Annotated in this window: 58 protein-coding genes (2 of these 58 running past the window's edge); 27 read left to right on the top strand and 31 right to left on the bottom strand. The window is 64.0% G+C overall.

Annotated features, from left to right (window positions below):
* The 10 genes from HU770_RS06685 to HU770_RS06640 form a co-directional block, all read left to right on the top strand.
* A protein-coding gene (locus HU770_RS06685; RefSeq protein WP_186663357.1) for an alginate export family protein crosses the window boundary here: on the top strand, positions 1-1,339 show its 3' portion. It extends 140 nt beyond the left edge of the window; the window shows 1,339 of its 1,479 coding nt (coding positions 141-1,479); its start codon lies beyond the left edge, outside the window; the stop codon is at positions 1,337-1,339.
* 22 nt (positions 1,340-1,361) lie between these two features.
* Complete coding sequence (algG, locus tag HU770_RS06680) at positions 1,362-2,921, top strand: mannuronan 5-epimerase AlgG (RefSeq protein ID WP_033702877.1); 1,560 nt, start codon at positions 1,362-1,364, stop codon at positions 2,919-2,921.
* A 13-nt stretch (positions 2,922-2,934) separates the two neighbouring features.
* Positions 2,935-4,374, top strand: a complete 1,440-nt coding sequence (locus tag HU770_RS06675; protein WP_186658783.1) for an alginate O-acetyltransferase — start codon at positions 2,935-2,937, stop codon at positions 4,372-4,374.
* A 7-nt stretch (positions 4,375-4,381) separates the two neighbouring features.
* Positions 4,382-5,485: a mannuronate-specific alginate lyase gene (locus HU770_RS06670; RefSeq protein ID WP_186663355.1), complete on the top strand. Its 1,104-nt coding sequence runs from the start codon at positions 4,382-4,384 to the stop codon at positions 5,483-5,485.
* 196 nt (positions 5,486-5,681) lie between these two features.
* The gene (locus HU770_RS06665; protein WP_033702881.1) at positions 5,682-7,139 is read left to right on the top strand and encodes an MBOAT family protein; all 1,458 of its coding nucleotides are present in this window, start codon (positions 5,682-5,684) and stop codon (positions 7,137-7,139) included.
* 11 nt (positions 7,140-7,150) lie between these two features.
* The gene (locus HU770_RS06660; RefSeq protein ID WP_186658789.1) at positions 7,151-8,308 is read left to right on the top strand and encodes an alginate O-acetyltransferase; all 1,158 of its coding nucleotides are present in this window, start codon (positions 7,151-7,153) and stop codon (positions 8,306-8,308) included.
* Positions 8,309-8,329: 21 nt separating this feature from the next.
* On the top strand, positions 8,330-8,977 hold the full coding sequence (locus HU770_RS06655; protein WP_033702883.1) for an alginate O-acetyltransferase AlgF: 648 nt from the start codon (positions 8,330-8,332) through the stop codon (positions 8,975-8,977).
* Positions 8,978-9,014: 37 nt separating this feature from the next.
* On the top strand, positions 9,015-10,469 hold the full coding sequence (locus tag HU770_RS06650) for a mannose-1-phosphate guanylyltransferase/mannose-6-phosphate isomerase (protein WP_033702884.1): 1,455 nt from the start codon (positions 9,015-9,017) through the stop codon (positions 10,467-10,469).
* Positions 10,470-10,621: 152 nt separating this feature from the next.
* Positions 10,622-11,086 (top strand): hypothetical protein, encoded by a 465-nt coding sequence (locus HU770_RS06645; protein ID WP_033702885.1) that lies wholly within the window; start codon positions 10,622-10,624, stop codon positions 11,084-11,086.
* A 67-nt stretch (positions 11,087-11,153) separates the two neighbouring features.
* Complete coding sequence (locus HU770_RS06640; RefSeq protein ID WP_186663354.1) at positions 11,154-11,978, top strand: SDR family oxidoreductase; 825 nt, start codon at positions 11,154-11,156, stop codon at positions 11,976-11,978.
* A gap of 28 nt (positions 11,979-12,006) precedes the next feature.
* Here HU770_RS06640 and HU770_RS06635 read toward each other — a convergent pair whose 3' ends face one another.
* The 4 genes from HU770_RS06635 to HU770_RS06620 all read right to left on the bottom strand — a co-directional run bounded on the left by HU770_RS06635 (position 12,007) and on the right by HU770_RS06620 (position 17,106).
* A complete protein-coding gene (locus tag HU770_RS06635; RefSeq protein WP_186663352.1) occupies positions 12,007-13,458 on the bottom strand; it encodes an efflux transporter outer membrane subunit in 1,452 nt (483 codons plus the stop codon).
* On the bottom strand, positions 13,455-14,516 hold the full coding sequence (locus tag HU770_RS06630; RefSeq protein WP_186658795.1) for an HlyD family secretion protein: 1,062 nt from the start codon (positions 14,514-14,516) through the stop codon (positions 13,455-13,457). The genes HU770_RS06635 and HU770_RS06630 overlap by 4 nt, the downstream gene beginning before the upstream one ends.
* Positions 14,517-14,543: 27 nt before the next feature.
* Positions 14,544-16,085, bottom strand: a complete 1,542-nt coding sequence (locus tag HU770_RS06625) for an MFS transporter (protein ID WP_186663350.1) — start codon at positions 16,083-16,085, stop codon at positions 14,544-14,546.
* A 115-nt stretch (positions 16,086-16,200) separates the two neighbouring features.
* Positions 16,201-17,106, bottom strand: coding sequence for a LysR family transcriptional regulator (locus HU770_RS06620; protein ID WP_033702890.1), 906 nt, complete (start codon positions 17,104-17,106; stop codon positions 16,201-16,203).
* Positions 17,107-17,275: 169 nt separating this feature from the next.
* Here HU770_RS06620 and HU770_RS06615 point away from each other — a divergent pair, with 169 nt between their 5' ends.
* Positions 17,276-17,725 carry a universal stress protein gene (locus tag HU770_RS06615; RefSeq protein ID WP_186663348.1) on the top strand — a complete coding sequence of 150 codons (450 nt, stop codon included), beginning with the start codon at positions 17,276-17,278 and terminating at the stop codon, positions 17,723-17,725.
* A 126-nt stretch (positions 17,726-17,851) separates the two neighbouring features.
* Here HU770_RS06615 and HU770_RS06610 read toward each other — a convergent pair whose 3' ends face one another.
* From HU770_RS06610 to HU770_RS06595, 4 genes are read right to left on the bottom strand one after another with little or no spacing between them, the layout of a single operon-like run.
* Complete coding sequence (locus HU770_RS06610) at positions 17,852-18,712, bottom strand: HlyD family secretion protein (RefSeq protein ID WP_033702892.1); 861 nt, start codon at positions 18,710-18,712, stop codon at positions 17,852-17,854.
* Positions 18,713-18,722: 10 nt separating this feature from the next.
* The gene (locus HU770_RS06605) at positions 18,723-18,923 is read right to left on the bottom strand and encodes a DUF1656 domain-containing protein (RefSeq protein ID WP_027595286.1); all 201 of its coding nucleotides are present in this window, start codon (positions 18,921-18,923) and stop codon (positions 18,723-18,725) included.
* 4 nt (positions 18,924-18,927) lie between these two features.
* On the bottom strand, positions 18,928-21,105 hold the full coding sequence (locus tag HU770_RS06600; RefSeq protein ID WP_186663346.1) for an FUSC family protein: 2,178 nt from the start codon (positions 21,103-21,105) through the stop codon (positions 18,928-18,930).
* Positions 21,102-22,631, bottom strand: coding sequence for an efflux transporter outer membrane subunit (locus tag HU770_RS06595; RefSeq protein WP_186658801.1), 1,530 nt, complete (start codon positions 22,629-22,631; stop codon positions 21,102-21,104). Before HU770_RS06595 ends, HU770_RS06600 begins: the two co-directional genes overlap by 4 nt.
* Before the next feature lie 191 nt (positions 22,632-22,822).
* On the opposite strand from HU770_RS06595, the gene HU770_RS06590 reads away from it, so the two are divergent.
* Both HU770_RS06590 and HU770_RS06585 read left to right on the top strand, forming a co-directional pair.
* Positions 22,823-23,770: a LysR family transcriptional regulator gene (locus HU770_RS06590; RefSeq protein ID WP_033702895.1), complete on the top strand. Its 948-nt coding sequence runs from the start codon at positions 22,823-22,825 to the stop codon at positions 23,768-23,770.
* A 115-nt stretch (positions 23,771-23,885) separates the two neighbouring features.
* Positions 23,886-24,860 (top strand): D-glycerate dehydrogenase, encoded by a 975-nt coding sequence (locus tag HU770_RS06585; RefSeq protein WP_033702896.1) that lies wholly within the window; start codon positions 23,886-23,888, stop codon positions 24,858-24,860.
* Positions 24,861-24,869: 9 nt separating this feature from the next.
* Here HU770_RS06585 and HU770_RS06580 read toward each other — a convergent pair whose 3' ends face one another.
* Positions 24,870-25,766 (bottom strand): DMT family transporter, encoded by an 897-nt coding sequence (locus HU770_RS06580; RefSeq protein WP_186663344.1) that lies wholly within the window; start codon positions 25,764-25,766, stop codon positions 24,870-24,872.
* A 181-nt stretch (positions 25,767-25,947) separates the two neighbouring features.
* Here HU770_RS06580 and HU770_RS06575 point away from each other — a divergent pair, with 181 nt between their 5' ends.
* On the top strand, positions 25,948-26,823 hold the full coding sequence (locus HU770_RS06575; RefSeq protein WP_186658807.1) for an AraC family transcriptional regulator: 876 nt from the start codon (positions 25,948-25,950) through the stop codon (positions 26,821-26,823).
* A gap of 36 nt (positions 26,824-26,859) precedes the next feature.
* On the opposite strand, the gene HU770_RS06570 is transcribed toward HU770_RS06575, so the two are convergent.
* From HU770_RS06570 to HU770_RS06545, 6 genes are all read right to left on the bottom strand, one after another.
* Complete coding sequence (locus HU770_RS06570; RefSeq protein WP_186663342.1) at positions 26,860-29,250, bottom strand: TonB-dependent receptor; 2,391 nt, start codon at positions 29,248-29,250, stop codon at positions 26,860-26,862.
* A gap of 116 nt (positions 29,251-29,366) precedes the next feature.
* The gene (locus HU770_RS06565; RefSeq protein WP_186663340.1) at positions 29,367-30,350 is read right to left on the bottom strand and encodes a FecR domain-containing protein; all 984 of its coding nucleotides are present in this window, start codon (positions 30,348-30,350) and stop codon (positions 29,367-29,369) included.
* Positions 30,347-30,922 (bottom strand): RNA polymerase sigma factor, encoded by a 576-nt coding sequence (locus HU770_RS06560; RefSeq protein ID WP_033702901.1) that lies wholly within the window; start codon positions 30,920-30,922, stop codon positions 30,347-30,349. The genes HU770_RS06565 and HU770_RS06560 overlap by 4 nt, the downstream gene beginning before the upstream one ends.
* A gap of 4 nt (positions 30,923-30,926) precedes the next feature.
* Positions 30,927-31,253, bottom strand: coding sequence for a DUF3325 domain-containing protein (locus HU770_RS06555; protein WP_186658816.1), 327 nt, complete (start codon positions 31,251-31,253; stop codon positions 30,927-30,929).
* On the bottom strand, positions 31,253-32,830 hold the full coding sequence (locus tag HU770_RS06550) for a PepSY-associated TM helix domain-containing protein (protein WP_186663338.1): 1,578 nt from the start codon (positions 32,828-32,830) through the stop codon (positions 31,253-31,255). The genes HU770_RS06555 and HU770_RS06550 overlap by 1 nt, the downstream gene beginning before the upstream one ends.
* Positions 32,827-33,132, bottom strand: coding sequence for a DUF3649 domain-containing protein (locus HU770_RS06545; RefSeq protein ID WP_186658822.1), 306 nt, complete (start codon positions 33,130-33,132; stop codon positions 32,827-32,829). Before HU770_RS06545 ends, HU770_RS06550 begins: the two co-directional genes overlap by 4 nt.
* Before the next feature lie 246 nt (positions 33,133-33,378).
* Between HU770_RS06545 and HU770_RS06540 the strand changes: the two genes are divergently transcribed.
* Together HU770_RS06540 and HU770_RS06535 are read left to right on the top strand one after the other, a co-directional pair.
* Positions 33,379-33,726, top strand: a complete 348-nt coding sequence (locus tag HU770_RS06540; protein ID WP_027595269.1) for an HPF/RaiA family ribosome-associated protein — start codon at positions 33,379-33,381, stop codon at positions 33,724-33,726.
* 122 nt (positions 33,727-33,848) lie between these two features.
* On the top strand, positions 33,849-34,139 hold the full coding sequence (locus HU770_RS06535) for a DUF3509 domain-containing protein (protein WP_033702905.1): 291 nt from the start codon (positions 33,849-33,851) through the stop codon (positions 34,137-34,139).
* A 16-nt stretch (positions 34,140-34,155) separates the two neighbouring features.
* Here the strand turns inward: HU770_RS06535 and HU770_RS06530 are convergent, their stop codons facing one another.
* Positions 34,156-34,626 carry a phosphate-starvation-inducible PsiE family protein gene (locus HU770_RS06530; RefSeq protein ID WP_012274137.1) on the bottom strand — a complete coding sequence of 157 codons (471 nt, stop codon included), beginning with the start codon at positions 34,624-34,626 and terminating at the stop codon, positions 34,156-34,158.
* Between the two features lie 232 nt (positions 34,627-34,858).
* Here HU770_RS06530 and HU770_RS06525 point away from each other — a divergent pair, with 232 nt between their 5' ends.
* Positions 34,859-35,122, top strand: coding sequence for a YebG family protein (locus HU770_RS06525; protein ID WP_033702906.1), 264 nt, complete (start codon positions 34,859-34,861; stop codon positions 35,120-35,122).
* Positions 35,123-35,178: 56 nt separating this feature from the next.
* Here the strand turns inward: HU770_RS06525 and HU770_RS06520 are convergent, their stop codons facing one another.
* Positions 35,179-36,198 (bottom strand): Glu/Leu/Phe/Val dehydrogenase, encoded by a 1,020-nt coding sequence (locus tag HU770_RS06520; RefSeq protein WP_186658825.1) that lies wholly within the window; start codon positions 36,196-36,198, stop codon positions 35,179-35,181.
* A gap of 125 nt (positions 36,199-36,323) precedes the next feature.
* On the opposite strand from HU770_RS06520, the gene HU770_RS06515 reads away from it, so the two are divergent.
* A complete protein-coding gene (locus tag HU770_RS06515; protein WP_186663337.1) occupies positions 36,324-37,130 on the top strand; it encodes a tetratricopeptide repeat protein in 807 nt (268 codons plus the stop codon).
* On the opposite strand, the gene maiA is transcribed toward HU770_RS06515, so the two are convergent.
* The 3 genes from maiA to hmgA are packed head-to-tail and all read right to left on the bottom strand — an operon-like array spanning position 37,124 to position 40,366.
* Positions 37,124-37,756 (bottom strand): maleylacetoacetate isomerase, encoded by a 633-nt coding sequence (maiA, locus tag HU770_RS06510; RefSeq protein WP_186658831.1) that lies wholly within the window; start codon positions 37,754-37,756, stop codon positions 37,124-37,126. The two genes, HU770_RS06515 and maiA, sit on opposite strands and share 7 nt — an antisense overlap.
* Positions 37,757-37,768: 12 nt before the next feature.
* Complete coding sequence (fahA, locus tag HU770_RS06505) at positions 37,769-39,061, bottom strand: fumarylacetoacetase (protein ID WP_033702910.1); 1,293 nt, start codon at positions 39,059-39,061, stop codon at positions 37,769-37,771.
* A gap of 3 nt (positions 39,062-39,064) precedes the next feature.
* The gene (gene hmgA, locus HU770_RS06500; RefSeq protein ID WP_186663336.1) at positions 39,065-40,366 is read right to left on the bottom strand and encodes a homogentisate 1,2-dioxygenase; all 1,302 of its coding nucleotides are present in this window, start codon (positions 40,364-40,366) and stop codon (positions 39,065-39,067) included.
* 197 nt (positions 40,367-40,563) lie between these two features.
* Between hmgA and HU770_RS06495 the strand changes: the two genes are divergently transcribed.
* A complete protein-coding gene (locus HU770_RS06495) occupies positions 40,564-41,346 on the top strand; it encodes an IclR family transcriptional regulator (protein WP_033702912.1) in 783 nt (260 codons plus the stop codon).
* A gap of 250 nt (positions 41,347-41,596) precedes the next feature.
* On the opposite strand, the gene HU770_RS06490 is transcribed toward HU770_RS06495, so the two are convergent.
* The 3 genes from HU770_RS06490 to HU770_RS06480 all read right to left on the bottom strand — a co-directional run bounded on the left by HU770_RS06490 (position 41,597) and on the right by HU770_RS06480 (position 43,741).
* Positions 41,597-42,502 carry an alpha/beta hydrolase gene (locus HU770_RS06490; RefSeq protein WP_156311117.1) on the bottom strand — a complete coding sequence of 302 codons (906 nt, stop codon included), beginning with the start codon at positions 42,500-42,502 and terminating at the stop codon, positions 41,597-41,599.
* A 176-nt stretch (positions 42,503-42,678) separates the two neighbouring features.
* Positions 42,679-43,365: an LrgB family protein gene (locus HU770_RS06485; RefSeq protein WP_033702914.1), complete on the bottom strand. Its 687-nt coding sequence runs from the start codon at positions 43,363-43,365 to the stop codon at positions 42,679-42,681.
* The gene (locus HU770_RS06480; RefSeq protein WP_033702915.1) at positions 43,355-43,741 is read right to left on the bottom strand and encodes a CidA/LrgA family protein; all 387 of its coding nucleotides are present in this window, start codon (positions 43,739-43,741) and stop codon (positions 43,355-43,357) included. The genes HU770_RS06485 and HU770_RS06480 overlap by 11 nt, the downstream gene beginning before the upstream one ends.
* A gap of 96 nt (positions 43,742-43,837) precedes the next feature.
* Between HU770_RS06480 and HU770_RS06475 the strand changes: the two genes are divergently transcribed.
* Positions 43,838-44,719, top strand: coding sequence for a LysR family transcriptional regulator (locus HU770_RS06475; RefSeq protein ID WP_186658839.1), 882 nt, complete (start codon positions 43,838-43,840; stop codon positions 44,717-44,719).
* An 18-nt stretch (positions 44,720-44,737) separates the two neighbouring features.
* Here the strand turns inward: HU770_RS06475 and HU770_RS06470 are convergent, their stop codons facing one another.
* Positions 44,738-45,193, bottom strand: a complete 456-nt coding sequence (locus HU770_RS06470; RefSeq protein WP_033702917.1) for a flavodoxin — start codon at positions 45,191-45,193, stop codon at positions 44,738-44,740.
* A 112-nt stretch (positions 45,194-45,305) separates the two neighbouring features.
* On the opposite strand from HU770_RS06470, the gene HU770_RS06465 reads away from it, so the two are divergent.
* Both HU770_RS06465 and HU770_RS06460 read left to right on the top strand, forming a co-directional pair.
* Positions 45,306-45,734, top strand: coding sequence for a PAS domain S-box protein (locus tag HU770_RS06465; RefSeq protein ID WP_186663334.1), 429 nt, complete (start codon positions 45,306-45,308; stop codon positions 45,732-45,734).
* A gap of 59 nt (positions 45,735-45,793) precedes the next feature.
* Positions 45,794-46,411 carry a hypothetical protein gene (locus HU770_RS06460; RefSeq protein WP_033702918.1) on the top strand — a complete coding sequence of 206 codons (618 nt, stop codon included), beginning with the start codon at positions 45,794-45,796 and terminating at the stop codon, positions 46,409-46,411.
* Here the strand turns inward: HU770_RS06460 and HU770_RS06455 are convergent.
* Positions 46,396-47,346 (bottom strand): MerR family transcriptional regulator, encoded by a 951-nt coding sequence (locus tag HU770_RS06455; protein WP_186658848.1) that lies wholly within the window; start codon positions 47,344-47,346, stop codon positions 46,396-46,398. The genes HU770_RS06460 and HU770_RS06455 overlap by 16 nt on opposite strands.
* Before the next feature lie 217 nt (positions 47,347-47,563).
* Between HU770_RS06455 and HU770_RS06450 the strand changes: the two genes are divergently transcribed.
* From HU770_RS06450 to HU770_RS06435, 4 genes are read left to right on the top strand one after another with little or no spacing between them, the layout of a single operon-like run.
* Positions 47,564-48,124, top strand: coding sequence for an antibiotic biosynthesis monooxygenase (locus HU770_RS06450; RefSeq protein ID WP_033702920.1), 561 nt, complete (start codon positions 47,564-47,566; stop codon positions 48,122-48,124).
* A 32-nt stretch (positions 48,125-48,156) separates the two neighbouring features.
* Complete coding sequence (folM, locus tag HU770_RS06445) at positions 48,157-48,903, top strand: dihydromonapterin reductase (RefSeq protein ID WP_186658854.1); 747 nt, start codon at positions 48,157-48,159, stop codon at positions 48,901-48,903.
* A 9-nt stretch (positions 48,904-48,912) separates the two neighbouring features.
* Positions 48,913-49,209, top strand: a complete 297-nt coding sequence (locus HU770_RS06440; protein WP_033702921.1) for a DUF1244 domain-containing protein — start codon at positions 48,913-48,915, stop codon at positions 49,207-49,209.
* Positions 49,202-49,543 (top strand): HopJ type III effector protein, encoded by a 342-nt coding sequence (locus HU770_RS06435; RefSeq protein ID WP_033702922.1) that lies wholly within the window; start codon positions 49,202-49,204, stop codon positions 49,541-49,543. Before HU770_RS06440 ends, HU770_RS06435 begins: the two co-directional genes overlap by 8 nt.
* Before the next feature lie 70 nt (positions 49,544-49,613).
* Here the strand turns inward: HU770_RS06435 and HU770_RS06430 are convergent, their stop codons facing one another.
* From HU770_RS06430 to HU770_RS06405, 6 genes are all read right to left on the bottom strand, one after another.
* The gene (locus tag HU770_RS06430; RefSeq protein ID WP_186663332.1) at positions 49,614-50,522 is read right to left on the bottom strand and encodes an alpha/beta fold hydrolase; all 909 of its coding nucleotides are present in this window, start codon (positions 50,520-50,522) and stop codon (positions 49,614-49,616) included.
* A gap of 180 nt (positions 50,523-50,702) precedes the next feature.
* Positions 50,703-51,914, bottom strand: coding sequence for an enoyl-ACP reductase FabV (fabV, locus tag HU770_RS06425; protein ID WP_047582624.1), 1,212 nt, complete (start codon positions 51,912-51,914; stop codon positions 50,703-50,705).
* Between the two features lie 275 nt (positions 51,915-52,189).
* On the bottom strand, positions 52,190-52,474 hold the full coding sequence (locus HU770_RS06420) for an XRE family transcriptional regulator (RefSeq protein ID WP_033702926.1): 285 nt from the start codon (positions 52,472-52,474) through the stop codon (positions 52,190-52,192).
* Positions 52,475-52,632: 158 nt separating this feature from the next.
* Positions 52,633-52,959, bottom strand: a complete 327-nt coding sequence (locus HU770_RS06415) for a type II toxin-antitoxin system RelE/ParE family toxin (RefSeq protein ID WP_186658975.1) — start codon at positions 52,957-52,959, stop codon at positions 52,633-52,635.
* A 364-nt stretch (positions 52,960-53,323) separates the two neighbouring features.
* Positions 53,324-53,863: a cytochrome b/b6 domain-containing protein gene (locus HU770_RS06410; protein ID WP_186663331.1), complete on the bottom strand. Its 540-nt coding sequence runs from the start codon at positions 53,861-53,863 to the stop codon at positions 53,324-53,326.
* A complete protein-coding gene (locus HU770_RS06405) occupies positions 53,860-54,126 on the bottom strand; it encodes a PepSY domain-containing protein (RefSeq protein WP_047582639.1) in 267 nt (88 codons plus the stop codon). Before HU770_RS06405 ends, HU770_RS06410 begins: the two co-directional genes overlap by 4 nt.
* Before the next feature lie 203 nt (positions 54,127-54,329).
* On the opposite strand from HU770_RS06405, the gene HU770_RS06400 reads away from it, so the two are divergent.
* Positions 54,330-55,146 carry the 5' portion of an acetyl-CoA C-acetyltransferase gene (locus HU770_RS06400; protein WP_186663329.1) on the top strand. It continues 362 nt past the right edge of the window, so 817 of the gene's 1,179 nt are visible here — the first part of the coding sequence; it begins with the start codon at positions 54,330-54,332; its stop codon lies beyond the right edge, outside the window.

The raw sequence follows: 55,146 nt of genomic DNA, 5'->3' as shown, positions 1-55,146 counted from the left end.
CGACCTGGGCACCCGCCCTGGCGGCGACGTCAACGGCCTGGGCCTCGACCTGCGCCCATGGGTGTACGGCGAGCGTGGCAACTGGAGCGCCTATGCCATGGGCCAGGCGGTTGCCGCCACCGACACCATCGAAACCGACACCCTGCGCCAGAACGATGACGGCACCACCACCGACACCGGCGACGACAGCCGCAAGCCAGACAAAAACTACCTGGCCATGCGCGAGTTCTGGGTCGGCTACAGCGGCCTCACCGCCTACCCGGGCGAGCAGCTGCGCTTCGGCCGCCAGCGCCTGCGCAGCGACGACGGCATGTGGCGCGACACCAACATCGAAGCGCTGAACTGGTCCTTCGACACCACCTTGCTCAAGGCTGACCTGGGCGTGGCCCAGCGCTTCAGCGAGTACCGCACCGACCTCACCGAGCTGGCCCCGGAAGACAAGGACCGCACGCACATCTATGGCAACGTCGCCACGCAGTGGACGCCTGGCCATTGGGTTGGCGTACGCGCCCACCACACCCACGACAGCGGCAGCCTGAAAGACCCCGGCGAGACGGTCGATGCGCTGGACAAGACCCGCACCGGCGACCTCACCTGGCTGGGCCTGGAGGCCAACAGCGACGCCTACAACTGGCGCAACGATCACACCGTCAACTACTGGGGCAGCCTGACCTGGCTGACCGGTGATCGCGACACCCTGAGCAGCCAGGCCGTAGGCGACGAGCAGGTGGCTACCGGCAAGCAGAGCGGCGACGTCAACGCCTGGGCCACCGACCTCGGCATCCGCCTGCGCCTGGACCCCAACTGGCAAGTCGGCGCGGCCTATGCCCGTGGCAGCGGCGGCGGTGGCGACGACGGTTCGAACAACTTCGAGCAGACCGGCCTTGAGAGCAACCGCTCCAACTTCACCGGTACCCGCTCGCGCGTGCACCGCTTCGGCGAAGCCTTCCGCGGCGAGCTGGGCAACCTGCAGGCAGCCACTTTGTTTGCCTCCTGGCAGCTGCGCGATGACTACGACGCCAGCTTCATCTACCACAAGTTCTGGCGCGTCGATGGCCAGCAGAACATTGGCTCCAGCGGCATCAATGCTGCGGTCAACGACAACGGCGTCAGCCGCCCGCTGGTCAACGGCGAGAAAGACCTCGGCCAGGAAATGGACGTGGTCGTGACCAAGTACTTCAAGCAGGGCCTGCTGCCCGCTTCGATGAGCCAGGCCATCGACGAACCGTCCGCCCTGGTGCGCTTGCGTGCCGGTGTATTCAAGCCGGGCGATGCCTATGGCAAGGAAGCGGACTCGTACATGCACCGTGCCTTCGTCGACGTGATCTGGCGCTTCTGAGGCCGGTAGAGGATTTGTTGCCATGACCCTTCACCCGCACCTACGTCACAGCCTGTTGGCCAGCGCCTTGCTGCTGGCCTCAGGCCTTGCCGTCGCCGCAGAACCCACGGCAGTCGCCAAGGAACTGCAGCAGGCCAAGACCTACACCATCTCTGCCGCACCGGTCGAACCGCTGCACATGGACCCGCCCAAGCTGCCCGACCTCACCGGCTTCACCGCCGAGGCCGTGCAGAAAAAGATCGACCGCAGCCACAAAGGCAAGGTCAGCGTGCGCCGCATGCTGCAAGAAGTGTCGCTCAAGGAATTCATCGGCGGTGACAACAAGGCCGCCGAGTGGGTGCAGCGTCAGCATGGCATCCCGCAGGCGATTTTCGTCGACGACGGCCATGTCGACCTGGTCGAGTTGAGCAAGCAGGTACCCAAGCAGTACCTGCGCGAAGTCGAGCCGGGCGTGTACCTGTCGCGCCTGCCGATCGTGGTGGGGCACAAGGGCATCCTAGAGATCGACGGCAAGGTCAAGCAACTGCGCCTTTCCCAGGAAGGCGGCGCGTTCCTGGTCAACGACGGCAAGCTGTTCGTCACCGACACCCAGGTCACCGGCTGGCGCGAGAAGGACAACGGCCCGGCCACTTTCCGCTCGCCCAAGGAGTTCCGCCCGTTCCTGTTGTCGTGGGGCGGTACCGAGACCTACATCGTCAATACCAAAATGGCCAGCTTCGGCTACGCCAAGTCCAAGTCCTACGGTGTGAGCATCTCGCAGTACACGCCGAACATGTCCAAGCAGATGGGCCGCGCCGAACCTACCGGCTGGATCATCGGCTCGGAGTTCAGCGACATGTGGTACGGCTTCTACTGCTACGAGACCCAGGACTTTGTGGTCAAGGACAACACCTACCGCGACAACATCGTCTACGGCATCGACCCGCACGACCGTTCGCACCGCCTGATCATCGCCGGCAACACCGTGTACGGCACCAAGAAGAAGCACGGCATCATCGTCTCGCGTGAGGTCAACGACAGCTGGATCATCAACAACAAGAGCTACGACAACAAGCTCTCGGGCGTGGTGATCGACCGAAACAGCGTCAACAACCTGATCGCCTACAACGAGATCTACCGCAACCACACCGACGGCATCACCTTGTACGAAAGCGGCGACAACCTGATCTGGGGCAACAAGCTGATCAACAACCGCCGCCACGGCATCCGCGTTCGCAACAGCGTGAACATCCGCCTGTACGAAAACGTTGCCATGGCCAACGGCCTGGTCGGTGTGTACGGGCACATCAAGGACCTCTCCGACACCGACCGCGACATCGCCCTCGACCCGTTCGACACCAAGGTGTCGCTGATCGTGGTCGGCGGTGAGCTGGCGGCCAACGGCTCCGGGCCGCTGTCGATCGACTCGCCGCTGTCGGTCGAGCTGTACAAGGTTTCCATGCTCGCGCCGCGCAAGGCCAACGGCATCAGCCTCAACGGCATCCTCGGCGAGCGCCAGGACGAAATCCTCGACCTGCTGGTGCGCCAGCAAAAGGCTGTGCTGATCGACCCGGTCGAACGCCAGACCGAAATGATCGATTAAGGAAGCCCAGACCATGACTCCACACCTGATGAAACTGCTGGGCCTGTCCGCCGCCCTCCTGGCGATCAGCCAGGGCGTGCGCGCCGACGAGGTGAAAGCCCCGACGTTCAGCGCCGAACCCTGCTGCCAGCTGTGCCCCGAGGCGCACGACGCCAGCCGCTACACCACCCGCTACCAGCAGAACTTCACCACGCTGGTGCAGGCCCAGGGCGACTGGCTGTTCCGTACCCGCGAAGACCTGCGCACCGAGTTCACCACCACGCCCGCCGGCTACAAACGCCTGCAGCAGGTGCACGACGCGTTCAAGAAACGTGGCGTGGAACTGGTCGTGGTCTACCAGCCGACCCGTGGCCTGGTGAACCGCAACATGCTCAAGCCCGAAGAAAAGGCCGCCTTCGACTACCAGAAGGCCCTGAGCAACTACCAAGCCATGCTCAAGCGCTTCGCCGGCATGGGCTACAACGTCCCCGACCTGTCGCCGCTGACCAACGAGCAACTGGCCGCCGCCGACCAGGGCAAGGACTTCTACTTCCGCGGCGACCAGCACTGGACGCCATATGGCGCCGAGCGCGCCGCCAAGATCGTGGCCGATACCGTGCACCACATGCCGGCTTTCGAAGGCATCCCGCGCAAGGAATTCGAAACCCACAAATCTGGCCGCATGGGCAAGACCGGCACCCTGCACAACGTCGCCGGCCAGCTCTGCGGCACCAGCTACGCCGTGCAGTACATGGACCAGTTCGCCACCGAGCCGAAAGGCGCCAGCGGCGGCGACGACCTGTTCGGCGACGGCGGCAATGCGCAGATTACCCTGGTCGGTACCAGCCACAGCGGCAAGAACTACAACTTCTCGGGCTTCCTCGAGCAGTACATCGGCGCCGACGTGCTCAACGTCGCCTTCCCTGGCGGTGGCCTGGAAGGTTCGATGATCCAGTACCTGGGCAGCGAGGAATTCCAGAACAACCCACCGAAGATCCTCATCTGGGAATTCTCGCCGCTGTATCGCCTGGACCAGGAAACCATCTGGCGGCAGATCCTCGGCCTGCTCGACGACGGTTGCGACGCGCGCCCGGCCCTGATGAGCGCCAGCAGCACACTCAAGCCTGGCAAGAACGAGCTGATGGTCAACGGCAAGGGCGGCGTGATCAAAGACCTGATCAACCGCAACCTGCAGATGGACGTCAAGTTCGAAGACCCTTCGGTCAAGGTGCTGCAAGCGACCCTCTGGTACCTCAATGGCCGCCACGAGGACATCAAGCTGGAGAAGCCGGAAACCTCCGACACCGACGGCCGCTTCGTCTTCCAGATGCGCGAGGACGAGGACTGGGCCAACCAGAACCTGCTGGCCTTCGAGGTCCAGGGGCCGGAAAACGGCACCCAGAAGGTCGAGGCCAAACTCTGCAAACGCAACAACTTCGCCGTGCCTGCGCACACCGCGCAAGCCGGCCAGTGAGGCGACCATGACCACGTTCAAGCACATCTTCAGCCCCGCCCTGCTCGCCCTGGCCCTGGTCGGCGGCGCCGCGCATGCCGCGCTGGTGCCCCCTCAGGGCTACTACGAGGGGATCGAAAAGCTCAAGACCAGCGACGGTAAGTTCCGCTGTGAAGCGGCGCCCAAGCCTTACACCGGCGCGCTGCAGTTTCGCAGCAAGTACGAAGGCTCGGACAAGGCACGGGCGACCCTGAACCTGGACTCGGAACAGGCCTTCCGCGATTCCACCAAAGACATCACCACGCTTGAGCGTGGCGTCGCCAAGATGGTCAACCAGTACATGCGTGATGGCCGGCCGGCGCAGCTCGACTGCACCCTGACCTGGCTGGGGGCCTGGGCACGCGCCGATGCGCTGCTGTCCACCGACTACAACCACACCGGCAAGTCGATGCGCAAATGGGCGCTGGGCAGCATGAGCGGCTCATGGCTGCGCCTGAAGTTCTCCAATTCGCAGCCCCTGGCCGCGCACCAGGCCGAAGCCGAGCAGATCGAGCGCTGGTTCGCCCGCCTGGCCGAACAGACCGTGCGTGACTGGAGCGACCTGCCGCTGGAGAAGATCAACAACCACAGCTACTGGGCCGCCTGGTCGGTGATGGCCACCGCCGTGGCCACCGACCGCCGCGACCTGTTCGACTGGGCCGTGAAGGAATACAAGGTCGGCGCCAACCAGATCGACGACCAGGGCTTCTTGCCCAACGAAGTCAAGCGCAAGCAGCGCGCCCTGGCCTACCACAACTACGCCCTGCCGCCGCTGGCGATGATCGCAAGCTTCGCCAAGGCCAACGGTGTGGACCTGCGCAGCGAGAACAACTTCGCCCTGCAGCGCCTGGGCGAAGGCGTGCTGGCCGGCGCCCGCGACCCGCGCCATTTCGCAGAGCGCGCAGGTGAAAAACAGGACATGAAAGACCTCAAGGTCGACAGCAAGTACGCCTGGCTCGAGCCCTGGTGCGCGCTGTACCAGTGCGTGGGCGACACGCTTGAGCGCAAGCACGGCATGCAGCCATTCGACAGCTTCAGGCTGGGCGGCAACCTGACCCGGGTCTATGACCCGAGCGCGGCTTCGAAGAAGTAACACCCCTGTCGGGGGTGATCTGTGTGGGAGCGGGCTTGCCCCGCGAAGGCGTCAGCAGCGACAACGCCTTTGCCCTTTCGGGCCTCTTCGCGGGACAAGCCCGCTCCCACAGGAAATGAGTTGCTCTCCAGTCATGAACTGGGGGGTTTGGGGGGCGCTTTGCCCTGGATGCTGTGAACAAATTAGGAGAACCGGGATGGTCTTCTCGTCCAACGTGTTCCTGTTCCTGTTCTTGCCGATCTTCCTCGGCCTGTACTACTTGAGCGGGCAACGCTATCGCAACCTGCTGTTGCTGGTCGCCAGCTACATCTTCTATGCCTGGTGGCGCGTGGACTTCCTCGCCCTGTTCGCCGGCGTGACCCTGTGGAACTACTGGATCGGCCTTAAAGTCGGCGCAGCAGGCGTACGCACCAAGCCGGCGCAGCGCTGGCTGCTGCTGGGCGTGGGCGTCGACCTGGCGATCCTCGGCTATTTCAAGTACGCCAACTTCGGCGTCGACAGCCTCAACGCGATCGTCAGCTCGTTTGGCCTGGAGCCGTTCATCCTCACCCACGTGCTGCTGCCGATCGGTATCTCGTTCTACATCTTCGAGTCGATCAGCTACATCATCGACGTGTACCGCGGCGACACCCCGGCCACCCGCAACCTGATCGACTTCGCAGCGTTCGTGGCGATCTTCCCGCACCTGATCGCCGGCCCCGTGCTGCGCTTCAAGGACCTGGTCGACCAGTTCAACAACCGTACCCACACCCTGGACAAGTTCTCCGAAGGCTGCACCCGCTTCATGCAGGGCTTCATCAAGAAAGTGTTCATCGCCGACACCCTGGCAGTGGTCGCCGACCATTGCTTCGCCCTGCAGAACCCGACCACCGGCGACGCCTGGCTGGGCGCCCTGGCCTATACCGCGCAGCTGTACTTCGACTTCTCCGGCTACAGCGACATGGCCATCGGCCTGGGCCTGATGATGGGCTTCCGCTTCATGGAGAACTTCAAGCAGCCGTACATCAGCCAGTCGATCACCGAGTTCTGGCGCCGCTGGCACATCAGCCTGTCGACCTGGCTGCGCGACTACCTGTACATCACCCTGGGCGGCAACCGCAAAGGCACCTTCAATACCTACCGCAACCTGTTCCTGACCATGCTGCTGGGCGGGCTGTGGCACGGCGCCAACTTCACCTACATCATCTGGGGCGCCTGGCACGGCATGTGGCTGGCCATCGAGCGGGCGCTGGGCCTCGACACCAACCCGCAGCGCTTCAACCCGGTCAAGTGGGCGTTCACCTTCCTGCTGGTGGTGGTTGGCTGGGTGATCTTCCGGGCCGAGAACCTGCACGTGGCCGGCCGCATGTACGGCGCCATGTTCAGCTTTGGTGAATGGCAGCTGTCGGAGCTCAACCGCGCCCAGCTCACCGGGTTGCAAGTAGCCACCCTGATCATCGCCTACCTCACCTTGGCGTACTTCGGCCTGCGCGACTTCTACCGCAATGCCAAGCCGACGCCGCAGGCGACCCCGGTGCAGATCAACGCCGACGGCTCGATTGGCCTGGACTGGACCCGGGTGATGACCCGCGTCCTGATCCTGCTGCTGTTCGTGGCCTCGATCCTCAAGCTTTCGGCGCAGAGCTACTCGCCGTTCCTTTACTTCCAGTTCTGAGGTTGATGACCATGACCCGGACATTACGCATTACCTATTCGCTGTCGTTCCTCGGCCTGCTGGTCGGCATGGGCGCCTGGTCCACTGGCGGCCTGGACAGCTTCCAGCGCACCGCGCAGATGACCTTGCTCAACGGCAAGCTGGCCAAGGCCGCCGAGACCCACTACGACGAGCAGTTCCCGATCAAGCGCCTGGGCACCAACCTCTGGGCGGCACTGGACTTCAAGCTGTTCAACGAAGGGCGCCCAGGCGTGGTGCTGGGCCGCGACCAATGGCTGTTCAGCGATGAAGAGTTCAAACCCACCGCCGGTGCCGAGCAACTGATGCAGGAAAACCTGGCGCTGATCCGTGGCGTGCGCGACACCCTGCAGCAGCATGGCAGCCAGCTGGTGCTGGCGATCGTGCCGGCCAAGGCGCGGGTCTACTCGGAGTATGTGGGCAAGGAGCTGCCAGCCAGCCTGCATGACGACCTGTACAACCAGTTTCATGCCCAGGCCCGCCAGGCCAACGTGTTCGCCCCGGACTTGATGGCGCCCCTGGAGCAGGCCAAGGCCCGTGGCCAGGTATTCCTGCGCACCGACACCCACTGGACGCCGATGGGCGCCGAAGTCGCCGCACAGGCGCTGGCCGAAGCGGTCAGCCGCCAGAGCTTGCTCAATGGTGACCCCCAGGCCTTCATCACCGAAGCCGGCAATACCGCGCCGTACAAGGGCGACCTGACCAACTTCCTGCCACTCGACCCGCTGTTCAGCAACCTGTTACCGGCGCCGGACAACCTGCAGCAACGCACAACACGCCCAGCCGAAACCGAAGGCGAGGCAGGCGATGCGCTGTTCGCCGACAGCCAGATTCCGGTCGCACTGGTAGGCACCAGCTACAGCGCCAACCCGCACTGGAACTTCCTCGGTGCCCTGCAGCAAGCCCTGCACAGCGACGTCGCCAACTACGCCGAAGACGGCCATGGCCCGCTGCTGCCGATGCTCAAGTACCTGCAAAGCGATGCTTTCAAAAATGCCGCGCCACAAGTGGTGGTGTGGGAATTCCCCGAACGTTATCTGCCCATGAAAAACGACCTCAGCAGCTTTGATCCGCAGTGGATCGCGCAGCTGAAGAACACCCGTAAATCCGAAGAAAACCTGGCCCTGTCGTCCACCCGGACGAACCACTGATCGATAGAGAGGAACACGCACATGACTACCAAAACTTCCATTGCCAAAGCCCTCACCCTCGCGGCCGGCCTTTCCCTTGCTTCGATGCAGGCCTTCGCCGGCGCTGATGCCGCGCTGTATGGCCCGACCGCGCCGAAAGGCTCGACCTTCGTGCGCCTGTACAACGCTGCCAGCGCCCCGGCCGCCGCCTCGGTCGGCAACACCCAGATCAAACAAGTCGGCGCCCAGGCCAGCAGCGACTTCAGCTTCCTGCCCGGTGGCGACTACACCGCCCAGGTCGGCGGCAAGAGCGTCCCGGTCAAGCTGGCCTCGGACAAGTACTACACCCTGGTCAACAGCGGCAGCGGCAACCCGCAACTGATCGAAGAGCCACCGTTCAAGAACAAGCAGAAAGCCCTGGTACGCGTACAGAACCTCAGCGACCAGTCGCTGACCCTGAAGACCGCCGATGGCAAGACCGAAGTGGTCACCCCGGTAGCAGCCAAAGGCCGTGGCGAGCGTGAGATCAACCCGGTCAAGGTCAACCTCGCCCTGTATGCAGGTGACAAGAAAGTCAGCGACGTCAAACCCGTCGCCCTGGAACGCGGCGAAGCTGCCGTGCTGTACGTCACCGGCTCGGGCAGCAGCCTGTCGCCGGTCTGGGTCACCCGCCCAGTGTCCACCCACTGATCCCCTGCCTCGTTAACGACCTTATTGGAGAAACATCATGATCCCGGTAATTCTTTCTGGTGGTAGCGGTTCGCGTCTGTGGCCTCTGTCGCGCAAGCAGTTCCCCAAGCAGTTCCTGGCCCTGACCGGTGAACACACGCTGTTCCAGCAAACCATCCAGCGCCTGGTGTTCGAAGGCATGGATGCGCCGATCGTGGTCTGCAACAAGGACCACAAGTTCATCGTCCAGGAGCAGCTCGGCGCCCTGAAACTTGAAACCCAGGCCATCCTGATGGAGCCGTTCGGCCGCAACACGGCGCCCGCCGTGGCGATGACCGCGATGAAGCTGGTCAGCGAAGGCCGCGACGACTTGATGCTGGTGCTGCCTGCCGACCACGTGATCGACGATCAGAAAGCCCTGCAGCGCGCCCTGGCCCTGGCCACCGTGGCCGCCGAGCGTGGCGAGATGGTGCTGTTCGGCGTGCCGGCGACCAAGCCTGAGACCGGCTATGGCTACATCCGCTCCAGCCAGGACGCACTGCTGCCAGAAGGCGTGGCGCGGGTTGCGCAGTTCGTCGAAAAACCCGATGAAAAACGCGCCGCCGAGTTCGTCAAGGCCGGTGGCTACTTCTGGAACAGCGGCATGTTCCTGTTCCGCGCCAGCCGTTTCCTCGAAGAGCTGAAAAAGCACGACGCCGACATCTACGACACCTGTGTGCTGGCCTTGGAACGCAGCCAGGAAGAAGACGATGTGTTGAGCATCGACGAAGCCACCTTCGCCTGCTGCCCGGACAACTCCATCGACTATGCGGTGATGGAGAAGACCCAGCGTGCCTGCGTGGTGCCGATGTCGGCCGGCTGGAGCGACGTGGGCTGCTGGTCGTCGCTGTGGGAAGTGCACGACAAGGACGACAACGGCAACGTCACCAAAGGCGATGTGGTGGTGCAGGACAGCCGCAACTGCATGATCCATGGCAATGGCAAGCTGGTGTCGGTGATCGGCCTCGAGAACATCGTCGTGGTCGAGACCAAGGACGCCATGATGATTGCCCACAAGGACAAGGTCCAAGGCGTCAAGCAGATGGTCAAGACCCTGGACGAGCAGGGCCGCAGCGAGACCCAGAACCACCTGGAAGTGTACCGCCCGTGGGGCTCGTACGACTCGGTGGACATGGGCGGCCGCTTCCAGGTCAAGCACATCACCGTCAAGCCGGGCGCCAGCCTGTCGCTGCAGATGCACCACCACCGCGCCGAGCACTGGATCGTGGTGTCCGGCACTGCCGAAGTGACGTGCGACGAGAACGTGTTCCTGCTGACCGAGAACCAGTCGACCTACATCCCGATCGCCTCGATCCACCGCCTGCGCAACCCAGGCAAGATCCCACTGGAGATCATCGAAGTGCAGTCTGGCAGCTACCTGGGCGAGGATGATATCGAGCGCTTCGAGGACGTCTACGGGCGCACCTCGACGCCGGTCGAGCGTGGTGTTTCGGTGAAAACCATCGCGCAGTAAGTGAAACCCCGGGGCCGCACCTGCAAAGGTCACACGATCCGGCAGGAGCGGCCTTGTGTCGCGAAAGGAGGGCAAAGCCCTCCCGCTTTTGAGCCCTCCCCCATTTCAAGCTACGATGGTCAGACCCCGCGCAACCAAGGTCTGCATGCCCCATGATCATCGGTGCCTTCCTCATCCTCACCTGGCTGGTGCTGCTGCTGCGCTACCCGGCCAAAGCCCTGCCGATATCCCTGGCCGCTGTCTGTGGCCTGGGCCTGGTCGCCCTGTTCGTCGCCTGGCAAGACACCCGCGAAGCCACGCAACTGGCACGCCTGGACCTGCGCCTGAGCTACGCCCCTGACAAGTGCCCCGCCGACCGCGCGCTGCACGTACACATGAAAAACGGCAACAAAGTCCCGCTCACCGAGCTGCGATGGCGCGTGGGCGCGTATGCGCCGGGCGATACCGTCAACCTTGCCGAAAACACCTACAGCGCGCCGCGTTACCGCGGGCCGGGTGAGCTGCAACCGGGTGCCGAATGGAACGATTGCCTGCCGGTACCGCCTCTGCGTTCCGGCTACCGGGCACAGACGCTGGAGTTTCGTGCCGAGCGGCTGCAAGGTACATTTGCCAATTGATGCATTGCCTGCCTCGCGAAGAGGCCGGTGCAGGCCACACACAATTCCCAGACCCAAGGCCCTCCCCATGCCCACCGTCCTGATCACCGGTTGTTCCAGCGGCATCGGCCGCGCCCTGGCCAACGCCTTCCGCGATGCCGGCCACGAGGTCTGGGCCACCGCCCGCAAGCCTGAGGACGTCGAGCAGTTGTCCGCTGCCGGCTTCACCGCCCGGCAACTGGACGTCAATGACAGCGATGCCCTGACGCAACTGGCCGATGAGCTGCAAGCGCGCCACGCCGGCCTCGACATCCTGATCAACAACGCCGGCTACGGCGCCATGGGCCCGCTGCTCGACGGCGGCGTAGACGCTATGCGCCAGCAATTCGAAACCAACGTATTCGCCGTGGTCGGCGTGACCCGCGCGCTGTTCCCGCTGCTGCGTCGCGCACGCGGGCTGGTGGTGAACATCGGCAGCGTTTCCGGGGTGCTGGTCACGCCATTCGCCGGTGCCTATTGCGCTTCCAAGGCCGCGGTCAACGCCCTGAGCGATGCCCTGCGCCTGGAGCTGGCGCCGTTTGGCATTCGGGTGATGGAAGTGCAACCGGGGGCGATCGCCTCGCAGTTCGCCAGCAATGCCCAGCGCCAGGCCGAGCAGGTACTGGCGGCGGATTCTCCGTGGTGGCCGCTGCGCGAGTACGTCCAGGCACGCGCCCGGGCGTCGCAGGACCGGCCGACGCCGGCAGCCGTGTTTGCCCAAGGGGTGCTGGCGGCCACGCGCAAAACGGCGGTGCCTGCGGTGGTGAGGTTGGGCAATGGCAGCACAGCGTTGCCGCTGATCGCCAGGCTGTTGCCGCAGCGGCTGCTGGGCTGGGTGTTGCGCAAGCGGTTCGGGTTGCTGCGTCCGCTTTGATGTTTGGCCAGCACAGCGAGCGAAACCGTCACACCTTTTTCGACGGCTGAGTATCAAACGCCTGCCAGCCCCCGCCCAGCGCCTTGTACAACCCCACCAAGGCCTGGGAAACCGCTGCCGAGCTGTCAATCCACTGCTCTTCGCTGGCCAGCAACGCACCCTGAACCGTCAGCACATTGAGAAAGTCCACCGCCCCTTCCACATACTGGCGCTGGGCAGTCTCCAGGGCGATGCGGTTCTGCCGCACCGCCTCGGCCAGGTGGTCGCGGCGCAACTGGCTGGCGTTGTACAGGCGCAGCACATCGTCGATCTCATGCCAGGCGCCGAGCACCACCTTGCGGTAGTTGAGCGCCGCTTCCTGCTGCTGCGCCTCGCGCAACTCCAGCGTGCCTTTAAGCCGCCCCCCTTCGAAGATCGGCAACGACAGTTGCGGGCCGAAGGCGAAGCGGCGCGAGTCCCAGCCGCCGAAGTCGGACAGCTGCATGGCCTGGAACCCCATGCTGCCCGACAGCCGAATGCTCGGGTAGAAGTCGGCCTTGGCCACGCCGATGCTGGCGGTTGCCGCGTGCAACCGCGCCTCGGCCTGGCGAATGTCCGGGCGGCGCTCAGCCAACTCGGACGGCAAGCCGATGGCGAACTGCTGTTGCGGCGCGGGCAGTTCACCGCCTTCGAGCAGCTGCGCCTGCAGGCTGCGTGGCGGTTCGGCCGCGAGCAGGCTGAGGGCGTTGATCAGGTCGTCGCGGCGGGCCTCCAGGCTGGGCAGGCGGGCTTCGATCGAAGCGACCTGGGCGCTGGCCTGGGCCACGTCGAGGCGGGTGGCGACACCTTCGGCCTGGCGGTTTTCAGACAGCTTCAAGCTGTGCTGCGCCACCTTCAGGTTGTCACGGGTGACATCGAGCGTGTGCTGTACCGCACGCAATTGAATGTAGTTGCCGGCGGTTTCCGACAGCAGCACCAGCAGCACGCCACGGCGGTCGTTCTCGGCCACTTCGACCGTCGCATCGGCAGCCTCGACCTGGCGCCGCACGCGGCCCCAGAGGTCCAGCTCCCAACCCGCGACCAGGTCACCCTGCCACAGGTTGAAGGCAGACTTACCGGCATGGCCAGAGGGGTCGCTCAGGCCTTCGGCGCTGTTGCGAGCACGGCTGTAGCCCGCGTTCACATCCACCGAAGGCACTTCGTCCGCCGCCACCGTACTGCGCAGGGCGCGGCTTTGCAGCAGGCGTGCACTGGCCATCTGCAGGTCCAGGTTGCGTTCGGTGACCTGCTGGATCAGCGCGCTGAGGCGGGCATCGTGAAAGGTTTCCCACCAGCGCAGCTCCAGCGGCTCGGCTTGCGGCTGGCTTGCTGCGGCCTCGCCTTGCAGCGCCGCCCACTGTTGCGGGGCCTGGCTGGCGGGGCGCTGGAAGTCCGGCCCCAGGGTGCAGCCGGCCATGAGCACAGCCAGCAACAACGGGCTCAAGCGTAATGCTGGCTTCATCGCGCGCTCACCTCTTTGCCCTCGAGCTTGTCGCCACGGGTATCGATGGTGGCTTCCACCGACATGCCCACGCGCAGCCGTGCAAGCAGCGCCTGGCCGTCATCGAAGACGATCTTCACCGGAATGCGCTGCACCACCTTGGTGAAGTTGCCGGTGGCATTGTCGGGTTTGACGGCGGCAAAGGTGACCCCGGTGGCCGGCGCAATACTCTCGACATGGCCCTTGAGTTGCTCGCCAGAGAAGGTGTCGACCGTGATGCTCACCGGCTGACCAGGCTGCACGTGGGTCAGCTGGGTTTCCTGGAAGTTGCCGACCACATAGGCCTGCTGCAACGGCACCACCGACAACAGGCGAGCACCCGGGTTGACATAGGCGCCCACGCGCAAGGCACGCTCACCGACCATGCCGTCCACCGGTGCGGTGATGCGCGTGTAGGACAGGTCCAGCAGGGCCTTTTCCAGCCCGGCTTCAGCACGCTTGAGCTGGCCATCGGCACTGGCCACCTGGGCGGTGAGGATATCCACCTGTTTGCGTGTCGCCAGCAAGGCCGCCTGGGTATTGGCCAGGCGCGCACGGGCCTGGTCGACCCCACTGCGCGCTTGCTGCGCGTTCTGCACGGTGCCGGCGCCCTGCTCGGCCAGGCGGCTGTAGCGGTTGACTTCATGATCGGCGAAGGCGGTTTCGGCCTGGGCCGCTTTTACCGCGGCCTCGGCCTGGGCGATCAGTGCCGCCTGGCGCTCCAGCGTGGCGCGGGCGTCGGCGCTCTGCGCCTTGGCCACCAGCAATTGCGCCTGGGCAGCGTCGAGCGCGGCCTGGTAGTCGCGGGCATCGATGGTCGCCAGCAACTGGCCGGCCTTGACCTGCTGGTTGTCCTCGACCAGCACCTCCTTGATAAAGCCTGCGACTTTGGGCGCGACCACGGTGTAGTCGGCGATCACGTAGGCGTCGTTGGTGCGCTGGCGGTGGTCACTGCCAAACATCCAGGGGCCGACGATGCCGGCCAGCACGGCCACGGCGAGCACCGAGCCGATGATGATTGTCTTGCGGTTGTTGGTCATCTCAAGTTCTCGAATTCATTCACGGGCTCAAGCCACCGCACGCGGCGGGAAGATCCGGGTAGGCACGAAGGGGATCAGGCAGATCAAAGCGACGGCGATGCAGGCCATCACCAGGTACTGGTCGGCCGAGGTCAGTACCTGGGCCTGTTCATGAATGCGTCGGGCAAGGCCGGTGGCGCTGCCATCGATCAACGGCGCGTTGCCCAGGCTGTCGACCAGGTGGTTGGAATGAAAATGCCGGCGCACGGTGCCCAGGGCATCCAGCAGGCCACCGGCAATCACCGCCGACAGCCCTTTGACCGTGTTGAACCAGGCCGAGGCGAACGGGCCCTCCTGCGGGGTCATGCCATTGGTGGAAAGCATCAGCAACGGCAACACCGCCATCGGCTGGCCAAACACCTGCAGCAGGTAGAAGGGGTAGAAATCGCCGCGAATCCATTCGGAGGTCAACAGGCTGCAGCCCACGCACGACACCGCCAGCATGCCAAGCCCGATCGCCAGCACCCAGCGGCAATCCACCACGCGCAGGTTGCACAGCGCGGCCGTGAGCGGCAGGGCGATGAGTTGCGGCATGGCCACCAGCATCATCAGCGGGCTGGTCTGCGCCGGGCGGTAGCCCTGGATCTGCGCCAGGTAGGCTGACGGGATGGTGCCCACGCCAGACAACACGACCAACACGCCGGCCAGGGTCAACAAGGCAAAACTCAGGTTGCGCCGCGAGAGCATGCGCAGCTGGAAGAACGGCAGCGGCTCGGACCATTCGTTGTACATGAACAGCACCAGCAACAGCAGGCCGCCCCCCAGCAGCCAGCAGATCAGCGGCGAGTCGAACCAGCCCCAGCGGTCACCCAGCGACAAGCCGAGGACGATGCAACTGATGGCCGGCAGGCCAAGCAGCACGCCACGCCAGTCGAGCTGCTTGAAGCGTTCGAGGCGCAGTGGGTCTTGCGGCAGGCCCCAGCCGATACAAGCCATGGCCAGCAGCGACGGCAGGATGATCTGCCAGAACGCCCACTGCCAGCCGACATACTCGGTCCACAGGCCTGCCAGCGGCGTGCCGAGGTTCGGCCCGAAGGTGGCGGTCAGGGCATAGCAGGCCAGGCCATAGACCTTGATGCCCGGTGGCAGAAAGCGCAGTGCGACGCTCATCAGCATCGGCGGCAAGGCGCCAGAGGCGAAACCCTGCAGCACCCGCAGCAGCATCAGGCTGTGCAGGTTGGGGGCGAAGGGTTGCAGCAGGCCCAGCACGGCGAACAGGCCGACGGCAGACAGGGTGAAGCGGCGCAGCGAAAAGGTCGTGGCGAGCCAGGGTGCGAAGGCCATCGCCGACACCGACGCCGCGCTGTACACGGCCAACAGCCAGGCGCCCTCGTCGGCACCGATGCCCATGGCGCCACGGATGTCGTTGAGGGAAATCTTGGTCACCGCCTCGTTGAGGCCGGCGCATAACACCGCCAGCAACACGCCGAACAGCCCCACCACCACCTGCAGGCCGAACGCCGACTGCGCAGGGGCGGCCGGCGCAGGGGCGGCGGCCAACGCAGCAGAAGGCGCGGTCAGGGAACTCATGGGATACATCTCCAGCAACAATTTTAGGGCTGGAGCAAGTCTAAGAAGATCGAATGCTGACGAAAACTGACTTGTTGGCAGCTTTATATTGCGTCAGACGCAATTGATGGTGCGCTCACGGGTCCAACCGGCCACACGCCCTCAAGGTCTGGCGCAGCCACCGATGCGCTGGGTCGTTGTCGAACCGCGGGTGCCAGGCCTGCATTACATTGACTTTTGCCAGCGGCACCGGGATCTCGAACGAGCGCAAGGGCAGCTTCAAGCGCTGCACGCTGTTGAGGATATTGGCCGGTATCGGCAGGATCAGGTCCGAATCCGGCAACGAGAACATCGCCGAGTGGAAGCTGGTGGTGATCAACGCCACGCGCCGCTCCACCTTGTGCTGGGCCAACGCCTCATCGATCGGCCCATTGGCCCGGCCGCGGCGCGACACACTGATCTGCGGGTAGGCGGCAAAACGCTCAGGAGTGATCGGGGCGTCGAAGATCGGGTGCCCCACACGCGCCAGGCCCACGAAGTAGGTGTTGAACAGGCTCTGCACCTTGATTTCCGGGCCCAGCTCAATGGCCGAGCTGATGATCAGGTCGATGTGCCCGTTGCGCAGCACCGCATCATCGTCGCCACTGCCCTCCGGCACGAAACGCAGCACCGTGCGCGGCGCCTGGGCCAGCATCATGCGCAGCAACTGGGCACCGTACAGGGCAATGAACAGGTCGTTGGTGCGGATGTTGAAGGCACGGTCCAGGTTCACCAGGTCGACATCGTCGCGGCTGCGAAACACCTGCCCAGCCTGCTCCACCAGGCCATGCACCTGCTCGCGCAAGGCCAGCGCACGGGGGGTGGGCACCAGGCCACGGCCGGCGCGTACCAGAATCGGGTCACCCAGCGCATCGCGAATGCGCCCCAAGGTGCGGCTCATGGCCGCCGGGCTCAGGTTCATGCGCTGCGCCGCGCCCACCACGCTGCCCTCGTCGAGCAAGGCATCGAGGGCGACGAGCAGGTTCATGTCCGGGAGTTGCATGGCCGTTTTCCGTTACAGCTGTGGGAAAGGCGATGGTAGCAGGTTGGTTGATTGCGTCTGACGCAATAAGGTCGTGCGTGAGGGAGCATTTATTCGGGGTGCGGGATGGGCCATAAGTGACGCAGTGGCTGTACAGCCAACCGACTAGCCAGCTTCGACAAGGATTCACATGCCCAGCACCGTCTTGATTGCCATCGATGCCTCCCCTGCTGCTGCCGCCCTGCTCACCCTCGCCCGCCGCTACTGCCGCCCTGACGAACATGAACTGCACGTGCTGCTGGCCATCGACACCACCTTTACCGTGCACGACCAACCTGCGCCCTATACCGCCGAGGAACTGGGGGAATACCCGGCTGCCTGCGAGGAGCAGCACTTGGGCGAAAGCGCCGTGGCGGATGCCGTGCGTGTGTTGCAAAAGGCGGGTTTTGCCAGCCAAGGGGCCATGGTGGCCGGGCAGCCGGTGGAGGTTATCGTTGGCCAGGCGCAGGAGCTGGGGTGCGAGTTGATCATCATGGGGCACCGGCATTTGTCGCGATTGGGGCGGTTGCTGGATCCGTCGATCAGCGCGAAGGTGATTGACCGGGTCGAGGTGCCGGTATTGGTGGGGGTTGCGGGGTAGAGATTGGGGGTGCGCCTGCGAGGGTTCGCCTTGAGTTTTGCAGCGCCCATGAGATCGAGCGCCGCGCGGGCGGCGCTCGATCTCATGGGCGCCAGAAGGGTTGCGGCGAACACTGGGGCAAACACCTCACTCCTCACCCGGCTTCACCACCACCGTACAGGTCGTCCCCGCCGCCAGCAAAAACCCTTCTGGCACTTCATCAATGTGAATCCGCACAGGCACCCGCTGCGCCAGCCGCACCCAGTTGAAGGTGGGGTTCACGTCAGCAATCAGCTCGCGGCTCTGCGGGTTGTCGCGATCATAAATACCGCGGGCGATGCTCTCCACATGGCCGGTGATGCGCTCGCCGCTCATCATCTGCAACTCGGCCCGATCACCTACCTTTACATGCGGCAGCTTGGTCTCTTCGAAAAAGCCGTAGACCCAGAATGAGTGCTCATCGACCACCGCCATCACCGCCTCACCGGTGCGCGCATAGTCGCCCTTGTGAATGTTCAGGTTGGTCACGTAGCCATCCACCGTGGCCACGATATGCGTGCGCTTGAGGTTCAGCTCGGCCGCCGCCAGCTCGGCCAGGGCCTGTTGATAATCCGCCTGGGCCGAGTTGGCGATGTTGCTGGCGTCGTCGCGGTTTTCCTTGGAGATCACCAGGTTGTCCATGTCGGCCCGGCGCTTGGCGTTGACCTTGCGCATCTCCCAGGTGGCCTTGCGCGAGGCGACCAGGGCCTTGGCCTGGTCGACGGCCAGCTGATAGTGCTCAGGGTCGATCTGGATCAGCAGGTCGCCCTTCTTCACCCGCTGGTTGTCCTTGACCGGCACACCCACCACATAGCCCGGCACGTCGGCGGCGACGTTGATGATGTCGGCACGCACACGGCCATCGCGGGTCCACGGCGTGGTCATGTAGTGCAGCCACAGCTGGCGGCCGATCGCCACGGCAGCCACCAGCACCAGCAGGGTGGCGATCAGGCTGAAGAACTTTTTCATCGAGGGTTTCTCACCAGTAGACAGACAGCGCCAGGGCGCCGAAAAGGCAGACGAACAGGCTCAGGCGCAGCAGCGCCGGGTGCCAGAAGAAGCGGTAGCCGTCATGGCTGGCGATGAAGCGGTCCAGGCCCCAGGCCAGGCCCAGGGCGAACAGGAACATCAGGGTCATGGTGGGCATGTACACGCCATGGAAGGCGATCTCACGGGGCATGATTTCACGGGGCATTGTGCAATCCTTTCGCCGGTGCCAGCGGCGACTGAGGGTCCAGCAGGGAAGAACGGATGAAGTGCAGGTAGCTTTGCGCGCGGCGCAGCACCGAGGTGTCGAAGTGCCGGGCGAACGGCTCATCGGTGGCCTGCACGCGGCTGATGGCGTGGTCCACCGCCACCAGGGCGCGCTCGTGGTTGCTGGCGCTGGGCTGCAGGAACAAGCGCGCCAGCGCCCTGCCCATGACGCGAATGGCCTGACGCCACGGCTGGGATTCGGCATACGCCGGATGGATCGGCGCGCGGGCCTGCTCCTTGCGCAGTTCGATGATGGCGTGGCCGACCTCCAGCACGGTGAACATCCAGCCCATCAGCTCGCTCTGCACCTGCGGTTTGCCGGCCGCCAGGCCATAGGCCTGGTGCAGCAGGTCGCGGGTGCGGCTCTCGAAGGCCGAGCCCAGGCCTCGCAAGCGGCCGCTGATGGCGAACAGCACCTGCTCGCGCAGCTCCTGCTCCAGCCGGCTCCACAGCCAGCGGCTGTTGGGCGGCAGGATGATCGCCCCGGCTGCGGCGCAGACGAACATGCCGATGACCATGCCGATGTAATCGTTGATGAAGGTGTAGGGGTCGTAGACGGTCAGGTTGTTCGGCACCGAACCGATGGCGAAAAACACCAGCAAACCGATGCCATAACCGGCATAGGCAGGCCGCGACGAGAGGAACGCCCCAAGCACGAAGACCGGCGCCAGGACCATGCACAGCAGCGGGAAGCCGTCGATCCAGGGGAATACGAAGAACGTCTCGAAGAAGCCGACAAAGGCCCCGATCGCCGTGCCGCAGGCCATCTGGAACGACATGCGCTTGGGGTTCGGCGAAGCCGCCGACAGGCCCACGGTGACCGTGGCGATCAGCGTCATCATGCCGCCGCTGGGCCAGTCGCTGAGCAACCAGTAGCTGCCCAACAGCAACAGCACCGCCGAAGCGCGCACACCGGCCGCCAGTGACACCAGCCAGCTGGTCTGCGCCACATAGGGCTCGTCCCACTGCTCGCGCTGATGCGTGTGCGCGGCCAGCGAGGCATGGGTCTCGGCATAGCTGTACATCTCGTCGACGAAGCGGTAGAGCAGCTCGAAAGCGGTATGGAAGTCGAGCAGGTCGGACTCGCTGGGTGCGGTCTGCTGGTACTCGGTGCGCAGCCCACGCACCTGGGCTTGCAGGCCCTCTTTATAGGCGGCCAGCTCCAACGTCAGGCGCAGCGCGTCCGAGTCGGTCAAGGCGCGGCCCACGTAGGGTTCAAGCAACGCGACCAAGGTGTTCAGGCCGGGCTCGATGGCGCTGACGATCTGCAATGGGCCACGTGCGCGCAGGCGTTCGAGCAACCGGTGCAGGGCGTTGAAGCGCGTGGTGATGGCCATGAATTCGCTGTTCATGCGCACCAGCCGGCCAGAGCGCCTGCGCATGTGCGGGTCTTCGAAGGCGGTGACGTTACGCAGGCTCTCCAGGCCCACGGCCTCGGCAACGAAGCGCACGTTGCTGGTTTCGAAACGGTCACGCTGGCTGTCGCCACGCAAGGCTTCGACCACCACCCCGGCAAACACGCCGAAGCGCTGGTACAGGGCGTTGCGCATGGCCGCACTGGCCGACTGCGGCAAAATCGCGGCGCTGACAAAGGTTGAAACGAGAATTCCCAGGGCGATCTCCAGCACCCGCCACACAGCAGCCATGAAGGCCTGGTCGGGGTGTTGCAGCACCGGCAAGCCGATCATCGCTGCGGTGTAGCCGGCCAGCACGAAACCATAGGCACGGAAGGTGCGGTAGCGCATGGCGCCCGCCGAGCACAGGCCGACCCACAGGGCCAGGCTGGGCAGGAACAGCTCGGTGTTCTGCGGGAAGATGGCGATCAGCGCAACCATCATCGCCGAACCTGCCAGGGTGCCGAGCACCCGGTAGAAGCTCTTGGCGAACACGTGCCCGCTTTGCGGCTGCATGACGATGAACACGGTGATCATCGCCGTGCGCGGCTGCGGCAGTTCCAGGCGCATGGCCAGCCACAGGGTGATGAAGGCGGCAGCCAGCACCTTGAAGATGTAGACCCAGGTCACACCATCGGTGCGCGCCCAGGCAAAGAAGCCCCGGCGCCACTCCAGGCTCTGCAGCCAGCGCACGGGCAGACTGGAAGTGCTCATTCGGCGTTATCCGGCTGCTTGTCGAAAACGGCCAGGGTGGCCGGGGTTTTCGGCGCAGCCTGGCGCCCTGGCTGCGGCACGTCCTGGCCCGCTTGCAGGCCGCCACCCAGGGCTGTGACCAGCTCGGCATGGGCGACCAAGCGGGCGGCCTGCACCTGCTGCTGCACCTGCTGCTGACGGAACAGCAAGGTTTGCGCGTTGAGCACATTGAGGTAGTCGGTCAGGCCACGCTGGAAGGCGACCATGGCGATGTCGTAGGTCTTCTGCGCGGCGGCGACCGATTCGGCGGCGAAGTGCGACTGTTCTTTCATCGACTCGCGGCGGATCAACTGGTCGGAAATGTTTTTCAGCGCTCCGATCACGGTCTGGTTGTAACGCGCCACGGCCATGTCATAGCCCGCCGAAGCGACGCCCAGCTGCGAGCGCAGGCGGCCACCGTCGAAGATCGGCAGGCTGATGGCCGGGCCGACGTTGTAGTTGAACTTGCGCCCGGTGAGAAACTCCAGCGGGCCGCCGCCGGTGGCCATGAAGCCCAGGCTGCCGACCAGGTCGACATTGGGGAAGAAGCCGGCATGCGCCACGTCGATGCCGCGGGCTTGCGCGGCCACCTGCCAACGGCTGGCCACCACGTCCGGGCGCTGGCCCACCAGTTCGGCGGGCAGTGCCGAGGGCAGCTTCAGCGGGTCGCCGAGGGTCAGGCTCGGGCGCTCGATCTGCGCGCCGTCGCCCGGCCCTTTGCCGGCCAAGGCGGCCAGCTGGTTGCGGGTCAGGGCGATGTCTTCGTTGAGGCTGTCGAGCTGGCGATGGGTTTCCGGCAGCGGCGCTTGCGCCTGGCTGACTTCGAAATGGGTACCGATGCCCGCGTCCAGCCGGCGCTTGGCCAGGGCCAGAATCTGCTCTTGCTGCTCGAGCTCGGCCTTGACGATATCGCGCTGGGCAAAATGCAGGCTCAGTTGAATGTAGGCACGCACCACGTTGCTCTGCAGCTCGAGCTGCGCCTGACGGGCCTCGGCCACGCTCATGTGCGCCTGGTCCACGGCCTGTTCACTGGCATTGCGTTCGCGGCCCCAGAGGTCGAGGGCATAGCTGAAACCGAGGGCGGCATTGTTGTCCCAGGTATTGGCGCCCGACAGCGCGCCAGGGCCGTAGAACGGGTCCTCAGGCCAATTGTGGCGCTTGAGTGACGCCTGGCCGTTGGCCTGCAGTTTTTCCGCCGACTCGACCACACCGGCCATGGCCTTGGCCTCGCGCACCCGCGCCATGGCCATGGCCAGGTTCGGGCTGCCTTCGACGGCCAGTGCAACCCAGCGGTTCAGCTGCGGGTCGCGGTAGGCCTGCCACCACTGCTGGTCGGGCCAGTGCGCGTCAGTGGCGGCTTCGCGTATCGCCGCGTCGGTCGTCAGGGTGTTGGCGTGCAACGTCTTGCTTTGCGGGGCGATGCCCCAGGTTCCGATACAGCCGCTCAAGGTGAGGCTAAGGGCACAGGCACTGAACACTTGAAGCGTTCTGATGATGCGACGCGGCACAGCTGCGATTTCCCGAGGAAGAGGTGGAGGGGCCGAGCAATTCTAGGGGGCCGCAGGACTGGCGATAAGCGCATATTCCTGCGAATCTTTGTTACCAAACGCGCGATAATCAGCCTTTGGTCGAAGGTAACTTTTAATAACTTCGTCGTTACTTCGTGACACAATTTTGTCCTCTACCTTGAGAGCGACCCATGGACACCCTGCAAAATATGCGTGCTTTCAGTTGCGTAGCCCAACTTGGCAGCTTCACGGCTGCGGCGGCGCAGCTGGATACGACCACCGCGAACGTGTCGCGGGCGGTCTCCAATCTGGAAGCCCATCTGCAAACACGGCTGCTCAACCGCACCACCCGCCGCATCGCGTTGACCGAGGCTGGCAAGCGCTACCTGATGCGCTGCGAACAGATTCTTACCTACGTTGAAGAAGCCGAAGCCGAGGCCAGCGACGCCCATGCCCGCCCGGCCGGGCAGTTGAAGGTCCACTCGATGACCGGGGTCGGCCAGCATTTCGTGGTCGATGCCATCGCCCGCTATCGCGAATCGCACCCGGACGTGACCTTCGACCTGACCATGGCCAACCGCGTGCCGGACCTGCTCGACGAAGGCTACGACGTGTCCATCGTGCTGGCCACCGAGCTGCCGGACTCGGGCTTCGTGTCGCAGCGCCTGGGCATCACCTACAGCATCGTCTGTGCCTCGCCCGCCTACATCGCGCGCAACGGCATCGCGCACAAGCCTGCCGACCTGCTCAAGCACGCCTGCCTGCGCATGGTCAGCCCGGTGATTCCGCTGGAAAAGTGGCTGTTCGACGGCCCGGAAGGCCAGGAAATGGTCAACATCAGCACCTCGCCGTTCCAGGTGAACACGGCAGACGCCATGAAAACCGCAATCCGCAGCGGCATGGGGGTGGGCGTGCTGCCGATCTATTCGGCCATCGAGGGCCTGCGTGATGGCAGCCTGGTGCGGGTGCTGCCCGAGTACCGGTTGCAGGAGCTGAACCTGTACGCCATCTACCCGTCGCGCCAGTACCTGGATGCCAAGATCAAGACCTGGGTCGAATACCTGCGCAACTCGCTGCCGGAAATTCTTGCAGCCCATGAGGCAGACCTGAAAACCCATCAGGTGCTGATCGCCAACTGAAAACAGCTGCAAGCCATAAGCTTCAAGCCGCAAGAAAAAGCAGATCGTCGCAAGCGCGGCTTTTTCTTGTGGCTTGAAGCTTGTAGCTTGTAGCTTTTCTTGTGGAAGTTGCCCGATGAAAAAGACCGTCCTGGCCTTCAGCCGTATCACCCCGGCCATGGCCGAGCGCCTGCAGCAAGACTTCAACGTAATCCTGCCGAACCCCAAGCTCGGCGACATCAGCGCCCAGTTCAACGAAGCCCTGCCCGAGGCCCACGGGCTGATCGGCGTCGGCCGCAAGCTTGGCCGTGCGCAGCTTGAGGGCGCGGCCAAGCTTGAGGTGGTGTCCAGCGTCTCGGTCGGCTACGACAACTATGACGTCGACTACTTCAACGAACGCGGCATCGCCCTGACCAACACCCCCGACGTGCTGACCGAAAGCACCGCGGACCTCGGCTTCTCGCTGATCATGGGCTGCGCCCGGCGCACGGCCGAGCTCGATGCCTGGACCAAGGCCGGCCAGTGGCAGGCCACCGTCGGCCCGGCCCACTTCGGCAGCGATGTGCACGGCAAAACCCTGGGTATCGTCGGCATGGGCAACATCGGCGCCGCCATTGCCCGTCGCGGGCGGTTCGGTTTCAACATGCCGGTGATCTATGCCGGCAACAGCCGCAAGACCGCGCTGGAGCAAGAGCTGGGCGCGCAGTTGCGCAGCCTGGAACAACTGCTGGCCGAAGCCGATTTCGTCTGCATCGTGGTGCCGTTGTCCGAGGCAACCCGCAAGCTGATCGGGGCCCGTGAGCTGAAGCTGATGAAGCCAAGTGCCTTCCTGATCAACATTGCCCGCGGCCCGGTGGTCGATGAAGCGGCGCTGGTCGAGGCACTACAGAACGGCACTATTCGCGGCGCCGGCCTGGATGTGTACGAAAAAGAGCCGCTGAGCGAGTCGCCGCTGTTCAAGCTGCCCAATGCCCTGACCCTGCCGCACATCGGATCGGCCACCGCCGAAACCCGTGAGGCCATGGCCAACCGGGCAATGGACAACCTGCGTGCGGCGCTGCTGGGCGAGCGGCCGCGCGACCTGGTTAACCCGCAGGTGTGGAAGGGCTGAGGTTTCCACCTAGCGTGCCAACACGGCAGCCGGCTTGAGCGAAGGCTTGCGAAACACCAGCACGTTACCCGCCATGACCGCGACGAGCCCCAGCAACGCTGGGGCCGTCCATTGGTACCCTTCGGCAAACGCCGACACGTTCAACGCCACCAACGGGAACAGCACCGTGCAATAGGCTGCCCGCTCCGGCCCCATGCGCCCGACCAGGGTCAGGTAGGCGGTGAAGCCGATCACCGAACCCGGGATCACCAGGTACATCAACGAGCCGATGTAGCGGGTGTTCCATTCCATGGCGAAAGGGATGCCGTTGAACAGGCAATACACGGTCAGCATCGCCGCGCCATAGACCATGCCCCAGGCATTGGTGGTCATGGGTTTGAGCCCTGCCTTCTGCTGCATGCTCGACAGCATGTTGCCAGCCGAGAAGCACAGCGTGCCGAGCAGCGCCAGGCCGAGGCCGTACAAGGTTTCACGACTGGCCGCATGGTGGCCGAGTTCGGGCCAGAACAGCAGGCCCAGGCCCAGCAGCCCCAAAGCGCCGCCGCCCAGCACATTGGCGGCGATCTTCTGGCCGAAGAACACCCGCGCATTGAGTGCGTTCCACAAGGTCGCGGTGGAGAACACCACGGCGATCAGGCCGCTGGCGATCCACTGGCTGGCGGTGAGAAAGCACATGAAGTTGACGCAGAACAGGCACAAGCCCTGCGCCAGGCAGATGAGGTGACCGCGGCGAGTCATCGGTTGCAGGCGGCGGGTAAGCAGCAAAATGGCGAACAGGATCAGCCCGGCCAAGGCGAAGCGATAGACGATCGATACCGGGATGGCGACCACGCCCAGTTGCAGTTTCAGGGCGATCCAGGTGGTGCCCCAGATCAGGACGGTGAGCAAGTACAGGGACAGGTTCATGGCGGTGGTTCCTTGGGCCTTTCAAGATCGGTGCCCCGCGAATCGAGGGCGCAGCCCTCGCCGAGGCCCTCAGTGTTCGCCCTGCTGGCCCCTTCGCGCTTGCACAAACTTGCGCTTTTGTATTGCAGCTAGCTGCCTGCACGGCGAACTCGCAGTACGATGGCGCTCAGAGGAATCGCCCATGACCCCACTGTCCCAGTTGCAAGTGTTCAACGCCATGCACGCCTCGCCCCATGCCCGCCTGGAGCTGAGCGCGCACCTGGGCGACGGCCTGGCTGCGGCACTGTGGCGAAACCGCGACGATGCCCGCGACTACCAGGCGCCAAGCCATCACACGCTGTCGTGCTACATCGCCGATGGCACCGGCACGTTTCGCCGCCAGCGCCCGGCCGACAAGGGCGCGCCGAACAAGCTGTGCGTCATGCCGGCCGGCCACGAGTCGAACTGGGTGGTCAATGGCGAGATCCGCCTGGCCCACCTGTACATCAGCGAGGCGCAGTTCGCCCTCGGCTGTGTGCGCCTGCTGGACCGCGAACCGCGCGAGCTGCAGTTGCAGGAGGCGACGTTTCTCGACGACCCGCAGCAGGCGCTGCGCTTTCACCAATTGATCAGCCTGGCCTGGGATGAACCCGGCGAGCGCTTGCTGGCCAGCAGCCTGGCGCACGAGATCGTCGACCACGCGGTGCTCAGCCAGGTTGGGCTACGTGAGGGCTTGCGGTTGAAAGGTGGGCTGGCGCCGAACCTGCGTCGACAGTTGGTCGAATACATCGAGGCGCACCTGGACCAGCCCATCACCCTCGGCGAGCTGGCGGTGCGCTGCAATTTGTCCGAGCACCACTTTGCGCGCATGTTCCGCAGCAGTTTCGGCTTGCCGCCGCACCAGTACCTGCTGGCTCGGCGGCTGCATCGGGCTTGCCAGTTGCTGCGCCTGGGCCAGTTGCCACTGGGCGAGGTTGCGTTGCTGTGCGGGTTTGCCAGTGCCAGCCATTTCAGCAACCGGTTTCGTCAGGCACTCGGGGCCACGCCCGGCGCCTATCGGGCAGCCTTCACCCTTTGAGGGGGCCGCTTTGCGTCCCTTCGAGGGGCAAGCCATTCAGAATTCCAAGGTGCTGGAAAGGCTCACCTGCCGCGCATCCCCCACCGCCACGAAGTACTGGTTCACCGCCGAGCTGTAGTACACCTTGTCGAACAGGTTCTTCACATTCAGTTGCAGGCGCACGTTGTATTCGTCGAGCTTGGTCTCATACGTGGCAAAGGCATCGGCCACGGTATAGCTCGGCAGGTCGAAGGTGTTGGTCGCATTCCCCGCACGCTCGCCCACATAACGGGCCCCGGCACCCAAGCGCAGGCGGTCAGCGCCGAACAGGCTGCCAAAGTCATACACCGCCGACAACGAGCCGCTGTGCCTGGCCACGTTCTGCAGGCGGTTGCCTTCAAGGTCAGGGTCTTTGGTCACCTTGGCATCGGTAAAGGCATAGCTGCCGATCAGGCTCCAGCGTTCGCTGAGCTGCCCGGTCAGGTCCAGCTCGACACCGCGTGAATTGACCTCACCGGCATTGCTGTAGACCGTCTCGCCAGTGCCGCTGTCGAAATTGGCCACCAGCACGTTGCGCTTGGTGATGTCGAACAGCGCCAGGGTACCGGTCAGGCTGCCCGGCATGTCGAGCTTGGCGCCCAGCTCCCACGACTTGCCCTCCTCCGGCGCCACCGAGGCGTCCAGCACCACGCCGCCGGTCAGCGGCGCAATGCTGGAGTTAGGCTTGAACGACTCGCTGTAACTGCCATAGAACGACAGCTGGTCATCGACCTTGTAGACGATGCCGGCATGCGGCACCCAGGCCTGGCCGCTGGTGTCGGTATTGGCCTTGAACGGGCGGCCGCGCCCGGCGTACTGGTCGAACTGCTGGAAGCGCGCGCCGGCCACCACAATCCAGTGGTCGTCCAGGTGCACCGCGTCCTGCATGAACAGGGCATCGGTGCGCAGTTTGTCGGTCTGGTCGCTGTCGCTGGCGCGCACGCTGCTGCCCTCCACTTCCTGGCCATACACCGGGTTCACATAGCTGAAGCTGGACTGCGCGGTCTGGCGAATCAGGTCGCCACGAAACACCTTGCGGTCTTCGTGATCGATACCGAGCAGCAGGTCATGCTGCAGGCCGCCCAGCTCGACGTTGCCCGCCAGGCTGACGGTAGCGAACTGGTCGCGGCTCATGGCGTTGTGGGTGCCATCGATGCTGCGCGTCAGCGTGCCCTTGGCCTCGTTGACCCCGGTCACACGGACCTGGCTGGCATCGTAGGTTTCGCGGTTGAAGCTGTAGCCGAAGTGCAGCTTCCAGTCATCGGCCAGTTGATGGTCGACCTCCAGGCGGTACAGGTCGGAGCGCCCTTGCATGTCGTTGAACGGCTCGTCCAGGCGACGCGTGGCCGGTATGTCCAACGGGTGGCCGTTGCTGCCAAATGCCGTGCCGCGGTCGAACGGGTAGCGAAACTCGCGGTGCTCGTAGGCCAGCACCACCTGGGTGTCCTCGCCCAGCCAGGCCAGCGACGGCGCCACCAGCGATTCACGGTGCACGCCGAAGTTGCGCCAGTAATCCTCATCCTCATGATCGACGATCAGCCGGTAGGCGAACGGGCTGTCGCCCAGTGCCCCGGTGCTGTCGAAGCCGCCGCCGCTGCCGTTCTTGCCGCTGCCATAGGTCGAGCCGCGCACGGTCAGGGCGTTGTACTGCTGCAGTTGCGGGCGCTTGCTGACCACGTTGATGACCCCGCCCGGGTCCTGGATGCCATACAGCAACGAGGCCGGCCCCTTGAGCACCTCGACCCGCTCGGTACTGGCGTTGAGGCTGCGGCCCTGCACGATGGGCATGCCGTCACGCATGATCGAACCATCGCGGTTGTCACCGAAGCCGCGCTTCATCACGGTGTCGGAGGTGCCGCCGAAGTTATTGCCCTGGGTAATGCCGCTGACATGGGTCAAGGCGTCATCGAGGTTACGTGGGGCCTGGTCACGGATGACCTGGGCCGGGACTACGTTGATCGCCTGGGGGATGTCCTGGTTCGGGCCTTGGCCACGCATGATCGAGGCACTGGCCGGGGGCTGGTAGCTGTAAGCGTCCATTTGCGAGGTCACAGTGGTGGCCTGCAGGTTCAGTGCCCCATCGGTGCCCACGGCTTCGAGGGTCAGGGTGCGCGCATCGACGCGGCGCCAGGCCAGGCCGGAGGTGCCCAGCAATTGCTGCAGCGCCTGCTCGGCGCTGAACGTACCGTTGAGGGCGGGTGCTTGCACGCCTGGAAGCTCGAGGGTGTAGACCACGCTCTGGCCGGTGGCACGGCTGAAGGCATTGAGCGCCTGGGCCAAGGGCTGGCTCGGTTGGGCGAAGGTGTACGCCTGCATCTGCTCGGCGGCCCTGGCCAGCGGTGCGATGGCGATGACCGGGAACACTGCAAGACCGAGCCAGAGGGGGACGCAACGCGGGGTGAACTTCATGGACGCTGACCTGTAAGTGGGTATTGACTGCGAATGAATCGCACTTCCACTCATTACACGGATGCCACGTCCTGTTACCTCATCCGTTATCTGAAAAATTTTTGCGCGACCGGTGCCTAGCGGATAAGGGTCAAACGCCCCAATACGGTCTGCCGCGAAAAGCCCATCACCTTGCCGAGCGAGTCGAGCGCCGCCAAAGGCTCCTGCACCGGGAAACTGCCACTGACCTTGCGCTGCCCCAACGCTCCATCAAGCAACAGGATGCGCCCCGGGTAATAGCGCCCAAGGTCTTCGACCACCTGCGCCAGCGGCACCTGGTAGTAATTCAGCCAGCCCTGGCGCCAAGCCAGGCGGCTCTCGCTGTCCACGCTCAGGGTGCTGCCCGCTCGGCCGCCAACGTAGGCCAGTTGCTGATTGGCCGTCAGTTCACGGGCAACCTCGCCTTGCACCGGCGTCACCGCCACACGCCCACTGCGCACCGTGACTTGCGCGCCATCACCCTGCTCACGCACCTCGAACTGGGTGCCCAGCACCCGCACCTCGCCGCCCGCGGCGGCTACCAGAAACGGCTCACCCGTGTGGGTGACCTGGAAGAACGCCGCCCCGCGCAGCAGCCGTACTCGCCGCTCGCCGTGCGCGAAGTCGACCGCAATGGCGCTGCCCGCGTCCAGTGTCACTTGCGATTTGTCGGCCAGGGTCAGCTGGCGGACGTGCCCTGTGCTGCTGTGGTCGGCCTGCAGGTCCTGCAACCAGAAGCCGGGGTGCCAACCACCCACAACGCCGACCGCCAGCACCAGGCAGGCTGCCGCCGCCAAGGCGGTGACACGTTGCCGCCAACGGCCTTGGGCAGGTGGCCGGGCGATGGCATCCAGGTACTGCTGCAGGCCTTCGCGCTCTTCATCGGCCAACCGCGCCGCCGGCACCGCGCTCATCTGCCACAGTGCCTTGGCCTGGGCATAGGCTTCGCGATGCCCCGGGTCGGCCAGTAACCAACGCTTGAACGCCGCGCCCTGGGCTTGCTCAGGCTGCTCGTTGATGCGGATCAGCCACTGCAGGGCGGCTTGTGACTGCGCGGCAGTGATCGAATTCGGACGGCTCATCGACGGGCGCTCCCTGGCCTGCGCATGGTGGACGCGGGCTCGGCGATACTCGCCTTGCACGCTTCGAGGGCGCGCATCATATGCTTTTCCACAGCGCTCTGGGACAGTTGCATGGCCGTGGCAATCTCGCTGTACGTGCAGCCGTGGATGCGGTTGAGCAGAAAGATCTGCCGCGTACGCGCGGGCAAGGCACGCAATGCGGCTTCGATGCGTTGCAGGTCGTGATCGACCTCCAAGGCTTGCTCAGGCTCAGCGGCGCTGGCTTGCTCATCCACGGCGTGGGTGGCTTCTGCCACGCGCTCGCGGCTGCTTTCACTGCGCAAGTGGTCGATGGCGAGGTTGCCGGCACAGCGCAGCAGGTAGGTGTCCAGTGCCTCGACCTTGACCTCGGGGCGGCGCCAGAAACGCAGGAACAACTCCTGCACCAGGTCCGATGCCGTGGCCCGGCAGCCGACGCGGCGGTTGACCAACGCTTCCATGCGCGCCCGCTGCGCCAGGAACACCTGGACGAAACGCGCGCGCCCGCTGGCGCTGTCGGCGTCAGGTTCGCGCATGTCTTGCGGCTGGCTCAAGCGCTCACCCCGCCAGCACAGCCAGCAGCGGGCCCAGCACCAGGCTCGCGGCGGCCAGGCCCAGCAACAGACGTGGCTGGTACGGCAGGACGAACACCCAGAGGGTCACCCCCGCCATCAACACCGCGCTCCACTCCACCAGGCCATGGCCCCAGCCCCGCAGGTGCACGCTGAGTACCAGCGACAGCATCAGCAGCAGCCAGCCAGCGACCCGCAGCAAGCGCACCTGTTGCGGGCGCGGCTTGCACCCAAGCAGGTCGCTGAAGTGTTTTTCCATGGCCAGGCACAGGGCAGCGAAGCCTGCGAAGCCGATCAGCGCAATACCTAGCATCAGCCCACCTCGACCACGTCAGCAGCCGGTTTTTTTGCCACGCGTGAGGCGCGCTTGGCCACGGGTTTGGGGGCGCGCAGCATCTTGCTGGCCGCCCAGGCCAGGAACAGGCCGACGGCCAATGCCGTGAGATCGAACCCGGCCATGGCCCAGTCGCCAACCTGCAGCGAATGATCAAGGCCCTGGCCGGTGGTCAGGCCATTGACCAGCGGCAGCAAGGCGAACGCCAGCGCGCCCAGCGCCAGTTGCTCACCCCAGGCGCGACGCCCGGGACGCAACACGGCATGCACCAGCGACAGCAGCCAGGCCAGGAAGAAGGCGTTGACCTCCCAGTCGGCGCGGCCTTCCAACGCCACAGGAACCAGCCGGTTGGCCCAGAAGAACCCCGCCACCGCCAGCAGCAGGCCGCTCATGCTGGCAATGTTGAGCACCTCGACCAGGCGCAACTCGCCTGGCATGTACGCGCTCTTGGCATGCTTGAGCTGACGCTTGCCCAGCCACATCACCAGGCCTGTGCCGATCACCGCCGTGCCGGCCACACCGAACACGAAGTACAGCCAGCGCAGCCAGGGGCCCGCGAAATTGCCCATGTGCAGGCCGGCGAAGCTGAAGGCCGTCGCCATCGCGCCGCTCTCCGGCGCACCTTGGCTCAGCAGCGCGCCGTTGGTGCCGTCGAAGGTCCACTTGGCGCTGCGCTTGTAGGCGATGTTGTCGGCGGAGGCCTGGGTGAAGGTGACCTGGGCATTGCTGTCGCCGGGGTTGTGCAGCTGGATGTAGCCGATGCGCGCACCTGGCACTTGTTCCTGAACCTTGGCGTACAGCGTCGGCAACGGCACCAGCGGCGTCGCGACGTTGGCCGCCTTGGGTGGATCGTCACGGCCGAACAGCTCGTTGAAGTAATCGCCGGTGTTGCCGCCGTAGCTGGCCAGGATGCCGGCAGGCATCACCATGTACATGAACAGCACCAGGCTGCTGTAGCTGATCATCAGGTGGAACGGCAGCACCAGCACACCGATTGCGTTGTGCCCGTCCAGCCACGAGCGCTGGCCCTTGCCAGGGCGGAAGGTGAAGAACTCCTTGAAGATTTTCTTGTGGGTGATGATCCCGGTGACCAGGCCTACCAGCATGATGAAGGCACAGAAGGTCGACAGCCAACGGCCAAACGGATACGGCATCTCGAGCTGGAAGTGGAAACGGTAGAAGAACTCGCCGCCGCGGCTGTCGCGGGCCTCGACCGGCTGGCCGGTCTGCGCGTCGAGGCTTTTGCTGACAAAGCCACGCCGCCCGGCCTCGGGGTCACGCCAGCTCACGCTCAGCGCAGCCTCGCGGGCATTGGGCAAACGGATCATCCAACTGCCGGCGTGCGCGGCGTTGGCCTCCAGGTAGCGCTGGGCCAGGCCTAGGCTGTTGACCGGGTCGAGCGCATGGCGGCGCACTTCGGGCTGGGACCAGTGGTTGATCTCTTCCTTGAAGTACGACAGCGTGCCGGTGAGGAAGATGGCAAACAGCAGCCAGCCGAAGATCAGGCCGGTCCAGGTGTGCAGCCAGGCCATGGCCTGGCGGAAGCCTTCTTTCATGGGGTTTTCATCCAGTAGGCAATCCCGCTGGCCATGGCCATCAGCAGGCTGGGCAACAGCACGCCCAGCCAGGCACGCCAAGCGCTGCGGCAAGCGAAGCACCAGATGAAGGCCAGCAGGTAGAAGACGAACGACAGCAGCAAGCCGATGAGCGTCGCGTCTACCCGTGACAGGGGCGCCAGCAACGCGATGCAGGCACTGGCCATGGACGCCAGCAGATAACCGCCCAACACCGCGGCCAGGCAACGTGAAGCCACGGCCAGGCGGTAGCTGAGTGGGAGGCCGGCGGCTTTGCTCTTCATGGCGGAGGTCCGGGCATTTTCGGGGCTGCAATAGTAATGATTTCAATTCTCACAAGCAAAGCATTGCCTGTAGCGCAGGAGGTTGCGCGGCCCTCAACGTGCATTTGCAACAAGAAATTTATTTTCAAGAAGGGCTTGAAATCATGCCTCGGTTGCCTGACCTTAGAGTCAAGAGGCGCAGAAATTCCAAAGGTCTCAAGGGCCTAGGCACGCCTCCATGCGAGCAAGCTGAATAAGGATTGAATCATGCAAATCCAGGTCAACAGCAGCAACCATATCGAAGGTAACGCCCGGCTCGACGAGTGGGTCCGCAGTACGCTGGAAAGCTCACTCGAACGTTACGAGGACGACCTCACCCGCATCGAGGTCCACCTGCGCGACGAGAACGGCGCCAAGCCCGGACCGCATGACAAACGTTGCCAAATGGAGGCTCGCCCGAAAGGCCACCAGCCGATTTCCGTGACCCACACCGCCACCTCGCTGGACCAGGCGGTCGATGGTGCCGCCACCAAGCTCAACCATGCGCTGGAACACTTCTACGGCAAGCTGCGCAGCAAGCGCGGTGTGCTGGAACTGAGTGACCCAGACGCCTGATGGTTACAACAAAACGCCCGGCCTAGAGCCGGGCGTTTTCGTTTCTGCCGATCAACGGCGCTGAACCAACGAGGTTTTTGTCGGGTCAACCTGTGCAATCCATTTGCTGCAGAAGCATGACCATGAACAACCCATTCGAACTCATCAGCGCCGCCTTCGCCCCCGAGTACCGGGTCAACCTGAGCATCGCCAACCTCGATGGCAGCATCATGCTGACCCTGTCCGACGACGCCGGCGTGGTTGCCAAGCGCCTGATCAGCCAGGCCCAGCGCAACGACCCGGTGCGCCTGCAGCGGGTCATCGACAGCATCCGCCTGGGCCTGGCCATAGAACTCGGCCAGAACCCCATGCAGGTGCTTGCCGCGCTGACCCGTGATGCGCAACACGCGCCGCGTCACTTCGTGGCCAACTAGGGTTTGGCCTGGGGTTTTACTTGCCCTCCTCCACTTCCTTGCCGTTGGCATCCAGCACCTTGGTCGAGGGATAGCGGTACGAGGCGTAGCGCACCACCAGGATCGAGAACGCCAGCAGCAGGATGCCACCGCACAGGTACAGCAGGCCCTCATCCGGCGCCTTGTGATGCGAGACATCGCCGATCAGCAGGCGCGTCAGCGCAGTGATCGCCACGTACAGCAGGAAGCGGATGGGCATGTGGTTGGTCTTGAAGTAGATCCCCACCATGGCCCCCAGCTCCAGGTAGATGAACAGCAGCAGGATGTCATCGACACTGACCCCGCCCTTGCCGAGCATGTCCAGAAACGTCACCACCGCCGCGTAGGCAGTGATGGCGCCAATGCCGAACAGCGCCAGATAATGGAATGCCTCGACGCACAGGTTGCCCAGTGAGTCGGCCGAGCCGTGCAGGCCCTTGCGCAGCTTTTCAGCCCATTTGATGTTCACGATTGTCCCATTCCCCGATACGCCATGAAGGATGATGCGCCACCTCTGTGACGCTTGTGCCTTGCAGTTAAAGGGCCAAGCCCCCCGCTTTGGAAGGCGACCGATTGCCGCAAGGCACCTGTGGGCTACGCTTTTGCGCAAGATTCTGGTTGCGCAACGATGCCCGATGCCATTACTGTATATAGATACAGTAAAACGCAACCCAACCAGCAAAAAGGCATAGAGGTGATGAATGGCCGTCGAAGTGGTGTACCGCAGCAGCCGCGACCCGGAGCGCTTGTTCATGGATAAGGCCGAAGCAGATCGTCACGACAAGATGCTCGAACTGGCCGAGCGCCTGGCCGAAGTGCTGCACAAGGCGGTGCCATCGCTGACCGAGCAGCAGGTCGAAGAAGCCGGTATCTACATGGCCAAGAACCGCGATGTGTTCGCCCGGGCGTTCAAGAGCCAGCCAGACGCCTTGGCCGAGCTGCTCGATGGCCAAGCAGCCGAATAGTATCGCGCGCATTTGGGGAGCAGGTTTAACCGCTCCCACAGGCAACAACGCCGCACTCAACCGTAGAGCAACCGCTCCGCCAGCATCTGCGCCACCCGCGCCGGCGAACGTTTCTCCGCCTGGGCATGGCCAAACACTTCGGTCAGCCGCGTGGGAATACGCGCCAGGTGCGCTGTGATGGTGCTCAGGTCCTCACCCCGATGGGTCAATGCCACATAGATCAGCCCACCGGCATTGATGACATAGTCAGGCGCATACAAGATGCCGCGCGACTCCAGTTGGTCGGCCACCTGCAGGGTGGTCAGCTGATTGTTCGCCGCCCCCGCCACCGCCGCGCAACGCAGTTGCATCACGCTCTGCCCGTTGAGCACCGGCCCCACGCCACAAGGGGCGAAGATATCGCAGGGGGTGCTGATCAAGGCATCGTTGGTCACCGGGTGCGCATTGAACTGCTCGACCGCCAGTCGCACACGCCCAGGGTCCAGGTCACTCACCAGCAGCTCCGCGCCCGCCGCGTGCAACTGCTCGGCCAAGGCATAGCCAACGTTGCCCAAGCCTTGCACCGCAACGCGCAAGCCTTCCAGGTTGTAGCTGCCCAGGCGGGCATAGGACGTGGCGCGAATACCCGCGAACACCCCCATGGCGGCATGCGGTGAAGGGTCACCCGAGGCTGTGGTGCTGGTCACATGCGGGGTACTCTGGGCGATGCAGTCCATGTCCACGGTCGAGGTACCGCTGTCTACGGCGGTAATGAAACGCCCCTGCAGGGTGTCGACGAAACGGCCGAACGCCTCGAACAGCGCAGCGCGGTTTTCGACATGGGGGTTGCGCATGATCACCGCCTTGCCACCCCCCAGCGGCAACCCCGCCAACGCGGCCTTGTAGCTCATGCCTTGGGCCAGGCGGATCGCGTCGGTCATGGCGCTCTCGTCATCGGCGTAAGGCAGGTAGCGACAACCGCCCATGGCGGGGCCCAGTTGCTCGCTGTGGATAACCACCACGGCCTTGAGCCCCGTGGGCGGGTCGATGAACAAGTGCAACGAGTGGGTACGGGTACTTTGCATGAGTGCGAACATCGGCGGGCTCCCCAACGAGGTGCTCCTAGCAGTATAGGCACGCCCGCGAGGGTAGAGCCTTGGTCAGACCACTGGACGAAACAGCGCGCCACGGCTAATAGTTAAACGTGTGTGGAGATACCCCCATGAAGCCACGTCAAGCCTGCTTGGCCTGCCTGGAACGCGAGCCTGTCGCCCTGCTGGAAGCCGCATTGTGGATTGCCGCCGAGCACGACCCTGCTGTCGAGCCCGCGCACAGCCTTGCCCTGCTGCACGACCTGCACCGCGAGATCAACGCCCACCTGCCGATGCTGCCCCTGTGCGAACTGGCCCAGCCGCTGCTGCGCCAACTCAATGCACTGGGTTTTCAGCAAGACGAATATCACCCATTGCGGCCCCAGGCGGCGTTGCTGAACCACGTCCTGCAACGCCGCCGTGGCCAACCGTTGACCCTGGCCATTCTGGCGCTGGAGCTGGCGGGGCGCCTGTCCATCCCGCTGGAAGGCGTGGGCTTCCCCGGCCACTTCCTGCTGCGCGTGCCCGGGGCCGACCACCTGCTTGACCCCTGCGGTGGCAGGCGCCTGTACCCAAGCGATTGCCGTGACCTGCTTGCCCGCCAGTTCGGCCCGCACGTGCAGCTGAACGCAGAGCACATGCGCACGGCCAGCCCACGGCAGATGCTGCAACGCCTGTCACGCAACCTGCGCCAGTTGCACATCAGCAACGACAACCACCTGGCCGCGCTGATCGATGCCGAGCGGGTCATGCAGCTGGGCCCGGTGCAAGTCAGCGACTACACCACCCGCGCTTCGCTGTACCAGTCCCTGGATTGCCCGCAGGCCGAGCGCTTCGACCTGGAGCATGCCCTGCTACTGACGGACGACCCGGTGCAACGCCTGAAGCTGTCCGAACGTATCGGCAAACTCCCGGCGCCGACCCATTCCATTCACTGAACCGGGGTATCGGGCTGCTGCGAGGGGTGCGCCTTGGCGAACGCCGGGTGCTGGGCAGCCAGTGCCGCAACGCGACGCAGCCGCGGGTAGCCGCTGAGGTCAATGTTGAAGCGCTCGGCAGCGTACAGCTGCGGCAGCAGGTAGACATCCGCCAACCCCGGCTCATCGCCAAAGCAGAAGCCGTGCTCGCCGATCAGTTGCTCCACCGCCGACAGCCCTTGGCTGATCCAGTGCGCGATCCACTGGTTGACCTGAGCCTCGTCCTGGCCGGCCTGGCGCAGCAGGTTGAGCACGCTGACGTTGTGCAGCGGGTGAATGTCGCAACCGATGATCGCCGCCACGGCGCGCACCTTGGCCCGCGCTTCGGCCGTGTCCGGCAGCAGCGCAGGCTGTGGATAAACCTCTTCCAGGTATTCGATGATCGCCGGTGACTGCACCAACAGCGCACCGCTGTCGGTGCGCAGGGCCGGCACTCGGCCCTGCGGGTTCACCGCGACATAGCCCGCATCGCGCTGCTCGCCCTTGAGCAGGTTGACCGGCAGTGACTGGTAACCCAGCCCCTTGAGCGCCAGCGCGATGCGTACCCGATAGGACGAGGTGGAACGGTAGTAGGTGTACAGCTCCATACCCCTGCCCCCTCAGTTGGCCGCGATGACGGTGCCGCGGCATTCGCCGAAGCCAATGCTGGCCACGCCATCACGCGTGCACCGGGCGCGCAGGATGATCTCGTCGCCGTCTTCGAGGAACTTGCGCACCTCGCCGCTGGCCAGTTCCACCGGCAGCTTGCCGCCCTCGGTGATCTCCAGCAGGCTGCCAAAGGAGCCCGGCGTTGCGCCCGACAGCGTGCCCGACCCGAACAGGTCGCCCGGTTGCAGCTGGCAACCGTTGACGCTGTGGTGGGCCACCATCTGCGCCACAGTCCAGTACATGCTGCGGGTGTTGCTCAGGGTCAGGCGGTGAGCGGCAAGGCCTTGCTCGCGCATGCGCTCGGTGAGCAGCAGCACTTCAAGCTCGATATCAAATGCGCCATTAGCCTGGTCACGCGCGTCCATCAGGTAGGACAACGGCTGCGGATCGCCTTGCGGGCGCGCCGGTTGTGCCGTGCGGAACGGCTCCAGGGCTTCGGCGGTCACCACCCAGGGCGAAACGCTGGTAATGAAACTCTTGGACAGGAACGGCCCCAGTGGCTGGTATTCCCAGGCCTGGATATCACGCGCCGACCAGTCGTTGAGCAGGCAGAAGCCGGCCACATGCTCGGCGGCATCACCCACCGGGATCGACTGGCCCATGTCGTTGCCCTGGCCGATCCAGATACCCAGCTCCAGCTCGTAGTCCAGGCGTGCGCAGGGGCCGAAGCTCGGCTCGCTGTGCCCGGCCGGCAAGGTCTGGCCCTTGGGGCGGCGCACATCGGTACCGGACGGGCGAATGGTCGACGCACGGCCGTGATAACCGATAGGCACGTGCTTGTAGTTGGGCAGCAGCGGGTTGTCCGGGCGGAACAGCTTGCCGACGTTTTTGGCGTGTTCGATGCCGACATAGAAATCGGTGTAGTCGCCGATGCGGGCCGGTACATGCAGTTGGCAATCAGCGGCCGGGTACAGCGCGGCGTTAAGCGCCGACTGGTGTTCGCTGTGTTCGCCGAGCAGTACCAGCAAGCGCTCGCGCAGGGCCACACGGGCGCCACGGCCGAGGGCAAAGAAGGCGTTCAGCGCACCGCCGCGGGTGGCTTCTGCCGCCGCCTTGGCTTCACCTTCGAACAGCCCCGCGGCAAGTACTGCCTCCAGGTCAAGAATGGCATCGCCGATGGCCACGCCGCAGCGCAGCGCTTCACCCGGCCGGCTGAAGATGCCCAACGGCAGGTTCTGCAGCGGGAAATCGCTGTGCCCGTTGGCATGCTCGACCCAGCTACGGGTAATGGCGGTCTGGTTCATGGGTTATCTCCGGTTCGGGTTGAAGGTGCTCGGCAAGGTGGCCCAGCAACTATCGTAGTCGGCCTGCAATTGCGGGCATTCGAGTGCATGGCGGCTCGGACGCAGCACTTGGCTGGTCTCGAACATGAAGGCCATGGTGTTGTCGATCTTGTGCGGCGCAAGGTCGGCGGCGATGGCCTTGTCGCAGGTATCGGCGTCCGGGCCGTGGGCGCTCATGACCCCGTGCAGCGAGGCGCCGCCAGGCAGGAAGCCCTCGGCCTTGGCATCGTAGGCACCCTGGATCAGGCCCATGAACTCGTTCATCAGGTTGCGGTGGAACCAGGGTGGACGGAAGGTGTTCTCGGCCACCATCCAGCGCGGCGGGAAGATCACGAAGTCCATGTTGGCCAGGCCATGCACGCTGGTGGGCGATGTCAGCACCGTGAAGATGGACGGGTCGGGGTGGTCGAAGCTGACCGTGCCAATGGTGTTGAAGCGGCGCAGGTCGTATTTGTAGGGCACGTTGCTGCCGTGCCAGGCGACCACGTCCAGCGGCGAATGCTGCAGCTCGCAGGCCCAGTGTTCGCCAAGAAACTTCTGCACCAGTTGCACGGGGCCTTGGGCCTCTTCGTAGTGCGCCACCGGGGTGAGGAAGTCACGCGGGTTGGCCAGGCCATTGCTGCCGATCGGCCCGAGGTCCGGTATACGCAGCGGCGCGCCATGGTTTTCGGCAAGGTAGCCACGAGCCTGGCCATCGAGCAGTTCGATGCGAAACTTCATACCCCGCGGGATCACCGCGATTTCCAATGGCTCGACGTCCATCACCCCAAGCTCGGTGGCGATCCGCAGGCGGCCCTGTTCCGGCACCAGCAGCAGTTCGCCGTCGGCATTGAAGAACACACGCTCCATGGAGCGGTTGGCGCTGTAGATGTAAATGCTCACACCCGCCGGCTTGTCCGCTGGCGCATTGGCCACCATCGGCACCCAGCCTTCGATGAAGTCGGTGGGTTCGGCCGGGATCGGTTGCGGGTTCCAGCGCAGGCGGTTGGGCGTGACCGCACCCAGCGGCCCAGCCAGTGGCTGGCGCGCCAGGCGTTCGAAACGGGGGTGCAATGCAGACGGGCGGATGCGATACAGCCAGGTGCGACGCAACTCACTGCGGCTCATGGTGAAGGCCGTGCCCGAAAGCAGTTCGGCATACAACCCATAGGGGGCTTTTTGCGGCGAGTTCTGCCCGACCGGCAAGGCGCCAGGCAGTCCTTCGCTGGCAAACTCGTTGCCGAAGCCGCTCAGGTAGTGAAGGTCGGGGGACGTGTCGCGGTTCATCGATGCCTCCGGGCTCTGGCAGAGCCGTTGCTGGCAGCTGGCTGCTGACCTGGCCCGGCGGTTTCCGGGGTCAGGCACTGGGGTGGCAGCACGTCTGCATTGTTTTTATCGTAATCAGATTACGAATAACGTAATTTGCTACGGACAAGGCGTCAAGCTATAAAGGCGCCACTCGACGAATCCGGAAGCCCATGCCCATGGCCAAAGCCAGCTCACCCACTGATAACGGCAAGCAGAAGGTCCGCTCGGCGGAAGTCGGCACCGATATTCTCAAGGCACTCGCCGAACTCGCCCCCTCCACGTCGCTGTCACGCCTGGCAGAGCATGTGCAGATGCCGGCGAGCAAGGTGCACCGCTACCTGCAGGCGCTCATCGCCAGCGGTTTCGCCGAACAGGATGCGGCCACCAACCACTATGGCCTGGGGCGTGAAGCGTTGCGCGTGGGGTTGGCGGCGTTGGCCAGCATCGATGTGCTGAAGATCGCGGCGCTGCCGCTGTCGCAGTTGCGCGATGAGCTCAACGAAAGCTGCTTTATTGCCGTATGGGGCAACCAGGGCGCGACGGTGGTCAGCATTGAACCGGCGGTGCGCGCGATCACCGTGGTGACCCAGATTGGCTCTGTGCTGCCGCTGCTCAGCTCGTCCACCGGGCTGGTGTTCGCCGCCTACCTGCCAGAACGCGAAACCATCGACTTGCGCGACCGGGAACTGACTGCGCTGCAGCACCAAGCCTGCGACTACGCAGCCTTGTTGGAAGGCATTCGCGCGCGTGGCCTGCACCATGTGCATGGCCTGCTGATGCCGGGTGTGGATGCGCTGTCGGCACCGGTATTCAATGCCATGGGGCAGATCGCTGCGGTGATGACCGTGGTGGGGCCGACGTCGATATTCCATGCTGACGAACATGGCCCTGCGGCGCAGCGATTGTTGGCGGCTGCGCGGGATACCAGTTGGCGGATGGGGTATGCGCCTGCGGGTTGAGCGAAGGGGGCACTATTGCCCGAAACGTAAAGGTGAATGTCATAGGCGGCTATTTTTCCCACGGGATCAAGCGCTTATTCTTGACTCACTGGCCGGCATGAAGGGCACTACCCCCCCGCCTTTCAGGCCTGCGAGGTTCACCGACGTAGATTTTGAAGCTCCTTGATCTAACGTCTCGATTGGCCGCTGCGATTGCAGCGGCCTTTTTTTTTGGGTGATCGCCTGAGGGCTGGGAGGGGCAAGCCCCCCCTCAAGACCACGCCACCTTCTGCTGCAAGAAACTCAGCGGTTGCTCACGAAAGGCCAGGTAATGGCGCAGCACCTGCACCGGCGCTTCGGTATGCGGGTAATGCCCGATGCCCTGCAGCAGCACGGTATCCGGCTGCGGCACCAGTTGCCGGTAGCGCTCGACCATGCGCCCGCCAGACACCGGGTCGACCACACCGTTGATGAAACGCAGTGGCACCCCCTCGCGTTGCAACGCACCCACCCAACGCTCGCGATGCACGGTGCGCTCCGGCAAGTAGCCGACCAGCTTGTGCAAGATACGCGTGCCCCGGTTGGCGGCGATCAGGCTCCAGCAATCATCCAGCGCGCTTTCACTCGGGTGGGTGCAGGGGCCATAGACCTGCGACACGTTGCGCACCAGGTCGTCCCGCCCGAACGAGCGCCCCACCAGCCAGCCCAGGCGGCTGAGCAACAGCTTCTGGATCAGCAGCATCCGGTAGCTCTCGGGGAACAGCCCGCTGTTGAGAAACACGCAACTGGCGATGTTCGCTCGCTGCTCGTGGTGCCGCGCCAGCAGCTCCTGGGCCACGCTGCCGCCATAGTCATGGGCCAGCAGGTGCACAGGCTGGTTGACCTTGAGATGGGCAAGCAACGCTTGTTGCAGGTCTGCCTGTTCCATCAGGCTGTAGGCATGGTTGACCGGCTTGGCCGAATCGCCAAAGCCGAGCATGTCGCAGGCAATCAGCCGAAAACGCTGCGCCAAAGGCGTCCATAGGTAGTGCCAGTCCCAGCTGGCGGTGGGGAAGCCATGTAACAGAAGCAGGGGCTCTCCTTGCCCTGCGGTCCAGTAGCGGATGCTCTGGCCCCGGAAGATGAAACTCTGTCCCCGGGTACGCCAGACGCACAATGGAATTTCGGCCAAAGGCATCAGATCGGTCCCGGTGGAGTTGTGTTGACGGAATAGGGCAAGGCTGCGGTCATTGCATGTTACCTCGGCACTTACATGTGCTCTCTATGTCGAGGCTGAGTCTAGCCAGCAGCCCATGGGCTGAAACTTGCGTTTCCAGCCAGCTTGATGACCTTGCGAGTCAGTGGCACGAACGGTCAGAGCAGCATGGCCAGCAGCGGTGCGGCGAACAGGTTCAGCAACCCGGTCAGGACCATGACCAGGCCGGCCACGGAACCTTCTTCGCGGCCCATTTCCTGCGCCCTGCTGACTCCGGCACCATGCGCGCCCACCCCGAACAACGCGCCCCGCGCCAGCGCGGTACGCAACGGCAACCAGCGCAGCAGCACACCGCCGAACAGGGCGCCCAGTACCCCAGTGAACATCACGAACACCGCAGTCAGTTCCGGCACGCCGCCCAAGTCGTGGGCCAGCGGCATGGCAAACGGCGTGGTGATCGAGCGCGGCACCAGCGACAGGCTGGTTGCATTGTCCAGCGCCAGCAGGTGGGCCAACCCCCACGAGCTGGCGATCGAGGCCGTGCTGCCAGCCAGCATGCCCATCATCAGCGCCGGCCAGTGACGCGCCAGCAGCGCCCGCTGTTGCCATATGGGCACGGCGAACGCCACGGTCACCGGGCCGAGCACGGCCATCAGCCAATGGGTGTTGCGGGCGTATTCGGCATAGGCGGTATGCAGCGGTACGGCCACCGCCAGCAGCAATGCGGGCACCAGGATCAGCGGAGACAGCACATAGCGCCCGCTGCGCCGGTACAGCCAGCGGCTGCCCAGGTACGCCAGCAAGGTCAGCGCCAGCCAGAACAACGGCATGGGTTCAAGGCTCATGGCGCAAGCTCCAGCGGCACACCAGTTCGACGGTGAGTGCGGTCACTACCATGACCATCAACGTGCTCACGGCAATCACCAACAGAATGCGCCAACCTTCTTCGCGCACCAGGGTGCCGTAATCGAGCAGGCTCATCAGCGCCGGAATGAAGAACAACAACATCTCGGCCATCAGCCAGCCGGCGCCCAGTTGCAGCGTGGCCGGCTTGACCACGCCGCTGGCGAACAGCAGCAGAAGCAATGCCAGCCCCATGACCCCGGCGGGGATCGGCCAGCCCAGCCAGGCAGCCAGCTGGCCGCCGAACAGGAACAAGGCATAGAGGGTCGCCAACTCGACAAGCAGGCGCAGGGCTTTTTTCACTAACGCGGGTTTCATGGGGGCTTCCTCGACAGGCCCTCATTTTAAGATTTGCCTGCCTAGGCCAGAAGCGAATTGTTAGACTGGCCTGCATTCCAGAATGGAATTGGAAACATGGAATTCAAACAACTGCGCAGCTTCATCGAAGTGGTCCACCGCGGGGGCTTTACCCAGGCGGCGCAGACCCTGCACATCAGCCAGTCGGCGGTGAGCAAACAAGTGGCTCAGCTGGAGCAGGACGTGGGCCAGCCGCTGCTTGAACGGCAAGCCTCGCAACTGCACCTGACTGCGGCCGGGCGTATCGTGCTGGAGCGCGGCGAAGCACTGCTGCGCCAGCGCCAGGCATTGCTCAGCGAACTCGATGACCTCGGCCAGATGGCTCGCGGCGAACTGCGCCTGGGCTTGCCGATGCTGGGCAGCGATGCCCTGTTCGCCGGCCTGTTCGCCGAATACCGGCAACGCTACCCGAACATCACCATCCAGTTGCTTGAAGGCGGCAGCCGTAGCGTCGAGCAAGCGGTACGCAGCGGCGAGCTGGAACTCGGTGGTAGCCTCACGCCCAGTGACAGCGCCTTCGAGCACCAGCCTTTCTGCAACGAACCACTCGATGCCCTGCTGCCCGCCGGGCATGCGCTGGCGGGCGCGGATGGCGTGCATCTGCGGCAACTGGCCGATACGCCGTTTCTGCTGTATCAACGCAGCTTCGTACTCAATGACCGGTTGCTAAAGGCCTGCCAGCAACAGGGTTTCACCCCGAAAGAAGGCGGGCGCAGTGGCCAGGCGGATTTTCTGGTGGCGTTGGTGGCAGCGGGCCAGGGCGTGGTGTTGCTGCCCCGGGTGGTGGCCAAGGCCCTGGAACGCCCCGGGGTGGTGCGCTTGCCGCTGCAGGCGCCGCTGGACCTGCGCTGGGACATCGCGTTCATCTGGCGGCGGGGGGCGTACTTGTCACGGGCAGCGCAGGCGTGGTTGGCGTTGTTGCGTGAGCGCGCCCGTTGAATCGCAGGTTGGAGCGGGTCAGCCGTTGAGGGCCTGCGCAAACGAGGCCAACCACGGTTCGGCATCGGTTTCCGGGGTCACCGTCTCACTGGCATCCAGGCGCAACATGGGCTGCACTTCATGCACCCCCAGCTCAGCGAACAGCTCACGCATCTGCTCGCCACCGCCGCAGTACGTATCACCATAACTGGAGTCGCCCAATGCGATCACCGCCCCCGGCAGACCACGCCAGGCGGCGGGCAAAGTGTCGCGAATCATGCTGTACAGCGGCATGAGGTTGTCCGGCAGCTCGCCCATGCCGGTGGTCGAAGTCACCGCCAGCAATGCCTCGGGGGCAAAACCTTCTACGTCCTGCAGGGTGGCACGCGCGGCATGCCAAGCCTCATGGCCCGCAGCCTTGAGCAACGATTCGGCATGGCGGGCGACTTCTTCGGCGGTGCCGTACACCGACCCGGAAATAATGGCGACTTTCATCGGGAAGAGGATTCCGAAACTGAGTGAAAACGTAGGATACTAGCATTCAACGCTGGCAAAAGGCCGCCTCGCCCCAACTACCAGCCCCCTTTTCTCGCCCAATGGCCCGGACATGATCAACGCGCAACTGCTGCAATCGATGGTCGATGCGTCCAACGACGGCATCGTGGTCGCCGAAAAGGAAGGTCAAGACACCATCCTGATCTACGTGAACGCCGCCTTCGAACGCCTCACCGGCTACTCCCGTGACGAGATCCTCTACCAGGATTGCCGCTTCCTGCAGGCCGACGACCGCACCCAGCTAGGCCGCGCGCGTATCCGCAAGGCCCTGGCCGAAGGCCGCCCGTGCCGCGAAGTGCTGCGCAATTACCGCAAGGATGGCAGCGCCTTCTGGAACGAACTGTCGATCACCCCGGTGAGACACGACGCCGAGCAGCGCACCTACTTCATCGGCATCCAGAAGGACGTCAGCCGCCAGGTCGAACTGGAGCGCGAACTGGCAGAAATGTACGCTCGTCAGAAATCTGACCTACGCTCCTGAACCAAGCGCGCCTCGCACGGTCAATCCCGTTGAAGAAATCGCCACCGCCGAGTTCGATCATGCAAGCAGATGCGCTCCTGACCCAGGACGAGCTGGATTTCATACAGAACATGCAGCACTCGCCCCAGTTCAACCTGGCTGACACGATGTCCAGCCTGCTGGTCAATGGCGACCGCCGGATTCAGACCTTGCTCACCCGCCTGGTGGCCAACGAGCAGGTGACCTTGCAGGCGCAGTTCAACAACCAGCAGATCAGCTTTCCGCTGCAACTGGTGGAAGACGAGTTCCATGCCCTGCACCTGCAGTTAGGCTCCCCGGAAATCTACGAAGACGGCCCGATGCGGCGCCCATGGCGCTTGTCCATGGACCAGCCAAGCGCCCTGCTCGATGCACATGATCAGCAAAGCGGCCTGTGGGTTCGCGAAATCTCGTTCAAGGGCGCTTTGCTGGAGATCCGCGACCTGGCACAAGCCCCTGCGCGCTTCGAATTGTGCTTTGCACCTGCCGGCATTGCCCCTATCGAGCTGCACGGCGTGCTGCGTCGGCGCATTGGCCCCGACCTTGCGGCCTACGATTTGAGCTGCAGCCCCGCCGAAGAGATCGAGCGCCTGCGCGAATACATCCTGCAAGCCCATCGCCAGGCTCACCCGGAGCTGCACAGTCAGGTATCGAGCTGACCACCCAGAAACTGCCGCAGCCGTTGGCGCATCACGCTGCCTTGTGCCCCCAGGCACGCTACCGGGCTGCCTGCCAGGCTGTCCTGGGCGAGCTCGGCCACTTTACCGGCCAGCAGCAACGGGCACTCAAGGCCCACCACCAGCCGCCCAAGGCGCTTGCTCAACTCGGCGGTCGGCGCCTGATTGGAAAACAGCACCAAGGCATCAGGCCTGAGCCGCTCGCAAATCAGCGTCAGCTCTTGCAAAGGCTGCCCTGGCGCCAACACGCTTACCTCCACCTCGTCGCACCCCAGCAACAAGGCCGTCACCAGCAATTCCAACTCGTGACAAGGCCCCGCCAATGGCGCCAGCAAGACGCTGCGGCTGCGCGGCATGCGCGATAGCTGCAAGCGCACGAATACGCGGCTGCGCATGAACTGATCGAAGAACAGCCATTCACTGGCCTGGCCGAAGGCCCGCTGGCCGTAGCCGCTCTGGCCTGCCGCCAGATCGTGCCACACCGGCATGAAGATTTCGCCGAATACCTGATCCAGCGAATGGCTCGCGAACGCCTTGTCGAACAGACGGTGCAGGCGCGTGCCATCAAAGCGCAGAACCGCCTCGTGTATCTGCTGCCGCCATCTCAGCCGGGCACTTTGCTCATCGCCGTTATCCTCCACCAGCGCCTGGCTGCGGACAAGGATGCTAGCCACCTTGCTCACTGCAACGCCGCGCTCCAGCCAGCCGAGGATGTTGCGGATATCATCGATATCGGCTTGGGAGTACAGGCGATGGCCACTGTCGGTACGGGTGGGCTGAATAAGCCCATAACGGCGCTCCCAGGCGCGCAGGGTCACCGGGTTTACGCCCGTCAGGCGGGAAACTTCACGAATCGGGAACAATTCCTGGTGTTGCAGTCCCTCGTCGATCGGCGAGGTACGTCCCTGTTTGCTCATCTGCACTGAGTACCCGTGTGCGGAAGTTGAACGCGCATGTTACTACGAACAGCCTAGTGCGCATGTTAACAACTGTTCGCCCATTGCTCTTGCGGTACGACGCCATATCGCGATAATTCGCGCCCGATTCTTGCATGCATGCCTGTGTCGCCCACCACCCCGGGCGACGCCGCCAAGGGGCCAGCTACCCGCCAGCCCCGTCGCCAGGAGATACACAATGTCTACCCCACCCGTCACCCTGCTGGTGTCGCGCCGCGCCGCCCATGGCCGTTACCAGGCCCTGCTGGCTTGGCTCCACGAAGGCGAGCAACTGGCCACCGACTTCCCCGGCTACCTCGGTTCGGGCATCTTCGCGCCGCCTCGCGATAGCGATGAATTCCAGATCATCTTTCGCTTCAGTGACGAACCGACACTGCACGCCTGGGAACATTCCGCCTCGCGCCGGGCCTGGCTGCAACGTGGCAACGGGCTGTTCGAACGCCCCAAAGAAGCGCGCGTAAGCGGTCTCGATGACTGGTTTGGCACCAATAGAGTGCAAAAACCGCCACGCTGGAAGCAGGCAGTCGCTATCTGGCTAGCCTTTTTCCCGGTCTCGTTGCTGTTCAACCTGTTGTTCGGGCATTGGCTGGCAGGCATGGACCTGGTGCCGCGTGTGATGCTCAGTACCCTGGCCCTGACGCCTGTGATGGTGTACCTGTTCATCCCCCTCTCCACACGCCTGCTGGCGGGCTGGCTGCATGCCGCCCCAGCTACTGCTGCAGCCCTGCGCAGCCGCTGAGGGCTGGTCTACAAGAGGGAAACAGTTCGGGTATGCTGGGCGGCAACGAAAGGACAGACAAGTTGACCGCCCCTAACATGAACAGCCCAATTCTCGTTACCGGAGCCAGCCAGCGCGTCGGGTTGGCCCTGGCCCTCGAACTGGCGCAAGCCGGCCATACGGTGGTCAGTGCCAGCCGCAGCCTGCAGCCGCAGTCCGCACACCCCAACATCGTGCAGTTCCAGGCCGACCTGTGCCAGGCTGCCGACCGCCAGGCGCTGATCGACTACCTGCAAGGCCACTACGACGGCTTGCGCGCGATCATCCACAACGCGTCCCTGTGGCTCGACGATGGCCTGGCCAACCTCGACACTATGTTCCGCCTGCACGTCGAAGCGCCGTACCACCTCAACCTGGCCCTCGGCGACATGCTGGGCAAGGCAGGCAGCGTGGGCAAGGCCGACATCATCCACATTTGCGACGAAACCTCTTCGCGGGGCAGCAAGAGCCACATTGGCTACGCCGCCACCAAGGCCGCGCTGCAGAACATGGTGCTGTCGTTCGCCGAAAAGTACGCGCCCAAGGTGCACGTCAACGGTATCCTGCCCGGGCTGCTGATCCTCAAGGAAGGGGGTGACGAAGCCTACCGCCAGCAGACCCTGAAAAAGGCCCTGCTGGAATTCGAGCCCGGCGCCGGCCCGCTGATCGAGACGGTCAAATACCTGCTCGAAAGCCAGTACAGTACCGGTAGCCAGGTGGTCATCAACGGTGGCCGCCACCTGAAGAATCGCATGACCTGAGAGAAGCCCATGACCCCGCAACAACAGCTCGAACTCGAAGCCGCCGCGTTCCGGCGCCTGGTCGACCACCTGCAAAAACGCACCGACGTGCAGAACATCGACCTGATGAACCTGTCCGGCTTCTGCCGCAACTGCCTGTCCAAGTGGTACAAGGCCGCGGCCGACGAGCGCCAGGTCGATGTCAGCCTGGATGACGCCCGCGAAGCGGTGTACGGCATGCCCTACGCCGAGTGGAAAGCCCAATACCAGAAAGAAGCCAGCGCCGAACAACACGCGGCGTTCGAAAAAGGAAAACCTCGTGACTGATCTGAACACCCTGCGCGCCAGCCTGAAAAGCGGCGAACACGTCTTTGCCGATACCTTGGCGTTCATCGCCGCCCACTACAGCTATCAGCCACAGGCCTTCAACAACGGCGGCGTGGAAAATGCCGCCGGGCAGAACGAAGGCTCGTGCAAGACCCTGGGGCTGGCGCTGCTGGAGGGCTTGAGCGATGAAGAGGCCCTGTTGGCCTTTGGTGAGCATTATCGCGATGTGGTGGCCACGCCTGAGGGCAGCGACCATGGCAATATCCGTGCGCTGATCGCGCATGGCCTGGCTGGGGTGAAGTTCACCGGGCAGCCACTTTCGCGTAAGGCTTGAGCGTGCTGGGGCCGCTTTGCGGCCCTCTTCGCGACGCGAGGCCGCGCCTACAAACGTTACCCGACCCCTGTTATTTGATGACCGTCCCCGGCACCTCTTCGGGCAAGCCGCCCTGCTGCAACCACGCCAAGGCAATCGGCCACAGGCTGCCCCGAAAGCGGTCATGGAAAAACGCAAAATGGCCAATTTCCTCGACCGAGATATCCACAGGTGCAATACGCAGGTGCTGACGCTCAGCCCCCTGCAGGTACCCTAGCAATCGCTCTGTAGCCGCCACGGTGCCAAACGGGTCATCGGTCAGGCTGATTGCCAGCGTCGCCCCCCGCACCTGTGCAAACGGCACCCCCTGCAACCGGCGCCCGCTTGGCCGGTGCTCATAGCGTGGCGTACGGGTCGTCCAGTCGTGCACCACCCCGGCCGGCGTGTCTTCCATCCAGCCCAGGCGCTTGCCGGGGAAGTAGCCGAACGCACGGGTCAGCAAAGGCATCACCAGATGCCATTTACCGAACAGCCGCCAACGCTGATCAGCCGCGTAGTCGCGCCAGTAGGCGAATTGCGCACCCACCATCACCACCCGCCTGACTTGCCCGGCAGACGGTGCCAACCCCACCGCGCAACCGCCGAAGCTATGCCCCACCACGTCCACCGGTTGCCCGGGAAACGCCTGCGCGGCGTGGGCCAGCATGGCTTCGAAGTCCAGCCGGCCCCAGTCGCTCCAGGACGCCTGGAAGCCACGCAGTGACGGCGGCCGTGATTCGCCGATGCCTCGGTAATCGTAGGTCAGCACATCGCAGCCATGGGCGAACAGGTAGTCGGCAAAGCGGGCGTAATAGCGGCAACGCACAGAGGTGGCGGCGTTGATGATCACCAGCGGGCGCAGGGGGTTGGGCTGGGCGTGGCGCCAGCAGAAGCCGCCGAGGCTGTAGCCGTCGGCTGCGGTGTGGCGAAAGGCGGTGGCCGGTTGGGTGAGGCTGCTCATGGCGCGCGTCCTGTTGTTGTGCGCCAACGCTAGCAAAAAAATCGGGGGCTGTACCGGCCTCTTCGCGGGGCAAGCCCGCTCCCACAGGATCCCCATTGAGCCAAAGCCTTGTGGAGCACCGGTGGGAGCGGGCTTGCCCCGCGAAGAGGGCGGTACAGCCCCCTCATGTTTCAGCCGTGCTTACAGCTCGATGCAGTCGAACTTCACATCGGTGGCCACGTCTTCGTCGTAGTTGACGTCAGCGCGCTCGAAGCCGAACAGGTTGAGGAACTGCTTCTTGTAACCGGCATAGTCGGTCAGCTCGAACAGGTTCTCGGTGGTGACTTGCGGCCACATGGCCTTGCAGGCGTCCTGCACGTCATCACGCAGCTCCCAGTCGTCCAGGCGCAGGCGGCTCTTCTCGTCGACTGCGGCCGGGGCACCGTCTGCACGGTACAGGCGATCACGGAACATGCGGTCCAACTGGTCCTGGGTACCCTCGTGAACACCCTTCTCCTGCATGATCTTGAAGACCATCGACAGGTACAACGGCATCACCGGAATGGCCGAGCTGGCCTGGGTGACCACCGACTTCAGCACGGCCACATTGGCGCCGCCCTTGATTTCGCCGGCCAGTTTCTGGTCAAGGCGCAGCGCGGTTTCGTCCAGGTCCTGCTTGGCCTTGCCCAGGGCACCGTGCCAGTAGATCGGCCAGGTGATCTCGGTACCGATGTAGCTGAAGGCCACGGTGCGGGCGCCTTCGGACAGCACGTCGGCACCGGCCAGGGCATCGATCCACAGCTGCCAGTCCTGGCCACCCATGACGGTGACGGTGTCAGCGATTTCCTGCTCGGAAGCCGGCTCGATGCTGGCCTCGATGATGGTGTCCTTGTTGGTGTCGATGGCGGTCGACTTGTACGGCTGGCCGATAGGCTTGAGCGCCGAGCGAATCACTTCACCGGTTTGCGGCAGCTTGCGCACGGGAGAGGCCAGGGAGTAGATGACCAGGTCGACCTTGCCACCCATTTCGTTCTTGATCAGCTCGATGACCTTGGCACGGGCCTCGTCGGAGAACGCATCACCGTTGATCGACTTGCTGTACAGGCCTTCGGCCTTGGCAAACTTGTCGAAGGCGGCGGAGTTGTACCAGCCCGCAGTACCGGCCTTGGTCTCGGTACCTGCTTTTTCGAAGAACACGCCCAGGGTGTCGGCCTTGAAGCCGAACGCTGCGGTGATGCGGGCCGCCAGGCCGTAGCCGCTGGAAGCACCAATCACCAGGACCTTCTTCGGGCCATCCTCGCGCACGCCCAGCTTGCGGGTGGCTTCGATCTGGTCACGGACGTTGAGCTCGCAGCCCTTCGGATGGGTCGTGGTGCAGATGAAACCGCGGACCTTAGGATGAATGATGGCCAATGTCTGTACCTCGTCAGGTTTATGCCAGGAAGCGCCGCCACGGGCGATTCCGATTGATCAGAGGGTGAGACTACCCCCGCCGGTTATCCGACACATATTACGGGGTGATTGGGGGTATACAAAACCCAGGTTGCCGCCGAGTACCGCTTTCAGCCACTGCAGAAACGGCTGCGCCAGTGGATCGTCCTGTTGCACTAACACGCAACGCGCCATGCCTGGCGCACAACTAAAAAGGGCCAGCCAAATGGCCAGCCCTATTGCTTTCAACCGCCTGGTCAGGCCGCCTTGTGCTTCACAGTGATATCAATTTCCAGATTTGCGCTGGCCAGCATGTTCACCAGAGCATCCAGGGAAAATTTGTCGATTTTCCCATTCAGCAGCTCGCTCAAACGCGGCTGTGTTACGTGCAGCTGACGTGCTGCATCTTTCTGTGGGAGGTCCCAAGACTTAACTGTCTTGGTAAGGATACGCATTAGCTTTGCGCGTACCCGAAGGTTCTCGGCGTCTTCTGGCGAGTCAACCAACGCGTCCCACACGGAGGTAGTGCGTTCGTTTGCCATTTTATATGTCCCTCTGTTACGGATTAGGTTGTTTCTTGCACAAAGCAATTCGTAAGTTAATCGAGTGGGCCCTAGGTCTAGAACTTTACCCCTTGCCGTGAGGGAAGGGGTACCCAAGTCCTTTACCCCCAGCATTGGCAGGGGATAGCAGCAGTCCATCAGTCCAGCGACTTGTACCGAGCCTTACCCAGGTCGATATCGCGCTTTTCCGTCTTTTCAGTGGTCTTGCGAAACGCATGCAGGACGTATACCGCTTCCGGCCGGTTTACCACATAAAACACGCGAAAAGCCCCGTCTTTGCATTTGATACGGATTTCCCGCACCCCCTGCCCTACGCTTTCCATTGGTTTCCAGTCGTTAGGTTCATCACCGTACTGGATCAGCTCCAGCTGGTAACCAGCCCGCTGTTTCGCACCCTCCGGGAAATCCCGCAGGTCTTCCCTACTGCTGCCAACCCATTCGAGGGGCTTTTGCTCGTCTTGTATGGGACAAACTCCTCAATCGTTCGTGACAAAAATGTTGAGTGCTCATCATGAGATCCATCCTGGTATTGGTAAGGGAGGCTGAGTACCCGGCGTGCCTATCGTGGGGCTCAAATGCGCGGGGTTAGCGACATCAGCAAGGCGCTGATTATATCGGTTTCGAGATAACATCAAGCTCCCGTCACGATTTTTATATCGATATCGATATCGACATACGACAAAGACACCACCGCCCAGCCTACAGGCTCTACCGTGTGGGATTTTAAAGAGCGTCGGGGCATCGAGCGCCATTGCGGCAGGGGGTGACGGCATCTATTGCGCGACCCATCAGTGCCCGGCGGTGTAGGTGGCCGCGAGCGTAAAACGCTCACTGATCTTCCGGTAATCGTCTCCGGCCGGTGATCATCGACAAGGGCAGGTTCTCGCCCAGGCGCAGGCTTTCGACGATGGCTGCCAATACATGCACGCAGACCAACGCCAGCACCGCGTCGGCCAGAAAGCTGTGCAGGCTCATCGGCCAGTCGGCGCCCCACAGGGCGTCGACCTCTTGCGACGCCCAACCGGTCACGCCCAGGCCCGCGATGCCGGTGAGCATCAGCAGCATCACCAGGGCGCCGATCGGCGAATGCCCCAGGCGATGGTAGGGCTGCCCGCTTATCAGCGCGCGGGCGTGGGCGGCCAGGCGCGCCGGGGTCGGCCAGAAGTCGGCCCAGCGCGCGCTTTGCGGCCCGACGAAGCCCCAGACCAGGCGCAACATCACGCACGCCAGCCCGTAATAGCCCAGCCACTGGTGCCAGTCGTCGCCCTCTTCATTGAAAAAATAATCCGCGAAGAACACCGTGGCCAACGACAGGTGGCACAGCCGCAGGAGCGGGTCCCACAGCTGTACCGTGGGGCGGGCCTTCAATCGTGGTACTCGGTCTTGACCGCCTTGCCGCTGACCGGGTCATGGTAGATCTCGATCTTGCGGCCATCCTTGTCGAAACCATAGATTTCGTAGCAGTTGCCTTTAGTGACCTTGAACTTGCTGATCTTGTAGCCCTGATCCTTGAGCTGGGCCTGGAACTTGCCCGGGTCTTGCCAGGTGCTTTTGTCTGCAGTGGTGCACTGGGTGGCGGCGAATGCTGTGCTGCTGCCGATCAGGAGGGTAAGAGCGATCAAGATGCGCATGGCCATGAGCTCCGTTGCGTTGAGTGAAACAGCACGACATCCAGCTTAGACCCAGGGTCAGCGCCTTGCCTGCAGGGCCGGCATCATTCATTTGCTTTCCAGAACAATCGCAAAGAAAAACAAACTTAACAAATGAACCAAACCCGCCGATGCTGACAACATCCTGCCCTCGCGGCGCCCACCCTTGCACGGAGAACAACAACATGAACGACGTGGTCATCGTCGCCGCCACCCGTACCGCCATCGGCAGCTTCCAGGGCGCCTTGGCCACAGTGCCCGCCGTCGACCTCGGCGCAGCCGTGATCAAGCGCCTGCTGGAACAGACCCAACTGGACCCTGCCCTGGTCGACGAAGTGATCCTCGGCCAGGTACTCACCGCCGGCGCCGGCCAGAACCCGGCCCGCCAGGCCGCGATCAAGGCCGGCCTGCCCTACAGCGTGCCTGCGCTGACGCTCAACAAGGTCTGCGGCTCGGGCCTCAAGGCCCTGCACCTGGCAGCCCAGGCTATTCGTTGCGGTGACGCCGAGGTGGTGATTGCCGGCGGCCAGGAAAACATGAGCCTGGCCCCCTACGTCATGCCTTCGGCCCGCACCGGCCAGCGCATGGGCCACGGTCAACTGGTCGACAGCATGATCACCGACGGCCTGTGGGACGCCTTCAACGACTACCACATGGGCATTACCGCCGAGAACCTGGTGGACAAGTACGGCCTCAGCCGTGAACAACAGGACGCCTTCGCCGCCGAGTCCCAGCGCAAAGCCGTGGCCGCGATCGAGGCCGGCCGATTCAAGGACGAGATCACGCCGATCGTGATGCCGCAGAAAAAGGGCGAGCCCACGGTCTTCGAGCGCGACGAACAACCCCGCCCAGGTACCACTGCCGAGTCCCTGGGCAAGTTGCGCGCAGCCTTCAAGAAAGAGGGCAGCGTGACGGCCGGCAATGCTTCCAGCCTCAATGATGGCGCCGCTGCCGTATTGCTGATGAGTGCAGCCAAGGCCAGGGCCCTGGGCTTGCCGGTGC

It is taken from the genome of Pseudomonas sp. SWRI68 (genome assembly GCF_014269165.1).
In the GTDB taxonomy this organism is placed as follows: domain Bacteria; phylum Pseudomonadota; class Gammaproteobacteria; order Pseudomonadales; family Pseudomonadaceae; genus Aquipseudomonas; species Aquipseudomonas capeferrum.
Note: the sequence above shows the minus strand (reverse complement) of the source record. Positions and strands in the feature narration are given on the sequence as shown.

Bases quoted from the DNA above. Each gene is read 5' to 3' on its own strand.
- algG (WP_033702877.1), top strand. From the start codon at position 1,362: ATGACCCTTCACCCGCACCTACGTCACAGCCTGTTGGCCAGCGCCTTG.
- HU770_RS06675 (WP_186658783.1), top strand. From the start codon at position 2,935: ATGACTCCACACCTGATGAAACTGCTGGGCCTGTCCGCCGCCCTCCTG.
- HU770_RS06670 (WP_186663355.1), top strand. From the start codon at position 4,382: ATGACCACGTTCAAGCACATCTTCAGCCCCGCCCTGCTCGCCCTGGCC.
- HU770_RS06665 (WP_033702881.1), top strand. From the start codon at position 5,682: ATGGTCTTCTCGTCCAACGTGTTCCTGTTCCTGTTCTTGCCGATCTTC.
- HU770_RS06660 (WP_186658789.1), top strand. From the start codon at position 7,151: ATGACCCGGACATTACGCATTACCTATTCGCTGTCGTTCCTCGGCCTG.
- HU770_RS06655 (WP_033702883.1), top strand. From the start codon at position 8,330: ATGACTACCAAAACTTCCATTGCCAAAGCCCTCACCCTCGCGGCCGGC.
- HU770_RS06650 (WP_033702884.1), top strand. From the start codon at position 9,015: ATGATCCCGGTAATTCTTTCTGGTGGTAGCGGTTCGCGTCTGTGGCCT.
- HU770_RS06645 (WP_033702885.1), top strand. From the start codon at position 10,622: ATGATCATCGGTGCCTTCCTCATCCTCACCTGGCTGGTGCTGCTGCTG.
- HU770_RS06640 (WP_186663354.1), top strand. From the start codon at position 11,154: ATGCCCACCGTCCTGATCACCGGTTGTTCCAGCGGCATCGGCCGCGCC.
- HU770_RS06635 (WP_186663352.1), bottom strand. From the start codon at position 13,458: ATGAAGCCAGCATTACGCTTGAGCCCGTTGTTGCTGGCTGTGCTCATG.
- HU770_RS06630 (WP_186658795.1), bottom strand. From the start codon at position 14,516: ATGACCAACAACCGCAAGACAATCATCATCGGCTCGGTGCTCGCCGTG.
- HU770_RS06625 (WP_186663350.1), bottom strand. From the start codon at position 16,085: ATGAGTTCCCTGACCGCGCCTTCTGCTGCGTTGGCCGCCGCCCCTGCG.
- HU770_RS06620 (WP_033702890.1), bottom strand. From the start codon at position 17,106: ATGCAACTCCCGGACATGAACCTGCTCGTCGCCCTCGATGCCTTGCTC.
- HU770_RS06615 (WP_186663348.1), top strand. From the start codon at position 17,276: ATGCCCAGCACCGTCTTGATTGCCATCGATGCCTCCCCTGCTGCTGCC.
- HU770_RS06610 (WP_033702892.1), bottom strand. From the start codon at position 18,712: ATGAAAAAGTTCTTCAGCCTGATCGCCACCCTGCTGGTGCTGGTGGCT.
- HU770_RS06605 (WP_027595286.1), bottom strand. From the start codon at position 18,923: ATGCCCCGTGAGATCGCCTTCCATGGCGTGTACATGCCCACCATGACC.
- HU770_RS06600 (WP_186663346.1), bottom strand. From the start codon at position 21,105: ATGAGCACTTCCAGTCTGCCCGTGCGCTGGCTGCAGAGCCTGGAGTGG.
- HU770_RS06590 (WP_033702895.1), top strand. From the start codon at position 22,823: ATGGACACCCTGCAAAATATGCGTGCTTTCAGTTGCGTAGCCCAACTT.
- HU770_RS06585 (WP_033702896.1), top strand. From the start codon at position 23,886: ATGAAAAAGACCGTCCTGGCCTTCAGCCGTATCACCCCGGCCATGGCC.
- HU770_RS06580 (WP_186663344.1), bottom strand. From the start codon at position 25,766: ATGAACCTGTCCCTGTACTTGCTCACCGTCCTGATCTGGGGCACCACC.
- HU770_RS06575 (WP_186658807.1), top strand. From the start codon at position 25,948: ATGACCCCACTGTCCCAGTTGCAAGTGTTCAACGCCATGCACGCCTCG.
- HU770_RS06570 (WP_186663342.1), bottom strand. From the start codon at position 29,250: ATGAAGTTCACCCCGCGTTGCGTCCCCCTCTGGCTCGGTCTTGCAGTG.
- HU770_RS06565 (WP_186663340.1), bottom strand. From the start codon at position 30,350: ATGAGCCGTCCGAATTCGATCACTGCCGCGCAGTCACAAGCCGCCCTG.
- HU770_RS06555 (WP_186658816.1), bottom strand. From the start codon at position 31,253: ATGCTAGGTATTGCGCTGATCGGCTTCGCAGGCTTCGCTGCCCTGTGC.
- HU770_RS06550 (WP_186663338.1), bottom strand. From the start codon at position 32,830: ATGAAAGAAGGCTTCCGCCAGGCCATGGCCTGGCTGCACACCTGGACC.
- HU770_RS06545 (WP_186658822.1), bottom strand. From the start codon at position 33,132: ATGAAGAGCAAAGCCGCCGGCCTCCCACTCAGCTACCGCCTGGCCGTG.
- HU770_RS06540 (WP_027595269.1), top strand. From the start codon at position 33,379: ATGCAAATCCAGGTCAACAGCAGCAACCATATCGAAGGTAACGCCCGG.
- HU770_RS06535 (WP_033702905.1), top strand. From the start codon at position 33,849: ATGAACAACCCATTCGAACTCATCAGCGCCGCCTTCGCCCCCGAGTAC.
- HU770_RS06525 (WP_033702906.1), top strand. From the start codon at position 34,859: ATGGCCGTCGAAGTGGTGTACCGCAGCAGCCGCGACCCGGAGCGCTTG.
- HU770_RS06520 (WP_186658825.1), bottom strand. From the start codon at position 36,198: ATGTTCGCACTCATGCAAAGTACCCGTACCCACTCGTTGCACTTGTTC.
- HU770_RS06515 (WP_186663337.1), top strand. From the start codon at position 36,324: ATGAAGCCACGTCAAGCCTGCTTGGCCTGCCTGGAACGCGAGCCTGTC.
- maiA (WP_186658831.1), bottom strand. From the start codon at position 37,756: ATGGAGCTGTACACCTACTACCGTTCCACCTCGTCCTATCGGGTACGC.
- fahA (WP_033702910.1), bottom strand. From the start codon at position 39,061: ATGAACCAGACCGCCATTACCCGTAGCTGGGTCGAGCATGCCAACGGG.
- hmgA (WP_186663336.1), bottom strand. From the start codon at position 40,366: ATGAACCGCGACACGTCCCCCGACCTTCACTACCTGAGCGGCTTCGGC.
- HU770_RS06495 (WP_033702912.1), top strand. From the start codon at position 40,564: ATGGCCAAAGCCAGCTCACCCACTGATAACGGCAAGCAGAAGGTCCGC.
- HU770_RS06490 (WP_156311117.1), bottom strand. From the start codon at position 42,502: ATGCCTTTGGCCGAAATTCCATTGTGCGTCTGGCGTACCCGGGGACAG.
- HU770_RS06485 (WP_033702914.1), bottom strand. From the start codon at position 43,365: ATGAGCCTTGAACCCATGCCGTTGTTCTGGCTGGCGCTGACCTTGCTG.
- HU770_RS06480 (WP_033702915.1), bottom strand. From the start codon at position 43,741: ATGAAACCCGCGTTAGTGAAAAAAGCCCTGCGCCTGCTTGTCGAGTTG.
- HU770_RS06475 (WP_186658839.1), top strand. From the start codon at position 43,838: ATGGAATTCAAACAACTGCGCAGCTTCATCGAAGTGGTCCACCGCGGG.
- HU770_RS06470 (WP_033702917.1), bottom strand. From the start codon at position 45,193: ATGAAAGTCGCCATTATTTCCGGGTCGGTGTACGGCACCGCCGAAGAA.
- HU770_RS06465 (WP_186663334.1), top strand. From the start codon at position 45,306: ATGATCAACGCGCAACTGCTGCAATCGATGGTCGATGCGTCCAACGAC.
- HU770_RS06460 (WP_033702918.1), top strand. From the start codon at position 45,794: ATGCAAGCAGATGCGCTCCTGACCCAGGACGAGCTGGATTTCATACAG.
- HU770_RS06455 (WP_186658848.1), bottom strand. From the start codon at position 47,346: ATGAGCAAACAGGGACGTACCTCGCCGATCGACGAGGGACTGCAACAC.
- HU770_RS06450 (WP_033702920.1), top strand. From the start codon at position 47,564: ATGTCTACCCCACCCGTCACCCTGCTGGTGTCGCGCCGCGCCGCCCAT.
- folM (WP_186658854.1), top strand. From the start codon at position 48,157: ATGCTGGGCGGCAACGAAAGGACAGACAAGTTGACCGCCCCTAACATG.
- HU770_RS06440 (WP_033702921.1), top strand. From the start codon at position 48,913: ATGACCCCGCAACAACAGCTCGAACTCGAAGCCGCCGCGTTCCGGCGC.
- HU770_RS06430 (WP_186663332.1), bottom strand. From the start codon at position 50,522: ATGAGCAGCCTCACCCAACCGGCCACCGCCTTTCGCCACACCGCAGCC.
- HU770_RS06420 (WP_033702926.1), bottom strand. From the start codon at position 52,474: ATGGCAAACGAACGCACTACCTCCGTGTGGGACGCGTTGGTTGACTCG.
- HU770_RS06405 (WP_047582639.1), bottom strand. From the start codon at position 54,126: ATGCGCATCTTGATCGCTCTTACCCTCCTGATCGGCAGCAGCACAGCA.